Annotated in this window: 50 protein-coding genes and 3 pseudogenes; 27 read left to right on the top strand and 26 right to left on the bottom strand. The window is 57.4% G+C overall.

Annotated features, from left to right (window positions below; translation table 11 throughout):
• Nucleotides 1–305, top strand: a 305-nt coding sequence (locus BM035_RS19375; protein ID WP_139216046.1) for a transposase, incomplete at its 5' end; no start/stop codon positions are given.
• A 26-nt stretch (nucleotides 306–331) separates the two neighbouring features.
• Here the strand turns inward: BM035_RS19375 and BM035_RS19370 are convergent.
• A complete protein-coding gene (locus tag BM035_RS19370) occupies nucleotides 332–808 on the bottom strand; it encodes a hypothetical protein (RefSeq protein ID WP_092033857.1) in 477 nt (158 codons plus the stop codon).
• A gap of 78 nt (nucleotides 809–886) precedes the next feature.
• On the bottom strand, nucleotides 887–1411 hold the full coding sequence (locus tag BM035_RS19365; protein WP_092033854.1) for a shikimate kinase: 525 nt from the start codon (nucleotides 1409–1411) through the stop codon (nucleotides 887–889).
• A gap of 179 nt (nucleotides 1412–1590) precedes the next feature.
• Here BM035_RS19365 and BM035_RS19360 point away from each other — a divergent pair, with 179 nt between their 5' ends.
• The 9 genes from BM035_RS19360 (at nucleotide 1591) to BM035_RS19320 (ending at nucleotide 9422) form a co-directional block, all read left to right on the top strand.
• Nucleotides 1591–2292, top strand: a complete 702-nt coding sequence (locus tag BM035_RS19360) for a lytic transglycosylase domain-containing protein (protein WP_062781562.1) — start codon at nucleotides 1591–1593, stop codon at nucleotides 2290–2292.
• 23 nt (nucleotides 2293–2315) lie between these two features.
• The gene (locus tag BM035_RS19355) at nucleotides 2316–3248 is read left to right on the top strand and encodes a LysR family transcriptional regulator (RefSeq protein ID WP_014577952.1); all 933 of its coding nucleotides are present in this window, start codon (nucleotides 2316–2318) and stop codon (nucleotides 3246–3248) included.
• Nucleotides 3249–3316: 68 nt separating this feature from the next.
• On the top strand, nucleotides 3317–4132 hold the full coding sequence (locus BM035_RS19350; RefSeq protein ID WP_053112788.1) for a putative hydro-lyase: 816 nt from the start codon (nucleotides 3317–3319) through the stop codon (nucleotides 4130–4132).
• Between the two features lie 51 nt (nucleotides 4133–4183).
• Entirely contained in the window at nucleotides 4184–5149 is a 966-nt protein-coding gene (locus tag BM035_RS19345; RefSeq protein ID WP_014577954.1) for a TRAP transporter substrate-binding protein, read from the top strand.
• 58 nt (nucleotides 5150–5207) lie between these two features.
• Nucleotides 5208–5726 carry a TRAP transporter small permease gene (locus tag BM035_RS19340; RefSeq protein WP_014577955.1) on the top strand — a complete coding sequence of 173 codons (519 nt, stop codon included), beginning with the start codon at nucleotides 5208–5210 and terminating at the stop codon, nucleotides 5724–5726.
• On the top strand, nucleotides 5726–7033 hold the full coding sequence (locus BM035_RS19335) for a TRAP transporter large permease (RefSeq protein ID WP_014577956.1): 1308 nt from the start codon (nucleotides 5726–5728) through the stop codon (nucleotides 7031–7033). Before BM035_RS19340 ends, BM035_RS19335 begins: the two co-directional genes overlap by 1 nt.
• Before the next feature lie 31 nt (nucleotides 7034–7064).
• A complete protein-coding gene (locus BM035_RS19330) occupies nucleotides 7065–7799 on the top strand; it encodes a 5-oxoprolinase subunit PxpA (RefSeq protein WP_053112789.1) in 735 nt (244 codons plus the stop codon).
• Nucleotides 7796–8488, top strand: a complete 693-nt coding sequence (gene pxpB, locus BM035_RS19325; RefSeq protein WP_008173822.1) for a 5-oxoprolinase subunit PxpB — start codon at nucleotides 7796–7798, stop codon at nucleotides 8486–8488. The genes BM035_RS19330 and pxpB overlap by 4 nt, the downstream gene beginning before the upstream one ends.
• Nucleotides 8478–9422 (top strand): 5-oxoprolinase subunit C family protein, encoded by a 945-nt coding sequence (locus BM035_RS19320; protein WP_053112790.1) that lies wholly within the window; start codon nucleotides 8478–8480, stop codon nucleotides 9420–9422. The genes pxpB and BM035_RS19320 overlap by 11 nt, the downstream gene beginning before the upstream one ends.
• A 32-nt stretch (nucleotides 9423–9454) precedes the next feature.
• On the opposite strand, the gene putA is transcribed toward BM035_RS19320, so the two are convergent.
• Both putA and BM035_RS19310 read right to left on the bottom strand, forming a co-directional pair.
• Nucleotides 9455–13084, bottom strand: a complete 3630-nt coding sequence (gene putA / locus BM035_RS19315) for a bifunctional proline dehydrogenase/L-glutamate gamma-semialdehyde dehydrogenase PutA (RefSeq protein ID WP_092033851.1) — start codon at nucleotides 13082–13084, stop codon at nucleotides 9455–9457.
• A 170-nt stretch (nucleotides 13085–13254) separates the two neighbouring features.
• A complete protein-coding gene (locus BM035_RS19310) occupies nucleotides 13255–16749 on the bottom strand; it encodes an NAD-glutamate dehydrogenase (RefSeq protein ID WP_092033848.1) in 3495 nt (1164 codons plus the stop codon).
• 159 nt (nucleotides 16750–16908) lie between these two features.
• Between BM035_RS19310 and BM035_RS19305 the strand changes: the two genes are divergently transcribed.
• Nucleotides 16909–17361, top strand: coding sequence for an Lrp/AsnC ligand binding domain-containing protein (locus tag BM035_RS19305; protein WP_008173814.1), 453 nt, complete (start codon nucleotides 16909–16911; stop codon nucleotides 17359–17361).
• A 32-nt stretch (nucleotides 17362–17393) separates the two neighbouring features.
• On the opposite strand, the gene paaY is transcribed toward BM035_RS19305, so the two are convergent.
• Nucleotides 17394–17993 carry a phenylacetic acid degradation protein PaaY gene (gene paaY, locus BM035_RS19300; RefSeq protein ID WP_092033866.1) on the bottom strand — a complete coding sequence of 200 codons (600 nt, stop codon included), beginning with the start codon at nucleotides 17991–17993 and terminating at the stop codon, nucleotides 17394–17396.
• 384 nt (nucleotides 17994–18377) lie between these two features.
• Here paaY and paaG point away from each other — a divergent pair, with 384 nt between their 5' ends.
• From paaG to paaZ, 11 genes are all read left to right on the top strand, one after another.
• Nucleotides 18378–19169 (top strand): 2-(1,2-epoxy-1,2-dihydrophenyl)acetyl-CoA isomerase PaaG, encoded by a 792-nt coding sequence (gene paaG / locus BM035_RS19295; RefSeq protein WP_008173811.1) that lies wholly within the window; start codon nucleotides 18378–18380, stop codon nucleotides 19167–19169.
• Between the two features lie 3 nt (nucleotides 19170–19172).
• Entirely contained in the window at nucleotides 19173–20693 is a 1521-nt protein-coding gene (paaH, locus tag BM035_RS19290) for a 3-hydroxyacyl-CoA dehydrogenase PaaH (protein ID WP_092033845.1), read from the top strand.
• Nucleotides 20690–21136, top strand: a complete 447-nt coding sequence (gene paaI, locus BM035_RS19285) for a hydroxyphenylacetyl-CoA thioesterase PaaI (protein ID WP_008173807.1) — start codon at nucleotides 20690–20692, stop codon at nucleotides 21134–21136. Before paaH ends, paaI begins: the two co-directional genes overlap by 4 nt.
• Nucleotides 21133–22380, top strand: a complete 1248-nt coding sequence (gene pcaF, locus BM035_RS19280) for a 3-oxoadipyl-CoA thiolase (protein ID WP_175497424.1) — start codon at nucleotides 21133–21135, stop codon at nucleotides 22378–22380. Before paaI ends, pcaF begins: the two co-directional genes overlap by 4 nt.
• 59 nt (nucleotides 22381–22439) lie before the next feature.
• Nucleotides 22440–23750, top strand: a complete 1311-nt coding sequence (gene paaK / locus BM035_RS19275; RefSeq protein WP_014577966.1) for a phenylacetate--CoA ligase PaaK — start codon at nucleotides 22440–22442, stop codon at nucleotides 23748–23750.
• Nucleotides 23751–24077: 327 nt separating this feature from the next.
• A complete protein-coding gene (gene paaA, locus BM035_RS19270; RefSeq protein ID WP_008173802.1) occupies nucleotides 24078–25070 on the top strand; it encodes a 1,2-phenylacetyl-CoA epoxidase subunit PaaA in 993 nt (330 codons plus the stop codon).
• A gap of 17 nt (nucleotides 25071–25087) precedes the next feature.
• Nucleotides 25088–25369 carry a 1,2-phenylacetyl-CoA epoxidase subunit PaaB gene (paaB, locus tag BM035_RS19265; protein ID WP_014577967.1) on the top strand — a complete coding sequence of 94 codons (282 nt, stop codon included), beginning with the start codon at nucleotides 25088–25090 and terminating at the stop codon, nucleotides 25367–25369.
• Between the two features lie 12 nt (nucleotides 25370–25381).
• The gene (paaC, locus tag BM035_RS19260) at nucleotides 25382–26146 is read left to right on the top strand and encodes a 1,2-phenylacetyl-CoA epoxidase subunit PaaC (protein ID WP_008173798.1); all 765 of its coding nucleotides are present in this window, start codon (nucleotides 25382–25384) and stop codon (nucleotides 26144–26146) included.
• A complete protein-coding gene (gene paaD / locus BM035_RS19255; RefSeq protein ID WP_008173796.1) occupies nucleotides 26130–26699 on the top strand; it encodes a 1,2-phenylacetyl-CoA epoxidase subunit PaaD in 570 nt (189 codons plus the stop codon). The genes paaC and paaD overlap by 17 nt, the downstream gene beginning before the upstream one ends.
• A gap of 13 nt (nucleotides 26700–26712) precedes the next feature.
• Nucleotides 26713–27792 (top strand): 1,2-phenylacetyl-CoA epoxidase subunit PaaE, encoded by a 1080-nt coding sequence (paaE, locus tag BM035_RS19250; RefSeq protein WP_092033842.1) that lies wholly within the window; start codon nucleotides 26713–26715, stop codon nucleotides 27790–27792.
• Nucleotides 27793–27879: 87 nt separating this feature from the next.
• Nucleotides 27880–29925, top strand: coding sequence for a phenylacetic acid degradation bifunctional protein PaaZ (gene paaZ / locus BM035_RS19245; protein WP_092033838.1), 2046 nt, complete (start codon nucleotides 27880–27882; stop codon nucleotides 29923–29925).
• Between the two features lie 121 nt (nucleotides 29926–30046).
• Here the strand turns inward: paaZ and BM035_RS23030 are convergent, their stop codons facing one another.
• From BM035_RS23030 to BM035_RS19220, 6 genes and pseudogenes are all read right to left on the bottom strand, one after another.
• Nucleotides 30047–30751 (bottom strand): ABC transporter ATP-binding protein, encoded by a 705-nt coding sequence (locus tag BM035_RS23030; protein WP_041646303.1) that lies wholly within the window; start codon nucleotides 30749–30751, stop codon nucleotides 30047–30049.
• A 210-nt stretch (nucleotides 30752–30961) separates the two neighbouring features.
• Nucleotides 30962–31390, bottom strand: a pseudogene (locus BM035_RS23025) (hemerythrin domain-containing protein); the annotation flags it as partial.
• Nucleotides 31391–31428: 38 nt separating this feature from the next.
• Nucleotides 31429–32187 (bottom strand): ABC transporter ATP-binding protein, encoded by a 759-nt coding sequence (locus tag BM035_RS19235; protein ID WP_092033834.1) that lies wholly within the window; start codon nucleotides 32185–32187, stop codon nucleotides 31429–31431.
• Nucleotides 32184–33191, bottom strand: a complete 1008-nt coding sequence (locus BM035_RS19230) for a branched-chain amino acid ABC transporter permease (RefSeq protein ID WP_008173786.1) — start codon at nucleotides 33189–33191, stop codon at nucleotides 32184–32186. Before BM035_RS19230 ends, BM035_RS19235 begins: the two co-directional genes overlap by 4 nt.
• A complete protein-coding gene (locus BM035_RS19225) occupies nucleotides 33191–34066 on the bottom strand; it encodes a branched-chain amino acid ABC transporter permease (protein ID WP_092033831.1) in 876 nt (291 codons plus the stop codon). Before BM035_RS19225 ends, BM035_RS19230 begins: the two co-directional genes overlap by 1 nt.
• Before the next feature lie 82 nt (nucleotides 34067–34148).
• Nucleotides 34149–35306 carry an ABC transporter substrate-binding protein gene (locus BM035_RS19220; protein WP_092033830.1) on the bottom strand — a complete coding sequence of 386 codons (1158 nt, stop codon included), beginning with the start codon at nucleotides 35304–35306 and terminating at the stop codon, nucleotides 34149–34151.
• 273 nt (nucleotides 35307–35579) lie between these two features.
• On the opposite strand from BM035_RS19220, the gene paaX reads away from it, so the two are divergent.
• Nucleotides 35580–36548 (top strand): phenylacetic acid degradation operon negative regulatory protein PaaX, encoded by a 969-nt coding sequence (gene paaX / locus BM035_RS19215; protein ID WP_008173782.1) that lies wholly within the window; start codon nucleotides 35580–35582, stop codon nucleotides 36546–36548.
• 8 nt (nucleotides 36549–36556) lie between these two features.
• On the opposite strand, the gene BM035_RS19210 is transcribed toward paaX, so the two are convergent.
• From BM035_RS19210 to BM035_RS19195, 4 genes are all read right to left on the bottom strand, one after another.
• On the bottom strand, nucleotides 36557–37066 hold the full coding sequence (locus tag BM035_RS19210; protein ID WP_008173781.1) for an acyl-CoA thioesterase: 510 nt from the start codon (nucleotides 37064–37066) through the stop codon (nucleotides 36557–36559).
• 43 nt (nucleotides 37067–37109) lie between these two features.
• Nucleotides 37110–38294, bottom strand: a complete 1185-nt coding sequence (locus tag BM035_RS19205; RefSeq protein ID WP_092033828.1) for a YbfB/YjiJ family MFS transporter — start codon at nucleotides 38292–38294, stop codon at nucleotides 37110–37112.
• Between the two features lie 30 nt (nucleotides 38295–38324).
• Nucleotides 38325–38891 (bottom strand): elongation factor P-like protein EfpL, encoded by a 567-nt coding sequence (gene efpL / locus BM035_RS19200; protein WP_092033827.1) that lies wholly within the window; start codon nucleotides 38889–38891, stop codon nucleotides 38325–38327.
• Nucleotides 38892–38965: 74 nt separating this feature from the next.
• Nucleotides 38966–40051 carry a threonine aldolase family protein gene (locus tag BM035_RS19195; protein ID WP_092033860.1) on the bottom strand — a complete coding sequence of 362 codons (1086 nt, stop codon included), beginning with the start codon at nucleotides 40049–40051 and terminating at the stop codon, nucleotides 38966–38968.
• A 109-nt stretch (nucleotides 40052–40160) separates the two neighbouring features.
• Here BM035_RS19195 and BM035_RS19190 point away from each other — a divergent pair, with 109 nt between their 5' ends.
• Nucleotides 40161–41885: a LemA family protein gene (locus tag BM035_RS19190; RefSeq protein WP_092033824.1), complete on the top strand. Its 1725-nt coding sequence runs from the start codon at nucleotides 40161–40163 to the stop codon at nucleotides 41883–41885.
• Nucleotide 41886: 1 nt separating this feature from the next.
• On the opposite strand, the gene BM035_RS19185 is transcribed toward BM035_RS19190, so the two are convergent.
• Entirely contained in the window at nucleotides 41887–42585 is a 699-nt protein-coding gene (locus tag BM035_RS19185) for a crotonase/enoyl-CoA hydratase family protein (protein WP_092033822.1), read from the bottom strand.
• Nucleotides 42586–42712: 127 nt separating this feature from the next.
• Nucleotides 42713–42946 carry a hypothetical protein gene (locus BM035_RS19180; RefSeq protein ID WP_008173769.1) on the bottom strand — a complete coding sequence of 78 codons (234 nt, stop codon included), beginning with the start codon at nucleotides 42944–42946 and terminating at the stop codon, nucleotides 42713–42715.
• A 151-nt stretch (nucleotides 42947–43097) separates the two neighbouring features.
• Between BM035_RS19180 and BM035_RS19175 the strand changes: the two genes are divergently transcribed.
• Complete coding sequence (locus tag BM035_RS19175) at nucleotides 43098–43292, top strand: type II toxin-antitoxin system VapB family antitoxin (protein WP_008173767.1); 195 nt, start codon at nucleotides 43098–43100, stop codon at nucleotides 43290–43292.
• Nucleotides 43289–43690 carry a type II toxin-antitoxin system VapC family toxin gene (gene vapC / locus BM035_RS19170; protein WP_092033819.1) on the top strand — a complete coding sequence of 134 codons (402 nt, stop codon included), beginning with the start codon at nucleotides 43289–43291 and terminating at the stop codon, nucleotides 43688–43690. The genes BM035_RS19175 and vapC overlap by 4 nt, the downstream gene beginning before the upstream one ends.
• Nucleotides 43691–44246: 556 nt before the next feature.
• Here vapC and BM035_RS19165 read toward each other — a convergent pair.
• The 7 genes and pseudogenes from BM035_RS19165 to BM035_RS19135 form a co-directional block, all read right to left on the bottom strand.
• A pseudogene (locus tag BM035_RS19165) lies at nucleotides 44247–44972 on the bottom strand (IS1380 family transposase); the annotation flags it as partial.
• A 2-nt stretch (nucleotides 44973–44974) separates the two neighbouring features.
• Nucleotides 44975–45343, bottom strand: a pseudogene (locus tag BM035_RS23020) (heme lyase NrfEFG subunit NrfE); the annotation flags it as partial.
• 108 nt (nucleotides 45344–45451) lie between these two features.
• Complete coding sequence (locus BM035_RS19155) at nucleotides 45452–46090, bottom strand: peroxiredoxin (RefSeq protein ID WP_011784900.1); 639 nt, start codon at nucleotides 46088–46090, stop codon at nucleotides 45452–45454.
• Between the two features lie 99 nt (nucleotides 46091–46189).
• Entirely contained in the window at nucleotides 46190–46702 is a 513-nt protein-coding gene (gene lspA / locus BM035_RS19150; RefSeq protein WP_092033818.1) for a signal peptidase II, read from the bottom strand.
• Nucleotides 46703–46705: 3 nt separating this feature from the next.
• Nucleotides 46706–47602, bottom strand: coding sequence for a cation transporter (locus BM035_RS19145; RefSeq protein ID WP_092033815.1), 897 nt, complete (start codon nucleotides 47600–47602; stop codon nucleotides 46706–46708).
• Between the two features lie 325 nt (nucleotides 47603–47927).
• The gene (locus BM035_RS19140; protein WP_092033812.1) at nucleotides 47928–48257 is read right to left on the bottom strand and encodes an SHOCT domain-containing protein; all 330 of its coding nucleotides are present in this window, start codon (nucleotides 48255–48257) and stop codon (nucleotides 47928–47930) included.
• Nucleotides 48258–48424: 167 nt separating this feature from the next.
• Entirely contained in the window at nucleotides 48425–48979 is a 555-nt protein-coding gene (locus tag BM035_RS19135) for a PepSY domain-containing protein (RefSeq protein WP_092033809.1), read from the bottom strand.
• Nucleotides 48980–49225: 246 nt separating this feature from the next.
• Between BM035_RS19135 and cadR the strand changes: the two genes are divergently transcribed.
• On the top strand, nucleotides 49226–49627 hold the full coding sequence (gene cadR / locus BM035_RS19130; protein ID WP_008173755.1) for a Cd(II)/Pb(II)-responsive transcriptional regulator: 402 nt from the start codon (nucleotides 49226–49228) through the stop codon (nucleotides 49625–49627).
• Between the two features lie 46 nt (nucleotides 49628–49673).
• Here cadR and BM035_RS19125 read toward each other — a convergent pair whose 3' ends face one another.
• Entirely contained in the window at nucleotides 49674–50249 is a 576-nt protein-coding gene (locus tag BM035_RS19125; protein WP_011784892.1) for a TlpA family protein disulfide reductase, read from the bottom strand.
• A gap of 56 nt (nucleotides 50250–50305) precedes the next feature.
• Nucleotides 50306–50928: SCO family protein (locus BM035_RS19120; protein WP_092033806.1), on the bottom strand; the 623-nt coding region annotated here is incomplete at its 5' end.

The raw sequence follows: 50928 nt of genomic DNA, 5'->3' as shown, positions 1-50928 counted from the left end.
GCCAATACCCACAGATCTCTCGTTCCTGGCAAAGCCACTGGGATAACCTGATCACCATCTTCGAGTACCCGCCGGCGATCCGGAAAGTGATCTACACCACCAATGCCATTGAGTCGCTGAACAGCGTGATCCGCAAAGCGACCAAGCGCCGGAAGCTGTTCCCAAGTGATGACTCGGCCCTGAAAGTGGCCTTCCTGGCGATCCAACAGGCCTCAAAGAAATGGACCATGCCGATCCGTGATTGGAAGCCGGCATTGAATCGCTTTATTATCGAATTCGGTGACCGCCTGGACGGCCACCTGTAATGGGGTGGGCAGTTACACAGATTTATTTACAGGCTCTCGGAGCGTTTTTCCGAGTCCTGCAGCTCCTCCTCGGTGCTGTTCCATTGCTCTGAAAGCGCTTCATAGGCATCGGAGAATCCCTTTCGAGCCCTCTCCCAGGCGGATGCCGAGCTGTCTTTCAGTTCCTGATACCAGTTTTGGACACGCGCCCTCTGTTCCCGCAACGACTCGAGGCTCTTCTGGGACCGCTCCCGGGCGGTATCGCTCATATCGTCCCAGTTTTTCGAGAGTTGTTGCTCAAGCTCCTGGATGCGTTTATCCAGGGCCGACAATGTTTTGTTGATCGAATCCTCGGCCTGCTCTTTCTGATCAGAACCATACTCCTGAAGCGCCTCACCCAACTCACGGGTTTCCTGCTTAAGCGACTCCACGGAAGAATCCTCGGGTGATGTTTCAGCCAGAGCCGTTCCTGAAAACAGTCCAGCAAAAACGATCGCAAGTGCGTAAGTCCAGTTCTTCATCATTAAGTCCTCCCAACCCATCATGGGACTGTAGCAGCGAGGTCTGTCTGGATGCACCTTAACTTGAGCTAATACTGAAGTTCAGTATTGCGGCGAAATAAGGCTCTCGACCACCGCCTCACAGACCTGATCCTGATTGAGACCCTCCCCTTTCACCGTCACGTCCGCATACCGGGAATACAGTTCAAAACGCTCTTCGAACAGGGCGTCCAAAGATTGATCCGGCCTCCGGGAAATGCCCCGCATGCTGTGATCGCCGATTCGCTCGATAACCAGTTCAAGCGGGATGTCGAGAAACACCACGGTGCCGTTGCTTTTGAGATGTTCCATGGCACGTTCACTGTAGACGGCGCTGCCTCCCGTGCTGATAACCTTGTGCCGGACATCCAGCTTGAGAAGCACCTGTTCTTCTATTCGACGCAGGGCTATGTAGCCATCCTGGTCTACAATTGCCTGGAGAGTACGACCGGCTTCTTCCTGAATGAGCAAATCGGTATCGACAAACCCGAAACCCAGACGTTTGGCCAGCAGCACACCCACCGTGCTCTTGCCGCTGCCGGGCATGCCGATGAGAACGAGGTTGCCTGTGTCGGTCGGGTTAACCATGATGCTCTGGAGGGACCTCTCCATAGAATGAGAACTGGCCGGCATTAAACGCAGAACGTAACATTTTTACGACACAGCGCGCGCTTTATTCCGACCCGCAAGCCCGTATAATTCAGCCAACGGCGGTATTCAAAGAATACCTGAAGCCGGCCACAGACGGCATCTTTCGCGAGTGAGTAATGAACATCGGCAGATCTCTTCTGATCCCATCCATCGCAGCTCTTGTGCTTGCCCTGTCCGCATCCGCCCTGGCGGACGGCATCAAGCGTATCGTGCACCCGGATGGCACCGTCGAATTCACCAACGTAAAAAGTGCCGGCCAGCCCAGAGCCTCCAGCGGTAACGACACCGTCTACCGCTATACGGATGACAACGGCGTGGTTGCCTACAGCAGTATTCAGCCGGCTGCTGCCGAGTTCGACGTTATCCGTTTCCACTGCTACGCCTGCGACCCGGAATCCAGCGTCGACTGGCGCAAAACGCCGCTGTTCACCAAACCCTTCAATTCAGAAATCCAGACCGCGGCACAGGAGTTCGGAGTTGATCCCGCGCTGGTCCGCGCTGTGATTCACGCCGAATCGGCCTTCAATGAAAAAGCCCTCTCCCCGGTGGGAGCCCAGGGGCTGATGCAACTCATGCCCGGCACGGCTGAAGAACTGGGTGTACGGAACGCGTTGGCGGCTGCCGAGAATATCCGTGGCGGGGTGCATTATCTGGCCAAGATGCTCGACCGGTTCAATGGTGACATCCGGCTGGCCACCGCCGCCTACAACGCGGGGCCTGGCGCCGTCAGTCGATACCAGGGGGTACCGCCCTACGCCGAAACAAAGGCCTATGTCGAAAGGGTTGGCATCCTTCACGAGCGCTACGCCGCTCTGTAGGCCCCTCAGAGGTCCGATAACCAATGAATTTCAAGCGTCTGGAGACCTTCATCTGGGTTGCAACGCTTGGCAGCTTCCGCAAGGCCGCCGAGCACCAGCACACCACCCAGCCAGCCATTTCAAACCGAATTGCCGCGCTTGAAGACGAGCTTGGCGTCAGGCTGTTCGAGCGGGAATCCGGGCACAGCAAGCTTACGAGCAAGGGGCAGGAGCTGCTGCCCTATGCCGAGAAAATTGTCTTCATGGCCCAGCAGCTGCGCAAGCGCGCAGACCGGGGGGCGTCGCTCTCCGGCATTCTCAGGCTCGGGGTCTCCGAAACAATTGTGCACTCCTGGCTGCCGCGTTTTTTCCGGGAACTGCACGAAACGGCCCCCAATCTGGATGTGGAAATTACCGTGGATGTCTCCGGCAACCTCCGATCCGGTTTGCTGGACCGGAGCCTCGATCTGGCCTTCCTGATGGGGCCCGTATCTGAGCCGAAAATTGAAAACCGCGCGCTTTGCAGTTTCCCACTGATCTGGGTCGCCAGTCCCGAGCTCAACCTCCCGGATCGGCTCCTGGCTCTCAAGGAGCTGGCCGAATGGCCCATCATTACTTATGCCAGGAACACCAAACCCTTTGCTGAAATCAGCCAGAAATTCAGCGAGATGGATGAACTCCCTGCCCGTTTCTATTCCTCAAGTTCGCTGGCAGCCTGCCGGCAATTGACCCTGGATGGCATTGGTATCTCTACGCTTCCGCTGAGCGTGATCAAGCATGAACTGGAAAGCGGTCGTCTGGTCCAGCTCAACACCTCGTGGACGCCCTCCGAGCTCGCCTTCACCGCGTCTTATTCCGGTGCCCCTTTCAACCCGATTGCCGAACTCGCAGCAAACCTTGGTGTGATGGTTTCTGACGAATACGACCGGACAACACATCACGAAAACTTATCGCCAGACCTAAAAAACGATAATTAGACTTTTTCACCAGCCGGTATACCCTGAAATTTAGTTGTAAAAAACAATTTCAATCAGGGGTTACCGTCATGCACACCGGTGCGTATTCCGATTTCAAGAACAACCTGCTTGATCAGGCCTCAGAATTACGCGCTCGCATTCGTTCGGGCGCCCACACAGCGCCCACAAGTGGCCTGGCCAACAGCCTCTTGCAGGGGAACGTGGTCATCCTGCCGTCCGAATGGGCCGGGGATTTTCTCCTATACTGTCAGAATAACCCGGTTTCCTGTCCCCTGATCGGCATGTCTCAACCCGGGGACCCGACCCTCCCCGACCTTGGACACGATCTGGATATCCGGACCGATGTGCCTGAATACCAGGTTTTCCGGAATGGCGAGCGAGCAGAGACAGCCACAGACCTCAAGAGCCTCTGGCGGGACGACCTGGTGACCTTTGTCCTGGGCTGTTCATTCTCGTTTGAGGATGCCTTGATCAGGGCCGGGCTCTCGGTGCGGAACGTGGACGAGGGACGGAACGTTTCAATGTTCCGCTCGAATATCGCTACCCGGCCCGCCGGCCCGTTCAGTGGCAACATGGTGGTCTCCATGCGCCCGTTCAATGGTGCGGATGCAATCCGCGCGATACAGATTACGACCCGCCTGCCAAAGGCCCACGGTGCACCGGTTCATATCGGCGATCCGGCGCTCATTGGCATTGAGGACGTTAACCAGCCTGATTTTGGAGATCCGGTAACGATCAGGCCGGGCGAACTTCCGCTGTTCTGGGCCTGCGGGGTTACCCCGCAACTGGCCCTCGAGAACGCTCGCCTGCCTTTCGCAATAACCCATGTACCGGGAAAAATGCTGCTTACCGAGCGGCTGAATGAAGAACTGGCGGTACTCTGAAGCCGCCGTTCAACTGAAACGATAAAAAAACAGAAACACGGGAGATTCGTTATGTTCAAAAAACTCGCCACAGCCACCCTGGTTACCGGGGCGCTGCTGACTTCATCCGTTCAGGCTCAGCAATGGCACATGCCAACGCCTTACGGCGATGCCAACCTGCCTACCCAGATTGCCTACGGTTTTGCCGAGGACATTAAAAACGGCACCGATGGTGACCTCACCATCACCGTTCATTCCGGTGCCTCCCTGGTCAAGCACCCGGAAATTCCCCGGGCAGTAAGAACCGGTCAGGTGCAGCTGGGTGAAATCTTCATCGGCATCATGGGCAACACCCATCCGGTGTTCAAACACGACAACATTCCGTTCCTGGCAACCAGCTTCGAAGATGCCAAAAGACTCTGGGAAGCCGCCAAGCCCCAGATCGAAAAGCAGCTGGACAAGGAAGGCATGACCCTGCTTTACACCGTGCCATGGCCCGCCCAGAGCCTGTATACCAAAGCCCCGGTCAACACCCTGGAAGACCTGCAAGGCCTGAAGATGCGGGCTTACAGCCCTTCCACTTCGCGTCTCGCTGACCTGATGAACACAACCCCGACAACGGTTCAGGTGCCCGAGATCCCGCAGGCGTTCAGCACCGGCATTATTGATGCCATGATCACCTCACCGTCGACAGGCGCCAACGGGCAGGCCTGGGATTACCTTTCCCACTACACCGATATCAAGGCCTGGATTCCCAAGAACGTTGTGGTCGTCAACAAGCGTGCTTTCCGTCGCCTGAGCGATGAACAGCGCCAGGTGATCCTGGATGCGGCCGCTGCGGCCGAGGCCAAAGGCTGGGAAGGCGTTCGCAAGACCGCCGCTGAAGACACCGCCACTCTGGCGGAAAATGGCATCACGGTCTCCGAACCGTCTGATGAACTGATGGCCGAACTCCAGAAGATCGGCGACATCATGGTGGAAGAGTGGAAACAGGAAGCACCGGAAGAAGTCGGCGCTATCCTCTCCAACTACCGCTAAAAGTTCACTCAACGGAAGCCTCCCGAATATCGGGAGGCTGTTCCGGGAGGCATCCGTTATGAACTCTCTTCGAGAGAAATTTTATCTGGCATCCGGCTACGCTGCTGGTTTCTGCATCGCCCTGATCATGGTCGTCATCCTGGCGCAGATCGTCGGCCGCCTGTTCGGCTTTATCATTCCATCAGCGGAAGACGTGTCCGGCTGGGCGCTTGCAGCATCCACCTTCTTCGGTCTTGCCTACACCTTTCATAACGGCGGCCATATCCGGGTCACCCTGGTTATCCAGAAGTGGTCGGCACGGCCGAGATTCTGGCAGGAGCTGGTCGTACTTATTTTCGGGTTCGCACTCGCCTGCTATATGACATTCTATTGCTGGCACATGGTCTGGGAATCCTACATTTTCGAGGAGGTCTCCCACGGCTATATTCCCGTTCCCATCTGGATCCCGCAGGTTCCGGTTGCACTGGGGATGACCGCACTCAACATTGCCATCCTGGACGATCTGGTTGCTGTGATTCGCAAGCGCACACCGTCCTATCAGCAGCATGAAGACGAGCTGAACCTGGAGGACGTGTAATGGATATCGCGTTTCTCTCCATTGTACTGGCCGTGGCGATGATCCTGATGCTCGCGGTGGGCGTGTGGGTGTCTCTGACGCTGGTTGGCATTGGCGTTCTGGGCCTGCTGCTCTCAGGCAACGATCAGATCGGCCTGTTGTTCGCCACATCGAGCTGGGGCGCCAGTACCAGTTGGTCCCTGACGGCCCTGCCCATGTTCATCTGGATGGGCGAGGTTCTGTTTCGTACCCGACTTTCCGAGGATCTGTTCAAGGGTCTGGCCCCCTGGATGGGCGGACTGCCCGGCAAGCTCCTCCATGTGAATATTCTGAGCTGTGGCATTTTTGCGGCAGTTTCCGGCTCCTCAGCTGCCACGGCCGCAACCATTGGCCGAATGACCCTGCCGGAACTGAAGGCCCAGGGTTACAGCGACAAGATGGCGGTAGGCACCCTGGCCGGCTCCGGCACGCTGGGGCTGTTGATTCCACCCTCCATTATTCTGATTGTTTATGGCGTGGCCGCGGAAGTTTCCATTGGCCGCCTGTTTATTGCCGGTGCTCTGCCCGGCCTGATGCTGGTTGCCATGTTCATGGGCTACACCATGATCTGGGCCAAGCTCAACAAAGATCAGCTGCCAACCACCAAAAAGGAAAACCTGGCGTTCTCGGTCAAGATCAAGGCCCTGAAGATGCTACTCCCGATCGTTGGCCTGATCATTTTCGTACTCGGTTCTATCTATACCGGTTTTGCCACGCCAACCGAAGCCGCTGCACTGGGCGTGTTCGGCGCGCTGATCATCGCGGCCGCAACCGGTTCACTCAGCATCCAGAGTTTCAAGGACAGTCTGTTGGGCGCTGTGAAAAGCTCCTGCATGATCGGCCTGATTCTCGTCGGTGCCCACTTTCTGACCCTGGCCATGGGCTTCCTGGGTATTCCGCGGGAACTGGCCGCCTGGATCGGCAGCATGTCCCTGTCACCGTTCGAACTTCTGGTTGGACTGACAGTGCTGTTCGTCCTGCTCGGCTGTTTCCTGGACGGGATTTCGGTTGTGGTTCTGACCGTGGCGGTTGTCATGCCGATGGTTCAGCAGGCCGGCATCGACTTGCTCTGGTTCGGGATCTTTATTGTGCTGGTGGTAGAGATGGCACAGATTACGCCCCCGGTGGGTTTCAACCTGTTTGTCATCCAGGCCCTGACAGGTAAAGACATACTGTACGTGGCCCGGGCAGCCCTGCCGTTCTTCCTGCTGATCATGGCAGCACTTTTCCTGATCGGCTGGTTCCCGGAGATTGTCACCTACCTGCCCCAGACCATGAGCCAGGGGTAATGCAGGACACAACGTTTTTCGGAGGTACACAATGAAACTCAACTGCGACATGGGCGAGAGCTTCGGCACCTGGACCAAGGGCATGGATGCCGAAGTCATGCCCTACATTGATATGGCCAGTATTGCCTGCGGGTTTCATGCATCCGACCCGCTGACCATGGACCACACGGTCAAACTGGCTCTGGCCCAGAACGTGACCATTGGCGCCCACCCGGGCTACCCGGACCTGCTGGGGTTTGGCCGTCGGGACATGGACTGCCGCCCGGACGAGCTCAAGGCTATCCTGGTTTACCAGATGGCGGCGCTCAACGGCATCTGCCAGGTACATGGCACTTCCATCTCCTACGTGAAGCCCCACGGCGCCCTGTATAACCGGATGATGGTCGATAACACCACCTTGTCCGTGGTTATGTCCGCCGTTCGCTCCTACGCACCAAAGTGCCCCCTGGTGGTCATGGCAACGCCGGACTGGCAACAGGTCAAGGATCGCGCGGACGAATATGGCATCGAGGTCTGGTTCGAGGCGTTCTCTGATCGCGCCTACAGCGACGAGGGCAGACTGGTAAAACGGTCGGTTCGTGGTGCCGTGCACGAGACAACCGAAGCCATTGAGGCGCAGGTCACCCAGATTATCCGCGAAGGAACGGTCACCTCGATCTCGGGCAAACATATTCCGATCAAGGCCGATACCATCTGTATTCACGGCGACAGCTACCATGCCGTCGACGCTGCACGGCATATGCGACAGGTCGTGGAAGCGCTATGAGGATCGAGTCGGTCAACGAAAACACCTGCATGGTGTATTTTGGCGACCAGATCGGTGCGGAATCCGCAGGCCTGGTCAAGCGGGCCACAGACCGGCTGCGGCGCGACATGTCCGACCTCATTGTTGACCTGGTTCCCTCATACACCTCAATTCTGGTGACCTGGGATCTGGAACAGGCTGACCGGTTTGCCATCGTTCGCAGAGTACGCGCAGCGATCGACTCCGAGGATGATGGTTCCACCGAGGGCGACTCTGCCCGCATCGTCGAGCTGCCCGTCTACTATGATCGCGAAGTGGGTCTGGACCTGGAGGATGTCTGCGAGCATGCCGGCCTGTCCCGGGACGAGGTCGTTCGCATTCACAGTGAACAGCTTTATCAGGTCTACGCCATCGGCTTCGCTCCGGGGTTTGCCTACCTGGGAAGTACCGACGAACGGATTGCCATTCCGCGGAAATCCACGCCCCGACTGAAAGTCCCTACCGGCAGCGTCGGTATCGCAGGCACCCAAACCGCAATCTACCCGAGCTGCACACCGGGTGGCTGGCAAATCATTGGCCGCACGCCGCAGAAAATGGTGGATTGGGACAGCGACTCTCTGGCCCTGGTACAGGTCGGCGATCAGGTGCGCTTTCGCGCCATAAGCCGGGACGAATTCCTGGAGCTGGGAGGCAACCTCGATGAGCTTTGAAGTCCTCGAACCCGGAATGCTGGCCCTTGTTCAGGATGCCGGCCGCCACGGCTACCAGCATATGGGCGTGACCACCGGCGGCCCCATGGACGAGTTTGCATTTTTCTGGGCGAACCGCCTGCTGGGCAATGATCTCGATGCCCCACAGATCGAAATCACCTTTGGCAGGTTCAGCCTGAAGGCGAACCATGAGGCCTGCATTGCCATTACCGGCGGCGATCTGGGCGCCCGTATCAACGATCAGGCCATTGCGCCCTGGCGCACCCATCACATCAATAAGGGCGACAGACTGGACTTCACCACGCCTGTGAACGGCTTGCGGGCCTACCTGGCGGTCAGCGGCGGATTCAAGCCAGCCATGAAGCTTGGCAGTTGCGCCACCGTGGCACGCGAGGGCCTGGGCGGCCTGGATGGCAAAGGCGCGAAACTGGCCAAGGGCGATACGCTGGAGTTTGAGAAAAACGCATCGTTTGTTGAAGCTTTTCTTCCCGAGCCGGAAGTCCCCGATTATCAACAACACCTGCGCCTGGGGGTTATTCCCGGCTATCAGTATCGGAGCTTCTCTATAGTTCAGCGGGAGAAGTTTTTCTCGTGCGATTACGAAATCAGCCAGAATATCGATCGCATGGGGTATCGACTGAAAGGTGATGCCATCTATTCGGATCTGGACGGGATTGTCTCGGAGGGGATTGCCTATGGGGCTATTCAGGTACCGAAAGACGGTCAGCCCATTGTTCTGATGAAAGACCGGCAGACCATTGGCGGCTATCCGAAAATCGGCTGCCTGAGCGCTCTCGATGCGGGCCTTCTGGCCCAGAGGGGGCCGGGGTCATCGGTCAGTTTCTATCTTTCGGACGTTGCCGAGGCCGAAGGCCGCCGGATGCTGTTTAACCAACGTCTGAAAACAGGCGCGCCCGACATCAGGACTGACTGACGCCGGGCGCGCATGGTACCGATTACCGCCGATTATTCGGAGGCGGCAATCAGACTGGCGTTACCGCCCGCGGCCGTTGTGTCGACACATAGGTGGCGTTCGATCACAAATCGCTGATCCAGCGTGTGCTCAGTGATCAGCGGTAGCAACGCACCATCACGCTTGGCCAGTGCCTCGCGATAGGCTTTCAGCAGGGGCTGATCGCCACAGCTGACTACCGCCTCGAAGCCATCGATGGTTGCCAGTGCTTCCGGCTCCAACAGACCCTCGGCGCCAACAATCGGCAGCCCGGCCTTATTCGCTTGATCGACCACATCCTGGGTGCCCGGTGCAATCACCACCACCTTGTTGCCCTGTGACAACGCGGTACCCGCCTGCTCCAGAGCGGTTTCCTTGTCCGGTCCCAGACACAGCACCACGCCACGGGCATGGTTGGACAGGCGGTTGGTCTCACCCGTTGGCCCGGGTAGCGCTTCCACGTGAGCGTCCAGTGGCTCCGGAACATTGCCAAAGATGGGCCGGATTGCGTCCATACGAGCTTCAGGCCTGGACGTCTTCAGTTTGTCCAGCTGCCCGATGAGCTTCTGCAACTGCTTGGCATCCACCTTCCTGGCGTTCGAATCCGCCTCGCGCTCGACCGTTTCACCTTTCAGGAAACGACGGACGTACTGCGGACCACCGGCCTTTGGACCGGTGCCAGACAGGCCTTCACCACCGAATGGCTGGGAGCCCACGATGGCACCGATCTGGTTGCGGTTCACATAGGTGTTACCCACCTTGATCCGGCTGGTAATACGCTCGACGCGGCGATCAACACGGCTGTGGATGCCAAACGTCAGGCCGTAGCCCTTGGCGTTGATGTCGTCCACCACCTTGTCGATGTTCTTCGCCTCGAACGTGGCCACGTGCAGGACTGGCCCGAAGATTTCTTCTTCCAGCTCCTCAATACCACTGACGCTGAGAACTGCCGGCGAAACGAACAGGCCTTTCTCGGGGACTGTCATTTTCTTCAGCAACTTGCCGTTGCGCTCGAACTTCTCGCAGTGGTCCACGATCTTCTTGCGGGCGTTCTCGTCGATCACCGGGCCCACATCCGTGGACAGCAGCCAGGGATCGCCGATGCCGAGCTCTTCCATTGCACCGTAGAGCATTTCCAGAAGGCCATCGGCAATGTCTCTCTGCACATAGAGCATACGCAGGGCGGAACACCGCTGACCGGCACTCTGGAACGAAGACGCCAGCACGTCACGGACGACCTGCTCCGGCAATGCCGTGGAGTCCACGATCATCGCGTTCAGACCACCGGTCTCTGCCACCAGCGGCGCGTCCGGCGCCATGTTCTCGGTCATGACCTTGTTAATGCGCTGGGCAGTAGCGGTAGAACCGGTAAAGCACACGCCGCTCACCCGCGAATCGGAGGTCAGGGCTGCACCCACGGTTGCGCCGGTACCCGGCACCAACTGGATGGCATCCTTCGGGATACCCGCCTGATGCATCAGTTCCACGGCGCGAATAGCCAGCAAGGATGTCTGCTCAGCCGGCTTCGCCACCACGGTGTTACCTGCCGCGAGGTTGGCCAGAATCTGCCCGGTGAAGATCGCCAGCGGGAAGTTCCAGGGCGAAATACAACACATCACGCCGCGGGCATCGCCGCTGTCTTTATAGCGGATGGCCTCGTTGGCGTAGTACTGTGAGAAATCGACCGCTTCACGGATCTCAGCAACCGCATCCAGCAGGGATTTGCCCGCTTCACGGGTAGTGAGCGCGAACAACTCGGCGTAGTTCTCCTCGTACAGGTCGCCCACCTTGCGAACGCAGGCAGCACGCTCTTCAGCCGATTTGGCGGACCAGCTCTCGAACGCGGCCGCCGCTGAGGTAATCGCGGTGTCTACATCAGCATCGGAGGCCTGGGTGACGTGGCCAACCAGATCATCCGGATCGGCCGGGTTACGTACCACCTGGATTTCGGTACCGGCCACCTCACCCGCAATCAGCGGACCACCTTTCCAGCGATAGTCTTTGTAGGCTCCGCGACCTTTCTCGATCTCGTTAACCGTGACCGGATCGGTAATATCCCAGCCTTTGGAGTTGCGACGCTGATCGCCAAACAGCTTGAACGGGTGCACGATCGCCTTGCTGGAAATGTTATTGCCCATCTCCTCAACGCTGACAATCGGATCCTTGGCAATCTCTTCCGGTGTGATGCGCTTGTCCACAATCTGGTTCACGAAGGAGCTGTTGGCACCGTTCTCCAACAAACGACGCACCAGGTACGCCAGAAGATCCTTGTGCGGGCCAACCGGCGCATAAATGCGACAGGGCACACCACTGACCTTCAGAACCTCATTGTGCAGGGATTCGCCCATGCCGTGGAGGCGCTGGAATTCGTAGTTGTCCACACCCTTGGTCTTGGCCATTTCGAGAATGGCAGATACCGAATGCGCGTTGTGGGTGGCGAACTGTGGGTAAATCCGGTTCGTCATGTTCAACAGCTTGGTGGCGCAGGACAGGAAAGAGACGTCACTGCAGGCCTTGCGGGTAAACACGGGGAACCCGTTCAGACCCATAACCTGGGCACGCTTGATTTCAGCATCCCAATAGGCGCCTTTCACCAGACGCACCATGAACTTGCGGTCGTACTTCTCCGCCAGCCCGTAGAGCCAGTCGAGTACGAAAGAGGAGCGCTTGCCATACGCCTGAACAACCACGCCAAAGCCATCCCAGCCTGCAAGCTCGGGATCCGCCACCAGCTCCTCAATCACATCCAGAGACAGATCCAGACGATCCTGCTCCTCGGCATCGATATTGAAGCCCATATTCGCAGCCGCGGCCTTTTTGACCAGTTCGCGGGCCCGGGGCAGCAACTCGTTCATGACCCGCTCTTTGTTGCCGTACTCGTAACGGGCCAGCAGGGCGGAGAGCTTGACCGAGATGCCGGGGTTCTTGCGGACATCGCCCTTGCTCGCCTTGGCAATGCTGTCGATGGCGTTGGAGTAGGAGTCGTAATAACGCTTGGCGTCATCATCGGTGCGGGCAGCTTCGCCCAGCATGTCGTAGGAATAGGTGTAACCCTTGGCCATGTATTCCTTGGCCTCATCCTGGGCTTCATCGATATCGCGACCCAGAACGAACTGTCGCCCCATCTCTTTCATCGCCTGACCGGCCACAGTACGGATAACCGGCTCGCCGAAGCGCTTGAGCAGCTTGCGCAGGGTTTCACCCACGGTGTTGCGCTCGGAATCCTTGAGCAGGTTGCTGGTCATCAGCAGGGCAACGGTGGCGGTGTTGATCAGCCCAGAGGACGCCTTGCCCACGTGGGTGCCCCAGGCACCGGAGGTGATCTTGTCTTCGATCAGCTCGTGGATGGTGGTGTTGTCAGGCACGCGCAACAGCGCCTCGGCCAGACACATCAGGGCAACGCCTTCCTTGGTCGTCAGGCCATACTCCGCCAGGAATTTTTCCATGATGGTGGACTTGGCATTCTTGCGAACGCTGCGCACCAGTTCAGCCGCACGAGCGGAAATGGCGTCGCGCTCGGCCTGGGACAACTGGGCACCAGCAATCATCTCGTGGATAACCTTGTGCTCGTCAGCGAGATAATAATCACGAATCGCCTGCCGGCTATCGACAAGCTCGGGCGTCTGTGATTGCTGCGGTCTCATAGTTGTACCCTCTTAGTTGTTTGTCTCTCCGGCATTCTACCGAGATCGACAAAGACTATTTCGCTATAAATTCAAGGCAAGCGTGCCATTACGTCTTTAATACATCACAAAAAATTAATAATTTTCTCCAAAAAACGTGATTTTCAGTCACCTTGCCTGTCGTAGTCCTGCTATGCGGCTTTCAATGCCAGCTCTCTGAGCACTCCATGAGCGACTGAGAAAACGGCACAATCCACATCATTGGCGGCCTGCATGTCGTTCAGCATCCGCTCCCAGCGGGCGAGTAACATCCGCTTGTTCCCCCGCCACGCCTCAATCCGCTTCTCCGGCGTTCCATCGCCATCAACGGGCTCGGAAAACACGCTGAGCGTGAGATTCCGTAACTGATGATCCAGCTCGTCCCTGAAATGAATGGTCGCCAACACTTGCCAGTGGCCATTTGCCCGGAAGGCCCGCATTTGCCGGTCCAACCAGGTCAGGTTCAGGCTTTCACCGAGCGTGAAATACACCCAGGCCACCGACTCCAGCTTTTCGTCCAGCTGACGGGCGATCTCGACCATGTCCATCAGCCAGTAACGGCTTTCCGCGGAAGCGCACCAGGCGGAAAGATCTTCCGGAACCATCCGCTCACAGTATTCAGCATAGCGTTCATACCAGCGACTTGCAGGAATCACCGATTCAAGTCGGCTTTTTGAAGCCAGCACATCCGCCATGGGAGCCCGGTAATGGTCGATACAGGAAACCGGGTCCAGCGCCTGCCGGCGGTTCTGCAAGAGCCAGCTGGTGCTTCGGGTCACTAACCGGATGGCATCGGCGAACAGGTCTGCCTGAACGCCGGCGTCAATTTTTCCATCCAGTGATTCCATACTCTCCCAATGGGCGTCTACGTCATGTATTCGCAGGGAGATCAGGTAGGCCGAGGCAATCCGTCCAGCATCAGCCCCGGTAGCGCTGCGTATCCGGTCAAACCAGGTGATCCCCATGCGATTTACCATGTCGTTGGCAATCTGGGTGGCCGAGATTTCTGCACGCAGGGGATGGGCCCCCACCGCTTCCGGGAAGGCGGCCAGCAGAGAGGCCGGGAAAGCCGAGTGCAGCGCAGAATTGAATCGCGGGTCATGGACGATCGGTGATGCGACCAGGGCCTGCTTGAGTTCAATTTTTGCGTAGGAAACCAGTACCGCCAGTTCAGGGCGTGTCAGGCCGCCGCCGTGCTCACGGCGAGCCTGCAATTCTTCATCCGACGGAAGAAATTCGAGACTGCGGTCCAGTTTGCCTTCTGTCTCCAGCCTGCGCATCAGCCGTTCGTACTGGTCTGCGGTGGCAACTGCGGGGTTCTGGGCAAGACTCAGCGCCATCGCCTGTCGGTAATTGTTGCGCAGCACCAGTTCGGCCACCTCAGACGTCATGGCCCTGAGCATCCGGTTTCGCTCCGGAAGCGACATCAGCTGTCGGTGCACCAGGTCATTCAGCAGAATCTTGATGTTCACCTCATGGTCCGAGCAGTCGACGCCACCGGCGTTATCGATAAAATCACTGTTCACGGAGCCGCCACGACGGGCGAAGTCGATGCGGGCCTTCTGGGTAACACCCAGGTTCCCGCCTTCTCCCAATGCCTTGCATCGCAGTTCGTTACTGTCGATTCGAAGCGCATCGTTGGTTTTGTCGCCCACATCCTCATGGGACTCTGAAGGCGCCTTCACATAGGTCCCGATACCACCGTTCCAGAGCATGTCTACCGGCGCTTTCAACAAAGCGCTGATCAGATCCGCAGGCGACAGGCTGCGTGCCTTGATGCCCAACACCTTGCGCATCTGCGACGACACAGGAATAGACTTCATGGACCGGGAGAAAACACCACCCCCGTCGCTGATCAAGCCGGTGTCGTAATCGGCCCAGGAAGAGCCGGGCAGGCTGAACAGTCGCTGTCGCTCACGAAACGATGCTGCGGCATCCGGATTCGGGTCGACAAAAATGTGCTGGTGGTTGAACGCGCCGACCAGGCGAATCCGGTCCGAGAGCAGCATGCCGTTGCCGAATACATCGCCACCCATATCGCCAATACCGACCACGGTGAACTCATCGCTCTGGGTATCGGTGCCTTTTTCCAGGAAGTGCCGTTTCACCGACTCCCAGGCGCCCCGGGCGGTGATACCCATTTTCTTGTGGTCGTAGCCCTCACTGCCCCCGGAGGCAAAGGCATCGCCCAGCCAGAAGTTGTACTCTGCCGCCAGTGCGTTGGCGATATCGGAAAACGTGGCTGTGCCCTTGTCGGCGGCGACCACCAGATAGGTGTCATCACTGTCATAGCGAACGACATTGGCAGGAGGGACTACCTGGCCGTCTTCAAGGTTATCAGTGATATCCAGCAGCCCCCTTATGAAGGTCTGATAGCAGGCAACCCCTTCTTCGCGAACGGCCTCCCGAGAGCCATCCCTGGGCGGCTGCTTCACCACGAAGCCACCCTTCGCGCCTGCAGGCACGATCACCGAGTTCTTGACCTGCTGGGCCTTCACCAGGCCAAGGATCTCCGTACGGTAATCCTCAATCCGGTCGGACCAGCGAAGGCCACCCCGCGCGACTGGCCCGGCACGCAGATGCACGCCTTCGATTCGGGGCGAATACACAAAAATCTCGAACTTTGGCCTTGGGCGCGGTATGTCAGGAATCGACGACGGATCCAGCTTGAGCGACAGATAGGACGGAAACCCGCCATCCTCCCGGACCTGGAAATAGTTGGTTCTCAGCGTTGCCCGAATGAGCATGAAGAAACGCCGCAGAATGCGGTCGTCATCGAGGCTCGCCACCGCTTCCAGCGAATCCCGCAGCTCTGCCTCAAGCTTTTCTGTCCTGGACTTACGTCCTTTTACCCCGGGCTCGAACCGATTGAAAAAGAACGCCACAAGCCGCGACGTGATATCCGGATGCCGGGCCAGGGTTTCTGCAATGAACGGCTGGCTGAACCCGAATCGCAGTTGTTTCACGTAACGGGCATAGGCTCGGATCAGCGCCACTTCCCGCCAGCTCAGGCCGCAGAGCATGATCAGCTGGTTGAAATCGTCGTTTTCTGCAAAGCCATTCCAGATCTCCCGGAACGCCGACTGGATCAGCGGCCTTGCAGTACGCAGGTCGGCCTGCAGGCACAGGTCGTGGAGTTCGACGGTAAAATCACTGACGCCGAAATTTTCGCCATCCCGTCGACGAACCCGGTATGGGTGCTCGCCCAGAACCCGCATACCCAGGTTCTCCAGAATCGGAATCACATCTGACAGGATAACCGGCTGGCCTTCGCTGTAGAGCTTGAAGTGGAATCCGGTTTCGGAAGGATCTCTGGGTTGGTAGAACCGCATGGGCACATCGGTGCTGACGGCAATGGACTGGATCTGCTCAATATCGGCAAGTGCCTCTGACACCGGAAACCTCGCCCGGTAGGCCGAAGGGAACCCGCCACTGAACACCTGGGCATAGCGCCCGCCAATCGAGTCGCCGAAACTCCGGACCAGCTCGCCGTGGAGGTCGTCATCCCAGGATCGGGACTCCTCCACCATCCGGGCCACGATCTCCCGGAGTTCAAGGGAGTCGTCGTTATCGGACGCCTGGTTCTGGAGGACATCGGCAAGCTGTTCCAGCAGGGTTTGTTTTTGTAATGCGCGGGAATCGGTCATCGAAACTCTCCGGACTTGGTAAACGTTCTTACTGGGCTGATGAACCTACCAGTATACGCAAGGCCGGAAAGTCACTTAGACCATATAGTTTCGGATTAGAGGAGTTTCGATTATATTTGCCATATGATTTAGCCGTTAATTTAACCTGGAACAGACAACATGGCCGAATTGGATCGAATAGACCAATCCATTATTCGCGAGCTACAGAAGAACTCCCGAATCACGGTAACCGAGCTTGCGTCCCGGGTGGGCCTTTCCAAAACTCCGTGCCAAGTGCGGATGCGCCGGCTTGAGGAGCACGGTTATATCACCGGTTATACGGCCCTGGTTAACCAGACCAAACTTGGTCTCAGCCACATTGCTTTCGCCCAGGTCACCCTGAACGACACCAGCAGCGGCGCCCTGACCGCCTTTAACAAAGCGGTTCAGAGCGTCTCGGCGGTGGAGCAGTGCCACATGATTGCCGGCAACTTCGACTACCTGTTAAAAGTCCGAACCCGCAACATGCAGGAATACCGGCAGGTTCTTGGGGAGGAAATCTCGGCTCTGCCCCACGTGCTGCAAACCAGCACGTTTGTGGTTATGGAGAACGTCAAGGACGCCGGGCTCTGAGAGCAACCTCCCCTTAGCCGGCGCCAAACCATCTATTCGGACTGCTCGTATTTGGGCTTGTAACCGCTGGCGTCCAAACGGGGCCGATCCGTCTCGGCTTCTGACAGTGGCTGGACCTCCTCGAGGCTTGCCAGAGAACGAAGCGTGAGTCGCTGGTACTCTTCTGTACCCTTTCTCTTCCAGGCGATTTCCTTGTCGCTCAGCATGCGCATAACCTTGGCCGGTGAGCCAACGATCAGCGATCCCGGCTCACAGGTAAACTTCGCTTTAACGAACGCGCATGCGCCAACAATGGAGCGGGGCGCAATGTGCGCCTCATCCATCACCACCGCATTCATGCCCACCATGGCATCTTCTCCGACAACGCAGCCGTGCAGGATTGCGCCATGGCCGACGTGTCCGTTTTTCTCGACAACCGTATCCATCCCGGGAAAGGCATGCATGACACACGTGTCCTGAACATTCGACCCCTGTTTCAGAATGATCCGCCCGAAATCTGCACGCAGCGAAGCCGCAGGCCCCACGTAGCAATCCGGTCCGATCCAGACATCCCCAATGAGAACGGCGGTTGGATGCACATAGGCGGACGGATGAACAACAGGAACAACGCCTTCTATACTGTAGCTGGGCATAACGGTCTCCTTCGCGGACGGGCCTGGCAGCGCTCCGCCAAACGACAGGCTGAACGTGGGACCCGAAAAGTCATTGTGATTCATTTTCTGTATCACATTATCCTTTTCCGGGAGATTTTTCATACCTTAGCGCCTGTTTTGAGACGAGAATCCACCCCTGCAATGGCTCAAACCTGAGAGCGCTGATGAATTTTTACCGGATATTCAGCAATATAGACAAAGCAGGCGATTACCTCCGACCAAAGTGATACAGAACCAAGCCAGAACAATCCTTGACGAGTATCAATTCTAAGATATACTCATTTTCCACATTCGATAGCAGTGTGCCGATTTAACACACCTTTCGCGCTATCCCCCCTACAACAAACAACAGGACATACCGCCATGACTCAGCCGAGCATTCTTCTTGAAATCGATCAGGGCGTGGCTCTGCTTACCCTGAACCGTCCGGACAACCTGAACAGTTTCAACGTTGAAATGCATGAGCGTATGCGCGATGCCATCAGCACCGTGCGCAAGGATGAGTCTGTCCGTGTACTGGTCATCACCGGCTCCGGCCGGGGTTTTTGTGCGGGGCAGGATCTTTCCGACCGCAGCGTCTCGCCAGATCAGGAAATGCCGGACCTGGGCGCCTCTCTGGAGAACTATTACAACCCGCTGATGCGGAGCCTCCGGGATCTGCCGATGCCCGTGCTCTGCGCGGTTAACGGGGTGGCCGCTGGCGCCGGCGCCAACATTGCCCTGGCCTGCGACATTACCCTCGCGGCCCGCTCAGCCAATTTCGTTCAGGCCTTCTGCAAACTGGGGCTGGTACCTGATTCCGGCGGCACCTGGACTCTGCCCCGGGTAGCGGGCATGGCCAGAGCCAAAGGCATGGCACTTCTGGGCGACAAGATCAGCGCCGAGCAGGCCGAGAACTGGGGCATGATCTGGCGTTGCGTTGATAACGAGCAACTCATGGAAGAGACCATGAAACTTGCCCGCCATTTCGCGACCCAACCGACCAAGGGCCTTGCACTGATCAAGCGGGCACTGCACGCCAGCGCCAGCAACACCTTTGAAGAGCAGATCAATCTGGAGCGCGATCTGCAGCGCATGGCGGGACAGACCGAAGACTACCGTGAGGGCGTTGCCGCCTTCATGGAAAAACGCACGCCGAACTTCAAGGGGAAATAAGCCATGCCGGCACTGGATACTCAAACCAAAGTTGCCGTCGTCGGCGCCGGCGCCATGGGCTCCGGCATTGCCCAGGTGGCCGCCCAGGCAGGCCACCAGGTTTACCTGCACGACCAGAGAGAGGGTGCCGCCGAGGCGGGCCGTGACGGTATCGCGAAGCAGCTTCAGCGTCGTGTCGACAAAGGCAAGATGCAGCAGCAGGAGCTGGACGATGTGATCGGCCGGATTCACCCGGTTGCAAAGCTTGATGACGTCGCAGACGCCGGGCTGGTGATCGAGGCCATCATCGAAGACCTCCAGATCAAACGTCAGCTGCTGGCGAGCCTTGAAGACCTGTGTACCGCCGATACGATCCTCGCCACCAACACCTCCTCCATCTCTGTTACCGCCCTCGGTGCTGACATGAGCAAACCGGAGCGTCTGGTGGGCATGCACTTCTTCAACCCGGCACCGCTGATGGCGCTGGTCGAAGTGGTCATGGGGCTGGCGACCAGCAAGACCGTTGCCGATACCGTCCATGCCACGGCCACCGCCTGGGGCAAGAAGCCGGTGTATGCAACGTCGACTCCGGGCTTCATCGTGAACCGCGTGGCCCGTCCGTTTTACGCGGAGAGCCTTCGCCTCCTTCAGGAGCAGGCCACCGATGCCGCCACCCTGGATGCGATTATCCGCGAAGCTGGCCAGTTCCGCATGGGCGCATTCGAGCTGACCGACCTGATCGGACACGACGTCAATTATGCGGTTACCAGCTCTGTCTTTAATTCCTATTATCAGGACCCCCGCTTTCTACCGTCGCTGATCCAGAAAGAACTGGTGGAAGCCGGTCGCCTGGGACGCAAGAGCGGCCAGGGGTTCTATCCCTATGGCGAGAGTGCGGAAAAGCCGCAGCCAAAGACCGAGCCGGCACATCAATCCGATGAGTCCGTGGTCATTGCCGAAGGCAATCCCGGCGTAGCCGCACCGTTGCTGGAGCGACTGAAGGCAGCCGGCCTGACCATTATCGAGCGCGACGGCCCGGGCCAGATTCGCTTCGGCGATGCGGTACTGGCACTTACCGACGGCCGGATGGCTACCGAGCGTGCCGCCTGTGAGGGCCTCGCCAATCTGGTGCTGTTTGACCTTGCCTTTGACTACAGCAAAGCAAGCCGGCTTGCCCTGGCGCCTGCCGATCAGGCGTCCGACGCAGCGGTTTCCTGTGCCTGTGCTTTACTGCAAAAAGCGGGTATCGAAGTCAGCCTGATCGCGGACCGGCCGGGGCTGGTCATCATGCGTACCGTCGCCATGCTGGCGAATGAAGCGGCCGATGCGGCTCTTCACGGTGTTGCAACGGTCGCGGATATCGATCTGGCAATGAAAGCGGGCCTGAACTATCCCGACGGCCCCCTGAGCTGGAGCGACCGCCTGGGCGCGGGCCACGTGTTCAAGGTGCTCACCAACATCCAGACCAGCTACGCAGAGGACCGCTATCGCCCTGCCCTGCTGCTCCGGAAGAACGCATTTGCACAGAAGGGGTTTTATTCATGAGCGAGATGGATCCGCAAGTACTCGCCGAAGAATGCGCCAAGGCCATGTTCGCGCGGGACCGCGCCAGCCAGAAACTGGGCATGAACATCGAGTCCGTTGCCCCGGGCAAGGCAGTGCTCACCATGACGGTCACCTGCGACATGATCCAGGGCCACGGCTCCTGCCACGGCGGTTACCTGTTCACCCTGGCCGATTCGGCGTTTGCGTTTGCCTGTAACAGCTACGACCGCGCCACCGTGGCCTCCGGTTGCAGCATTGATTACATGTACGGCGCCAAAGAGGGCGACCTGCTGACCGCCACCGCCGAAGAACAGGCCCGCGGCGGCCGCACCGGCGTTTACGACATCACACTAACCAATCAGGACGGCCGCAAGGTTGCCCTGTTCCGGGGCCGCTCCTATGAGGTTCGTGGCACCGTACGCAATTCGGAGGAAACTGCATGAGCGGCGACAACATCCTGAAAGACGCCTACATCGTCGATGCCATCCGCACCCCTATCGGTCGATACGGCGGTGCTCTCTCCGCCGTGCGGGCAGATGACCTGGGCGCCATTCCTATCAAGGCCCTGGCAGAGCGCCATCCGGATCTGGACTGGTCGAAAATTGACGACGTTCTTTATGGCTGCGCCAACCAGGCCGGTGAAGACAATCGCGACGTTGCCCGCATGTCCCTGCTACTGGCTGGCCTTCCGGTGGACGTACCGGGCAGCACCATCAACCGTCTGTGCGGTTCCGGTATGGATGCAGTCGGCAGCGCCGCCCGGGCCATCCGTACCGGCGAAACACAGCTGATGATTGCCGGCGGCGTCGAATCCATGTCCCGTGCTCCCTTCGTTATGGGCAAGGCCGACTCTGCATTCAGTCGCAAGGCGGAGATTTTTGACACCACCATCGGCTGGCGCTTTGTAAACCCGGTACTGAAAAAGCAGTACGGCATTGATTCCATGCCCGAGACGGCGGAAAACGTTGCGGCCGACTTCGGCATTTCCCGGGAAGACCAGGACGCGTTCGCCCTGCGCAGTCAGCAGCGGACCGCGGCTGCCCAGAAAGAAGGCCGCCTGGCCGCTGAGATCACACCGGTCACGATTCCCCGCCGCAAGCAGGACCCGCTGGTGGTGGACACCGACGAGCATCCCCGGGAAACCAGCCTGGAAAAACTCGCCTCTCTGCCAACCCCGTTCCGTGAAAACGGCACGGTGACTGCGGGCAATGCGTCCGGCGTGAACGACGGTGCCTGCGCACTGCTTCTGGCGGGAGCCGATGCCCTCAAACAGTACAACCTCAAACCCCGCGCCCGGGTAGTTGCCATGGCAACGGCTGGCGTAGAGCCACGGATCATGGGCTTTGGCCCGGCACCGGCCACCCGAAAGGTTCTGGCCACCGCCGGTCTGGAGCTGGCAGATATAGATGTTATCGAGCTGAACGAGGCATTTGCTGCGCAGGCCCTGGCGGTTACCCGTGATCTCGGCCTGCCGGATGATGCCGAGCACGTAAATCCGAACGGTGGCGCCATTGCCCTCGGCCACCCCCTGGGCATGAGCGGTGCCCGGCTGGTAACCACTGCCCTGAATGAACTGGAGCGTCGCCACGCCGCGGGCCAGAAAGCCCGGTATGCCCTCTGCACCATGTGCATCGGCGTTGGCCAGGGCATCGCACTGATCATTGAACGGATCGATGCGGTGGCCTGAAGCCACCCGCCAACAAGAACAAAGACCCTTATTCGACAAGAACAACGCAGGACAGAACCATGACCTTACCACTGCAAAAACTTGGCAAACTTGACCGCATGGAAACCGCCAGCATTGATGAGCTGCGCCACGAACAGCTGCAGCGCCTGCGCTGGAGCGTTGTCCATGCCTACACCAACGTGCCGTTCTACCGCAAAGCGTTTGATGACCAGGGTCTGAAGCCCATGGACATCAACTCGCTGGAAGACCTGGCCAAGGTGCCATTCACCACCAAGGCGGATCTGCGGGACAACTACCCGTTCGGCATGTTTGCCACCCCCATGTCCGACGTGGTGCGGGTGCACGCCTCCAGTGGTACCACCGGCAAGCCAACCGTCGTCGGTTACACCCAGAGTGATATCAACACCTGGGCCGACATTGTGGCACGGTCCATCCGGGCCGGCGGCGGCTCCCGTGGCGACAAGGTTCATGTAGCCTATGGCTATGGCCTGTTCACCGGCGGTCTGGGCGCCCACTACGGTGCCGAACGCCTTGGCTGCACGGTTATTCCGATGTCCGGCGGCCAGACCGAGAAGCAGGTTCAGCTGATCAAGGATTTCGAACCGGACATCATCATGGTGACGCCGTCCTACATGCTGAACATTGCCGATGAAATGGAGCGTCAGGGCATTGATCCCCATAAACTGCCCCTGCGGCTCGGCATTTTCGGCGCAGAACCGTGGACCAACGCCATGCGATCCGAGATCGAGGAGCGCCTCGGCATCGAGGCTCTTGATATCTATGGTCTGTCGGAAGTCATGGGGCCGGGCGTGGGCATGGAATGTATTGAAACCAAAGACGGCCCGACCATCTGGGAGGATCACTTCTATCCGGAAATCATCAACCCGGAAACCGGTGAAGTGCTGCCTGATGGTGAATACGGTGAGCTGGTCTTCACGTCATTGACCAAGGTGGCCCTGCCGATTCTGCGTTACCGCACCCGAGACCTCACCCGCCTGCTTCCGGGTACAGCGCGCCCGATGCGCCGGATTGACAAAATTACCGGCCGCAGCGACGACATGCTGATCATTCGCGGCGTCAACGTGTTCCCGAGCCAGATCGAGGAGCAGGTGCTCAAGTGCGAGGCTCTGGCACCGCACTACGAGATCGAGGTTTACAAGGAAGGCAACCTGGACTGCGTGGATATCCGGACCGAACTGAAACCCGGCGTAACCGACACCCCCGAGAGTCGTGCTGCGGCGGCCAAGGAACTGGCGCACCACATCAAGTCCTACATCGGCATCAGCACCCGTGTCGAGGTGGTGGAAACCAACCGTCTGGCACGCTCGGAAGGCAAGGCCAAGCGCGTATTTGATCGCCGTAACCAGTAAATCCGACCGACCAGCAGAGAGTCAGCACGCAGCGGATGCCGCTGACTCTCGCTGCTTTTCCCACCACCAGGCCCCGCAATCACCGATTTAAAATTGCTTTCCGTTTGCTGATCTCAATAGCATTTGCTCACGTATCACTTTTTTTATTATGCAAATCAGCACTATAAGATCTCATAAGGAAGCTTTTAGATATAACATGACACACAAAGACTGTTCTTGATATTTATTCAGTATCATATAATATGGAGTCATTGACCCTCAGTTGTTATTGAGGGTTCTCTGTTCACGGACAACAGAACAACAAGCCCGATCCGGAGGTATTTGTTTATGTACGCCCAGCTCGTTGAAACCGGCGCCAAGCGCCTTAAGACCAAAGAAGAGATGTCGCCCGAAGAGCGCGACTTTCAGGAAAAGGTCGACGCCGAAACCAAAATCGAACCCAAAAACTGGATGCCGGAAGGCTACCGGAAGACCCTGATTCGCCAGATTTCCCAGCACGCCCACTCTGAAGTGGTCGGCATGCTGCCGGAAGGCAACTGGGTTACCCGCGCGCCTACGCTCAAGCGTAAGCTCCAGCTGATGGCCAAGATTCAGGACGAAGCGGGCCACGGCCTGTACCTGTATAGCGCCATGGAAACCCTGGGTGCTGACCGTGACGAAGAGATCGAAAAGCTGCACCAGGGAAAAGCCAAGTATTCCAGCATCTTCAACTACCCGACCCTGAACTGGGCGGACATGGGTGCTGTTGGCTGGCTGGTAGACGGCGCCGCCATTGTTAACCAGGTGGTGCTGCAGCGTACCTCCTATGGTCCCTATTCCCGCGCCATGATCCGCATCTGCAAGGAAGAAAGCTTCCACCAGCGTCAGGGTTACCAGATCCTGCTGGACATGATGCGCGAAGGCACCGAGGAACAGAAAGCCATGGTGCAGGACGCCATTAACCGTCTGTGGTGGCCGGCACTGATGATGTTCGGACCGCATGACGACGAGTCCCCGAACTCCCAGCAGTCCATGGCCTGGAAGATCAAGCGCAAGAGCAACGACGAACTGCGCCAGATGTTTATTGACCAGACCGTGCCGCAGCTCGAATTCCTTGGCTGCACTGCACCGGATCCGGACCTGAAGTGGAACGAAGAAACCGGCCATTACGATTTCGGCGAAATCAACTGGCAGGAATTCTACGACGTCCTCAAGGGCAACGGTCCCTGCAACCGCGAGCGCATCAAAACTCGCAAGAACGCTATTGACGAAGGTGCCTGGGTCCGTGAAGCGGCCGTCGCCTACGCCGAAAAACAAAAACAGCGCGCACAAGCCGCCTGATACCGGAGGAATACAACATGTCTGAATGGCGCCTTTACGAAGTCTTTGTACGGTCCAAGCACGGCCTGAACCACAAACACGTGGGCAGCGTGCATGCCGCAGACGCCGAGATGGCCATGGAAAACGCCCGTGATCTTTATACACGCCGTAACGAAGGCGTAAGCATCTGGGTGGTTCCCTCCGACGCGATCACGGCGTCCGCGTCCGACGAGAAGGAAGTACTTTTCGATCCGTCGGAAGACAAGGTTTACCGGCACGCTTCCTTCTACAAGCTGCCCGATGAAGTCGGACACATGTAAGGAGCGGTACCCATGACACAAACAGAAGCATTAAAGGAATACCTGCTGCGCCTGGCAGATTCCGACATGATCCTCGGCCAGCGCCTTTGCGAGCTGTGTGGCAAGGCCCCGGCGCTTGAGGAAGAGATGGCACTGATGAACGTTGCCCTCGACCTCGTCGGCCAAGCCCGCAACTGGTACGAGTATGCAGCCGAGCTGATCGACGATGGCCGCGATGCTGACAAGCTGGCCTTCCGCCGGGACGCTCACGAGTATCGCAACCTGCTGATGACCGAGCAGCCCAACGAGGACTACGCCGTCACAATGGGTCGTCAGTTCTTCTTCGACGTGTACCACTACTTCACGCTCAAGAGCCTGACCGAATCCAGCGACGAGCGCATTGCCGGCATCGCTGCCAAGGCGCTGAAAGAGGTGACCTACCACCTGCGCCGCTCCTCGGAGTGGGTGAAGCGTTTTGGTGATGGCACTGAAGAAAGCCACCGCCGCATGCAGGACGCCGTCGACATCCTCTGGCGTTTTACCGGCGAGCTTATTACGCCGGACGACACCGATCGTGTGATGGCCGAGGCGGGCATTGGCCCGGATACTGACCAGCTGGCCAAAGACTGGCGCGGCATGGTCAACGAGGTGCTCACCCAGGCAACCCTGACTCCTGGCGCGGAAGACGCCTGGATGTACATGGGTGGCAAGCACGGCGAGCACACCGAACACCTCGGTTTCATCCTGGCAGAAATGCAGTTCCTGCAGAGGGCCTATCCCGATGCCACAACATGGTGATTCAGACAGCCGGTCAGCTGTCGACATTCTGATTGCCAGTGATCGGGTGCCGGCCAACGCCCGCCCGGATCTGCTGACAGAGGACGACATCTGGGCACTTCTTGAAGAGGTCAAAGACCCTGAAGTGCCGGCAGTCAGTGTCGTGGAGCTCGGCATTGTCCGGGCGGTTCACTGGGACGGTAAAGAACTGTCCATTGACGTGACCCCGACCTACTCCGGGTGCCCGGCAACCGAACTGATTGAGGAGCTGATCGCCGAGGCGCTGCGCGCCGCTGGCTTCCGCGATCCGAAAATCAAACAGGTTCTGACCCCTGCCTGGACCACCGACTGGATCACAGACGAAGGCAAAGAAAAGCTTCGGGCGTTCGGTATCGCGCCACCCGAGGGCAGCTCCAGCAAAATGAGCCTGCTCGGAGAACCGGAGGTCATTGCCTGCCCTCATTGCGGCAGCAAAGACACCGAACGGGTCAGCGAGTTCGGATCCACCGCCTGCAAAGCCCTTTATCGTTGCAAGGAATGCCTCGAGCCCTTCGACTATTTCAAATGCATCTAGAGCCGATACGATCATGAACAAATTTTACTCACTGACCCTCAAAGAGGTCAGACCTGAAACAAGAAACGCCGTATCACTTGCTTTTGACGTGCCGGAAGATCTGGCAGACAAGTTTCACTACCAGCAGGGCCAGCACCTGATCGTGCGCACCAAGCTGGATGGCGAGGAAGTTCGCCGCTCCTACTCGATCTGCCGCAGTGTCAACGACCAGGAGCTTCGCATCGCCGTCAAACAGGTTCCGGGCGGTCGCTTCTCCACCTTTGCCAACGAGCAACTCAAGCCCGGCCAGACTCTGGAAGTCATGCCGCCGCAGGGCCATTTCTCGGTTGATCTGGACCCCGAGCGTGAAGGCAACTACCTGGCGGTAGCCGCCGGCAGTGGTATTACTCCGATCCTCTCGATCGTGAAGACCACCCTGGAAACCGAGCCCAAGAGCGAGGTCACCCTGTTCTACGGCAACAAGGCCACCAGCAGCACCATGTTCCGTGACGAGCTGCAGGACCTGAAAAACGAGTACATGTCCCGCCTTAACCTGGTGTACATCTTCACCCGTGAAGAACAGGACATAGACCTTTACAACGGTCGTATCGACCACGAGAAGTGCGACAAGCTGTTCGACCACTGGATCAATGCCAAAGAGCTCACTGCTGTGTTTATCTGTGGCCCTCAACTGATGACCGAGACCGTGCGGGACTCGCTGCTGAATCATGGCATGGAAAAAAGCAAAATCCATTTTGAACTCTTCACCCCGGCCGGTGGCGTGCCTCAGGCCCGGAAAGACCGCGATCCTGCCCACGTGGATCCGCAGTCTGTCAGCGAAGTAACCGTTATTGCCGATGGCCGCTCCCTGACCTTCCCACTGGTACGCGACACCAAGAGCATCCTGGATGCCGGGAATGAGGAAGGCGCTGATCTGCCTTACTCGTGCAAGGCCGGTGTCTGCTCGACATGCCGCGCCAAGGTGGTGGAAGGCGAAGTGGAGATGGACCAGAACTTTGCTCTGGAAGACTACGAGGTGGAAGCCGGTTACGTGCTTTCCTGCCAGTGCTACCCGATCAGCGACAAGGTGGTTCTGGACTACGACGAAATGTAGTTTCCGCCCCAACATCAAGAAAAGAGCAAGGCAAGTCCCGTAACAACGGGACTTGCCTTCGCGTTTCAGAAACGAATGGAGTTTCCCATGTCAGTCCTGAAAAGTTTCATTGCCGGCCAGTGGGTCGGCGAAAAGCCCGCCAAGGCCCTGCCCAGCGCCATCAATGGCGAGATCGTCGCCCACACCCACGACGACACCCTCGATTTCAAGAACGCCGTTGAGTATGGCCGCAAGGTTGGCGGCAAGAACCTGATGGCGATGGATTTCCAGGAGCGCGCCCTGGCCCTGAAGGCCATGGCCCTGTACCTCCAGGAGCACAAGAAAGAACTCTACGCTCTGTCCATGCATACCGGTTCCACCAAGGGCGACAACGGCATCGATGTCGATGGTGGTTTTGGCACCCTGTTCTCCTATGCCAGCATGGGCCGGCGCGAGCTGCCGTCCGGCAATGTTGTTCACGAGGGTCCGGTGACTCCTCTTGGCAAGAACAACCACTTTGCAGGCACCCATATCCTGGTGCCCCGTGGCGGCGTGGCCGTTCACATCGATGCCTACAACTTCCCGGTGTGGGGCATGCTGGAGAAGTTTGCACCCACATTCCTGGCGGGTATGCCGTCCATCGTGAAGCCGGCCACCTCTACCTGCTACGTGACCGAACTGGCGGTTCGCCTGATGCAGGAATCCGGCGCGCTTCCTGAAGGCAGTCTGCAGCTGATCATTGGCAGCACCGGCGACCTGTTCGATCATCTCGAAGAGCAGGACGTTGTTACCTTTACCGGTTCCGCGGCAACCGCCCGCAAACTCAAGAACCATCCGAACATCATCAATCGTTCGATTCCGTTCAACGCCGAAGCGGATTCCCTGAACAGCGCGATCCTCGCCCCGGATGTTACCCCCGAGCACGACGAATTCGACATCTTCGTGAAGGAAATACGCCGCGAGATGACCGCCAAGGCCGGTCAGAAATGTACTGCCATTCGTCGTATCCTCGTGCCGAAAGATCAGGCGAACGCGGTCTGCGACAAGCTGAAAGAGCAGCTTTCCAAGATCACTGTAGGTGATCCCTCTGTCGAAGGCGTTCGCATGGGTGCACTGGCCTCCACCGACCAGTTGGAAGATGTGAAGGCCAATATCCAGGAACTGCTCAAGACCAGCGAGCTGGTTGTGGGTGGCGAAGGCAACTTCAAGCCCACCGGCGATGGCACCGAGAAAGGCGCATTCATCGAGCCGCACCTGCTGCTGTGCCGGAACCCGGAAAACGGCTGCGGCGCCCACGATATCGAGGCCTTCGGCCCGGTTGCCACGGTCATTCCTTACGACACCGTTGAAGACGCCGTTGAACTTTGCTCGAAAGGCCGTGGTTCCCTGGTCACTACCCTGACCACCCGGGACCCTGCCATTGCCGGCAGGATTGCGCCACTTCTGGCCGCTTTCCATGGCCGTCTGCACCTGCTGGATGCCGAAGCCGCGAAGGAATCCACCGGCCACGGATCGCCTCTGCCCATGCTCAAGCATGGCGGCCCCGGGCGCGCCGGTGGTGGTGAAGAACTGGGCGGCATCCGTGCGGTTCACCACTACTTGCAGCGCACCGCGATCCAGGGCTCTCCGAGCATGCTGGCTGCGGTTACCCGCGAGTACGTACGCGGTGCTGATCTGATCGAAACCGACGTGCATCCGTTCCGTCGCCACTTCGAAGACCTGCAGATCAACGAGTCTCTGCTGACGCATCGACGCACCGTCACCGAAGCCGACATCGTCAACTTTGGTTGCCTGTCCGGTGATCACTTCTATATGCACTTCGATGAAATCGCGGCGCGGGACTCCCAGTTCGGCAAGCGCATTGCTCACGGCTACTTCGTGCTTTCCGCTGCGGCCGGCCTGTTCGTCTATCCGGGTGAAGGTCCGGTGCTGGCGAACTACGGTCTGGACACCCTGCGTTTCATTGAGCCGGTTGCCCCGGGTGACACAATCCGGGCGCGCCTGACCTGCAAGCGCAAGATCGATCAGGGTCGGACATCTCCGGACGGACACCCCCAGGGTGTTGTGGTCTGGGATGTTCAGGTTCACAACCAGAACGACGAGATGGTTGCGAGCTACGACATCCTGACACTGGTTGCCAAGAAGCCCGAGTAACACCGGGCTTCCCTGCTTTCTCCCTGTCTTGGACCCCAGGGAGAAAGCGTCAGGCAAATAAAAGGGGGACAGGTCGCAAGACCTGTCCCCCTTTTATTGGCGCAAGGAAAGTTCCGGGCGATTACATGCCCAGGTAGGCCTCACGAACCTTCTCATTGCTGAGCAGTTCACGGCCGGTCCCTTCGATCACCACCTTGCCGGTTTCCAGCACGTAGCCGCGATCCGCCAGAGCCAGCGCCTGGGAGGCATTCTGCTCTACCAGGAAGATGGTAATACCCTCTTCCTTGAGTTCCTTGACGATGTTGAAGATCTCCTCGATGATCAACGGCGCCAGACCCATGCTGGGCTCATCCAGCAGCAGCAGTCTTGGCTTGGCCATCAGGGCACGGCCCATCGCAAGCATCTGTTGCTGGCCACCGGAGAGCTCGCCTGCCAGGTTATGGCGCTTCTGTCGCAGAATCGGAAACTTGGTGTACATCCGTTCCAGATCGTCCATTACCTCGGGGGTTTTGCCACGGGTATAGGCGCCCAGAAGCAGGTTGTCATGAACGCTCAAGTCCTTGAACACCTGCCGGCCTTCAGGCACCTGGACGATGCCATCAGCTACCCTCTGATCGGCAGTGATCTTCGAGAGATCCTTGCCTTCAAAGGTGATGGCACCCCGGTCTGTGGGCTGAAGACCCGAGATAGTCATCAACAGTGTGGATTTGCCAGCACCATTGGCGCCTACCAGTGACACGATCTCACCACTATTGATGTGGATGTCCACATCATGCAGCACTTCAATCTGGCCGTAGGACGTTACCAGTCCCTTGATGGACAGCATCTCTTCTTTGGCATGAGGCGCAGTCACCCGGTCTGCGTGCTTCAGGCCGAGACCACCGAATTTCTCGGGGGTATAACTGACAATCTGGTGCCGCAATTCCCGGAATTCCTCCCGGACGCGCTCACCGAACAGCGGATCGTTTTCCACGTCCCGCGCTTCGATGATCTGCTGCCAGTCTTCCTCGGTCAGGAGTTTACGGGCCCGTGGAATAACCACGCCCTCTTCCTTGCGAATGTGTTTGCGCAAGGCTTCCGTGAAACGGGCCAGAGCATGGCTGAACTCTTCGCGACCTTCCGGCCAGCCTTTTTCGCACTCCGCCAACAACTGGCGCAACTCCACCAGCTTTTCGTGACCGATGACATAGCCCCTGGCCAGCTTCTCCAGCAGAGGCGCTGTCTCGGGGGACTTCTCACTGAGCCGTTTGTAGAGCTCAATGTCAGTGGGCGTGCTATGCACCCGCTGGGAGAAGTGCTGAATGTAATCAAAAATGGTCTTCAGCAGCCGCTCATCCGGGCGCTGGTCGTTAAGGTTCATATCACTCAGCAACTGGTCCAGCAGATCCAGAATCCGCCACAGCGCCTGGTGCTCATGAACAATAATCCGTACGGCCTGCTCACTGCGTGACTGGGCAGGCGCCATTTCAGTATTTTGCTCGCTCATGTGAAATGTCTCCTCGCTCAGCCACCCAGATAGGCGGCGATAACATCCGGATTCTGGCGGATTTCCTCAGGGGTTCCCTCTGCCAGAACACGGCCGTAGTTGAGCACCAACAACCGGTCGGAAATACCCATCACCAGTTTCATATCGTGCTCAACCAGCATGACCGTGGTGCCCTGATCCGCAATTTTCCGGATCAGTTCCTCCAGGGCGGCGGTTTCAACCGCATTCAGGCCGGCTGCCGGCTCGTCCAGAAGGATAACCTTGGGTTCGGCCGCTAGTGCCCGGGCTATTTCCAGGCGCTTGAGCGCGCCATAGGACATCGCCGAGGCTTCGGCGTCGAGATAGTCGCCACAGCCTACATACTCCATCAGTTCCGCAGCACGCTTGCGAGCGGCGTCTTCATTGCGACGCAGGGACGGCAACCGGAACAAGGTAGTGAAAAGGCTGCTTTTGAGCTGCAGATGCCGACCCAGCATCACGTTCTCGATGGCAGTCATGTTCATGCAGATCTGCATCTGCTGGAACGTGCGGCACATGCCCCGCTCTGCCAGTTCATTGGGCTCCAGCTTGGCGGTGCTCTCACCGTTCAGCAGGATCTCGCCTTTGGTCGGCGTATAGAGCCCTGTGATCAGGTTAAACAGCGTTGTCTTGCCGGCACCATTGGGGCCGATAACAGAATAGACCTGTCCGGCTTCAACCGAAAAGCTGACGCCTTCCACCGCATGGACACCACCAAAGGCTTTATCCAGTCCCTTTACTTCGACCAGTGCTGTCATGCCTCACCTCCCGCTTTCTTGCGCATTTTCTTGGAAACAAACGCGGTCAGTGTGGGCAACAGCCCTTTTGGCATAAAAATCATGGTGAGCATCAGGATCAGGCCGAACATGACATGTTCCAGCTCCTGGAAATCTGCCAGAACCTGGGGCAAAAGCTTCAGCACCACGGCGCCAAGAATGACACCGAAGGTCGAGCCCATACCACCCAGAACAACCATGGTGATGAACAGGATGGAGAATTCGAAGCTTGCTACCGCAGGCGTAATGAAGCCCTGGAAGTGGGCATAAAGACTGCCCATCAGGCTGGCGTAGATCGCCGAGATCACGAACACCAGGCTTTTGTATTTCGCGGTGTTCACACCGACAACGCTGGCAGCCACTTCCGAGCCGTGAACCGAACGCAGCGCCCGGCCAATCGGCGATTCAATCAGGTTCAGGGCAAACCACACCGCTACCAGAAGCACCACGCTGGCGAAGATATACCAGGCCTGGAAGCCTTCGATCGTGATACCGAACAGCGAATAGCGACCAAACGCGCTCAGCTCCCAGCCAAATATTTCGAAGGCCGGCACCGGCATACCGTCTGGCCCGCCGGTCAGTGCACGCTCGTTGTTCAGGATGATGGCAATAATAAAACCAACGGCGAGGGTCGCCATGGACAGATAGTGGCCCTTCAGGCGCAGAATCGGTCGCCCGACAATCCAGGCAATAAAGCCCACAACAATTGCTCCGACCACCAACGCGGGCACTGAAGGCCAGCCGTAGGTGCCGGTCGCGATGCCGGTAAAGTAGGCGCCAAGACCGAAGAAGCCAGCGTGGCCAAGACTGATCTGGCCAGCAAAACCCACCAGGAGATTAAGGCCAACCACCGTGGCAGCAATGATCGCCATCTGGGTAACCAGCTCATAATGGAACGGGTTGCCGAGAAAAGCGGGAAGAATGATGAGAATCAGGGCGAGAACAATCAGCCCCCGGAGACGCGACTGCATAAACGTGTTCAACATCAGACGCGCTCCACTACCTTGGCACCGAACAATCCGCGGGGCATGAAGAACAGCACCAGCAGGATCATGGAGAATGCCACAGCATCCTTATAGTCCGATGAGATGTAACCGGCTGCCATGGCTTCAACGATACCCAGCGACAGACCGCCTACAACCGCGCCAACACCGCTACCCAGGCCACCAATGGCAGCGGCCACAAAGCCTTTCAGCCCGAGAATGATACCGATGTCGTAAGACGTGAATGTGATCGGAGCAACCACAATACCGGCTACCGAGCCCAGCAGTGCTGACACCATAAACGCCAGCATCAGAACCATCTGGGTCCGGATACCCACAAGCCGTGCCGCCTCTTTGTTCATGGACGTAGCCAGAATAGCTTTACCAATCAGCGTCTTGGTAAAGAACAGTACCAACCCCACGACCAGGATCGCACCGATACCCAGAACCCACAGGCTCTGGCTGTTCAGCACGGCACCAAAGACCTCGATGGGCTGGTCTGTGCTGAAATTCTGCATCACGTGGTATTCCTTGCCCCAGACTACCTGGGCAATACCGCGAATAAAGATAGATGCACCGATGGTGATAATAATCAGGGTAACAACATCGGCCTGCTTGGCGGGCGCAATCGCGAACCGTTGCAGGGCGATGCCTAGGATGCCGGCCAGGATCACGGCCAACACGACCGCCAGGATCATGGGCACACCCATGGCCGTAAGCGAAACCGTAGCCATGCCTCCAATCATCAGGAACTCGCCCTGGGCAAAGTTGATGACGTGACTGGCGTTATAGATGAGAGTAAAGCCGAGGGCTATCAGGGCGTAGGTCGCACCGATAGTAATCCCGGTGAACAGGTACTGTAAGAATTCTGCGAGCATAGCGGTGGTTCCGGTCGAACATCGGCTGGCGACTGCCCCAGGGAAGGGGTCATCGCCAGCCGCGAGACAGGTTAAAGGGGTATCAGTTAATCAGCTTCCATTCGCCGTTCTGGACTTCCAGAATGCGGAAGGATTCCGGATCAAGGCCGTTGTGGTCTTCCGGTGACATGTTGAACACACCGGTTACGCCGACATAGCCCTTGATGTTTTCCAGGGCGTTACGAACGGCTTCCGGATCGGTAGAACCGGCCTCTTCCATGGCGCGGACTGCCAGCATCAGGCCGTCGTAAGCGTAGGCACCGAAAGTGGACACCTTGGAATCCCAGCGGGCTTCGTATTCAGCCTTGTAGTTCTGAACCACTTCCTTCTGGGGATCGTCGTCCGGCAGGGAATCCGGCACTAGCAGCGGAGAGGCAGGCAGGCGCAGACCATCGGCTGAAGAGCCAGCCAGCTCGAGGAAGCTGTCGGATGCGACACCGTGGGACTGGTAGAACGGAAGCTCCATACCCAACTGGGCATAGTTGCGAGTCACGATGGCCGGACCCTGGCCGAAACCGAAGTTCAGAACCGCTTCCACACCACTTGTGTTACGGATATTGGTCAGCTGGGCGGTCATGTCTGTATCAGATCCGCTGTAAGTAACATCGGCCACAACTTCCATGCCCATCTGCTCGGCCACTTCCAGAGTCTGGGTGCGACCGGAGCTTCCGAAACCACCGGTGCCGGAAATCAGACCAAACTTGGTAATGCCGCGATCCTTCATGTCGGTCAGAATACGCTCTGCCGCCATGCGGTCGGTTTGAGGAGTCTTGAATACCCACTTTTTGACCGGGTTGGTGATAACCACAGCACCGGCCAGGGAGATGAACGGCACTTCTGCCTGCTCAATCAGCGGTACCGCCGCCATGGTAGCGCCGGTAGTACTGCCGCCAACGATGATATCAACCTGGTCCGAGCGGATCAGGCGACTGGCAAAGTTACGGGCAGAGGAAGCGTTGCCAACGTCGTCATAGTGGATCAGCTCCAGTTGACGACCAAGGACACCACCTTCTTCATTAATTTTTTCAACGTACATCTCGAGCGTTTTCAGCTCGGGATCACCAAGGAACGATGCCGGGCCTGTCACTGACAGGAACGAACCGATCTTGATGGGTTCAGCTGCCTGAGCGCTCATCATCATGAGACCGGCGGCTGCAACGGCTGCGCATTTGCCTGCGCGACGAATCACTGTTTTAAACATTGTTTTTGTTCTCCCGTTTTTTGCAGGGGCTTGAGTTTTTGTTTCTTCGCTCCCGGTATGATTCGATACCATTGACGAATATCAAATGAAGTTATTGTATCATAACGCTCGTGTCAACTGATTTCCGGGAGTGCCAACGCGGCTCTGTCAGTAAAGCCGACACTGGCAGAACACGCCAGCACCGCTGATCGAAAGACAAACCTTTACCTGACACGTAAGAACCGCATAATACGTACAACGTGTTTCATTGATTCTTATTTGCGAACTCAGGCCATGACTGCAAAAAGCCAGCTAGAACTGCTCGTCAAGAACTTCCAGAAAAAGCGACCCCTTCGGGCCGGCTCACTCATCATCACCATCTATGGCGATGCCATCGTTCCCCGCGGCGGCAATGTCTGGCTGGGAAGCCTGATGAAACTGGTAGAGCCCATGGGCATCAGCCAGCGACTGGTTCGCACCTCGGTGTATCGTCTGGTTCAGGAATCCTGGCTGCAGACCGAAAAGGTGGGCCGTTGCAGTTATTACAGCCTCACCGGCCCGGGCCTGCGGCGGTTCGAGCAGGCTTTTCAGCACGTCTATAACCTGGGCGCCGAAGAATGGAGTGGAAGCTGGTGCCTGGTCTACCTGAACCAGCTTTCCCCGGAACTCAGGCAAAAAGTCCGGGAGGAACTCAAGTGGCTCAGTTTTGGCAGCATGGCACCCGGGCTGATGGAACACCCACGCTTCACTCGCAGCGAACTGATTCCAATGCTTCAGGAATGGGGTGCTCTCGAAGACACCATCGTGATGCAGACCATGCCCATGGAGCAGAAGAGCCCAAGAGCCCTGAGACTGCAGGTTCGCGAAAGCTGGAACCTTGAGGAACTGGGCGGCCGCTACCGACGCTTCCTGACCCAGTTCCGGCCCCTGTGGCGTGAACTCCAGTCTGAGGACACTCTCAGCCCCGCGGAGTGCCTGATACTCCGGATCCTGCTGATCCACGAGTACCGCAAAATTCTTCTGAGGGACCCGCTGCTGCCCGATGAACTGCTACCCGGTGACTGGGAAGGCCGCAGCGCCAAACAGCTGTGTCGGAACCTGTATCGTCAAATCTATGTGCGGGCCGAGCAGTGGCTGGACGAGAACCTCGAAAACGCCTCCGGCCCCCTTCCAGGTCCGGGTGAGAAGTTTTACAAGCGGTTCGGTGGATTGCGGGATACTGCCATCCAGACAGATCCGACAACAGAACCAGAGGTTCTCTAGGCACCCGCTCAGTCAGTTGCCGAGCGGGACGAGGATGCCAGTTGTTCCCGGGTTTTCAGGCGCCCTTCCCGGCGAATCTCGGCATTGTCGTACCGGCGCTGTTGCTCGTCCGTTTCCGGTATCACTTCCGGGACATCCACCGGCCGGTCATTCTCGTCCAGAGCAACAAAGGTGAAAAAGGCCGAGAGAATGTGCCGCGTATCGCCGGTGTAACTGTTTTCGGCCTCTACCCTGGCACCGATTTCCATGGACGAGCCCCAGCTCCGGTTCAGCGACAGGCTGAACAGCAGCGTATCGTTACCCTTCGCCGGTGCCCTGAAATGGATTGAATCCACGGCAGCCGTCACACAAACATGGGCGGAATGCCGCTCTGCCACGACCAGCGCCAGCCGGTCGCATTTTGCCATGATCATGCCGCCGAACACGGTATTGTGGGAATTCATGTCGTTTGGAAACACCTTGTAGACGTGCTTCTCAATCGCAGATGCTGATACGGGTTTTGAAGGCTTTCCTGGCATGATCTGCTTTCCTCTTCGAGTGACATTCGATTGCGGAATCAATTCAACCCGCTGTCGCGGCTTCGCCCTGACGCTGCTGCGCCCGCCTTGCCAGGTGAAGCATCAAAACGCCTAACGCCATCACCACCAGGGTCAGCCAGAGGCCGTTGGTGTAATTACCTTCCACATCCGCGAGATAGCCAACCACCGCGGGTGCGATCATCTGGGCGATACCGTAGCTGAAGGTCAACCGGCTCATGGGCCGGGAAGGGTTCTCGGGGAAAACCCGCCCTACCATTGCCAGCATCATGCTGACGATACCGATAAAGCTGGCGCCATAAATCACGGAGCTGAGCATCACGCTGGCGAAGCTGGTGTTCACGATCAGCATCAGGATGCTCACGGAGTTCAGGGTGTAGGCCAGATAAAGCGCCAGCCACTGGCCCCAACGCCGGGAAAACACATCCCACAGCCAGCAGGCCGGCGTTGCAGCAAGACCTGCAATCAGCCAGACCAGCCAGCCCTGCCCCTGAAGCTCGGGCATGGATTCCGCAATTGCTACGAGGAAGGTGGCTGTCACCACATAGCCCACACCGGCGCAGAAATACGCCAGCTGGAGGATCCGTATGAACCGGCTTCGCTCGTCACCTGCCTTGGCCGCACCTGTTTTCGGCAAGGCACAGGCCCGGTAGTCCGGCATCCAACGCCAGGCGGGCAACAGAAGCCCAAGGGCCACCAGCCCGTAAATCACCCATTGCTGATCCCAGGTGAACGGATCCTTGATCAGCTCCGCCACCACAGCGGTGAGTACAATCCCGAGCCCGATACCGGAAAAGAACACGCCGAGCTCGGACTTCTGGTTGTTCTTGATCAACCAGCTCATCAAAAGACCGGCACCCAGCAACATACCCGCTGAGGTGCTCAGACCTGAGATAAAACGCAGAATGGACCACACCCACACATTGGTGGTGTACCCCATGAGAACCGTTGAAACCACGGCAACCACCAGGCCAAGCTGGTAGAGCCTTACCTTGAGACCAAGATCGCTGATGCGGGTAATCAGCACTGCGCCGGTCAGGTAGCCGGCGTAGTTCACGGTTGCCAGCATGCCGACGACGGATTTGCTCAGCCCCAGTGCCGCGACCATTTCCGGGATCATCGGCGTGTAGGAAAACCGGGCAATACCCACCATGACCATAACAGCAATCACGCTGGCGACCAGCACTTTTATCGTTTCTATCGGCTTCACAGGGTGTCCTTACTTCGGAACGACTTTAACTCAGGCGCGGCCCAGGAACTTGCGCTCCTCCACGTTAATGCGAATACGATCTCCGGTGGAGATGTGCTCGGGAACCTGCACCACCAGACCCGTGGCGAAGCGGGCTGGCTTGGTTCTGGCCGTCGCCGAGCCGCCTTTGACAGACGGATCCGTCTCTTCAATTACAAGCTCAACGGTGGGGGGGAGTGCGAGTGCAACCGGAGAATCCTTCAGCAGGATGACCATCACACCCTGGGTATCCTCAGAGATGAACAACAGCTCGTCAGCAATCGCGTCGCGATTCAGGCTGTACTGGGTGAAATCCTCGGTATCCATGAATACATACTCATCGCCATCGGCGTAGGAAAAGGTGGCTTCCCGGCGGGTAAGGTCGGCCAGGTTGAGCATGTCCGAATCCTTGAAGGTCTCGTCCAGCTTCTGGTTGGTCACCACATCGTACATGCGCATGCGGTAAAGACTGCCGCCAGCCCGGCCCTGGGGCACGGAACGCTCGATGTCCTTTACAAAATACACACGACCATCGTATTCAACGGCGGAATTCTTTTTGATTTCACTGGCTCTGGGCATGTCTTCTGTTTCCGTAAAAATTGGGGTTTTGGGGCTGCTGATATACCACGACTTCGCCCCGGAATCGATAGCTCTTAACCTGTCAGGGCTCTGACATCAGCAAGAAAGCGGTCCACCTGCTCATGGGTCGTTGCCCAGGAGCACATCAGGCGGGCACTGCCACCGATAAAGTTGTAAAAGCGCCAGCCTTTGGCCCGCAGTGCCGCCTGCAAAGGCTCCGGCATCTCCACGAAAACACCGTTCACCTGTCTAGGATAGCGTAGCTGGATACCTGGAAGACCTTCCAGCCCCCGGGCAAGGCGCTGGGCACAGGCATTGGCGTGGCGGGCATTCTCCAACCAAACATCGCCTTCCAGAAGCCCGCACCAGGGTGCCGAGATATAACGCATCTTGGAGGCCAGCTGGCCCGCCTGCTTACAACGCCACTCGAAGTCCTCCGCCAGAGACCGGTTGAAGAACACCACCGCCTCGCCAAGCGCCAGGCCGTTCTTAGTGCCGGAAAAGCACAGAACATCGACACCGGCCTTCCAGGTAATATCCGACGGATGTACATCCAGCGCAGCCACCGCATTTGCGAAGCGGGCGCCATCCATATGGATATTGAGCTTATGGTGATCGGCGACCGCCCGAATGACCCTGAGCTCCTCGGGTGTATAGACCGTCCCGACCTCTGTGGCCTGGGTCAGGCTGAGCGCCTTGGGCTTGGGGTAGTGAATATCGGTCCGCTTGGTCACCAGGTGCTCGATGCTCTCCGGTGTCAGCTTGCCGTTTGCACCCTGCCCCAGAAGCAGCTTGGCACCGTTGGAGGCGTACTCCGGGCCGCCGCATTCATCGGTTTCAATATGGGCCAGCTCGTGGCAGATCACGCTGTGAAACGACTGACCGATCGAGGCCAGGGCCAGAGAATTGGCGGCAGTGCCATTGAACACGAAGTAAACGTCACAGTCGGTATCGAACAGCGTCCTCAGGCCATCCGCCGCCTTTTGCGTCCAGCTGTCCTCGCCGTAGGCTGGTTCATCCATCCGGTTGGCCGCCTCCATGGCTTTCCAGGCCTGCGGGCACACACCGCTGTAGTTGTCGCTGGCAAATTGCTCGGACTGGGACACAACGCGCTCCTGAATTCTGAAAGGAAAGCCTTTAACGTTATAGGAACCACCCATCATTGCCAACTTGCGTTCCATCCCAATTCGGGTGAGGCCGGGGGAATGACAAAGCCCGATACTTTATACTCTTGCCCCTGAAAGCCAGCAGACCAAGGACTCTCCCGCCATGGGGCGCTTCAATATCGCCAGTATTCCCGGCCGGATTATCACCGCCATTATCGCAGTCGCCTGCCTGGCAGGCAGCTACTATGCGATGACGACCGGGCTCAGCCAGCTCACCGAAGCACGGCAACTGGAACGCCTACCAGAAATGCCCGTCGGCGCTTTGACCACAGGCCCCTATGTGATCGCAGGCAAGGTCACGGATCAGTTGGGAACTCTCGAAACGCCCTATTCCAACACCGAGGCGGTCTACTATCGCTACAAACTCGAGGAGGAATATCGCGACTCCGACGGTGATCTGCGTATCCGCACCCTGGATTCCGGCGCCCGCGGCGGCGACTTCCAGCTCAGGGACCAGACCGGCTCAGTCATTGTAGCTCCGGGCAGCGATCTGGAAGAGGTCGAATGGAATCTGGAGCGAACCTATCGCAATCAGTCCGGCCGCAGAATCTACTCGGAGTGGGCGCTCATTCCCGGACACACGGCGCGGGTAATCGGCCAGTACAGCAGCGAAATCGGGGCAGTTACCTTTTATGGCCTCGAAGACTTCAGCCTTCCGGCCATGGTTTCCCGGAACACGCTGACCGTGGACAGTGGCGACCGGTTCTTCGAGGCAGCCATCCGCATTTCCATCGCAACTGGCTTTCTGGCTCTGGGTATCGCGCTGTCCCTTCCGTTGATCAAAGTTCACCGGTTCTGGGTCTATGTTCTGGTAATGGCCATTGCGGTGTCCGGTACGCTCTCGGTGCTTGGCATCAACAAGCTCCGTCAGGAATGGTCTGCCATCGCCGATTTGTATGAGGGCCGATACCAGCACGCCTGGACCAGCCGCCGACTCGCCGCAGCCAGCATTATTGCTGCCCTGTTGCTCTTGTGGTTGTCGATCCGGACCATCAAGTTCAAGCGCCTGATCGAAGCGGTACCTACCAGCAGCACCCGGGGACTCAGTTTTGGCGTCTCGGAGCTCAAGGCAATTGTGGATGTCGATGAAGACCATCCCCCGCTCAGGGATCCACTAAAAAACGAGAAATGCGTGGCCTTCGACTACAAGGTTGAAGAAAAGCGGGGTTCCGGAAAAAACGAAAAATGGCGGGTTATTGAGCATCGGGAAGAACTAGCGCCTTTCTGGCTGGAGGACAGCGAGGGAAAGGTTCTCGTCCAGCCAGACGGTGCGAAGATCGAATACCCGCAGTACCATTCGGAGCGCCGGGGCGACAGGCGTTACACCGTCCGCTTTCTCGAAACCTTCGTGAACGTCTACTGCCTGGGTTTTGCCGGCCTGGATCGGGGGCAAGGGGCTTTGCGGGCATCGGCCAATATCGACACCATTCTCCAGCAACGCCATGAGCTGTGGCCCAACCTGGAGAAAATCGTAAAGGCGTCTCTGGCCCACGAAAAACAGCTGCTGAAAGCCATTGCCCAGCTACGCAGTGCGGACCCTGTCGAGATGAGTTCGAAGGGCCAGGCCGACAAGCTTATCCAGTTTGAACAGAACGTAACCAATGCCCTCCAGGCCCGGATCGAGGGATATCCGGACCTGAAGAACAATGAGGACATTCAGAAGTTCATGTCGATCATGGCAGAGACGGAAAACTACCTTTCGCTCTTGCGAAACAGCTACACCGAGAGCGCCATGATCTACAACACCCGGATCCAGTCTTTCCCTGACGTGATCCTGGCAAAACTGTTCCGTTTCCGCGAAGCACCGCAGTTCAGTTCAAAAACGTGAACTAGCCGTTCAGGCCAAGGTGCTCGGCATCCTGCTCGATGCAACGATCCAGCAGCGCCAGATAGTCCGCTTTGGCCTTCAGCTTGGTTTCACGATGGGCGCGCATGTTCAGGGTTTTGAAATGCTGCGCCAGCTCGGTGGCCCGCTCAACCAGTTTGTCCTGGGCAACCACCTCATCCAGGAAGCCCGCCTGCACGGCCCCTTCCGGGCTGTAGATCTCAGCGTTCACGACCGAACGGTAAAAGTGGGCGGGCGCCAGTCGATGGCGGGCAATTTCAATCCCGGCGTGGTGCATGGTCATGCCAATTGCAACCTCGTTCAGGCCCAGTTTGAAGGGGCCCTCAATACCAATGCGGTGATCCACTGACAGCAGAATGAACGCGCCCTTGGCAATGGCATGGCCGCTACAGGCACCAATAATCGGCAACGGGAATGCGGCCAGACGCCGGGTAAAGCTGGAGCCGGTTTTTACCAGCGCGGCTGCTTCTTTCGGCCCCTTCTGCATTTCTTTCAAGTCGTACCCGGCAGAGAACACGCCTGGCTGGCCGGTCAGAATCACAACCGCCTTGTCCTGCTCCGCCCGATCCAGCGCCGCGTTGAGCCCCTCGAACACTTCCTGGCTCAGGGCGTTGGCCTTGCCATTGCTGATGGCAATCGTTGCTACACCATCTTTCAATTCATAACTAACCAGCTCAGTCACCTGTTCTACCTCTCTACCGCAATTAAAGTGAGCGTTTGTTTACTTCGCTGGACATGATTGTGGGTTAGGCGCGTCAGAGATTCAATATCCATTGGTCATGTCGCCCAAACCTGGTCGAAATTTGAGATCACCATCGCTTATCTACCAAAACACTGCCTTCAGCATCTTTCTGGACAAGTGTTTGCGTTCTTTTAAAGCCTTTGATGGCTGTGTGATCGGAGTGCACAACTGAACCTACGACTTCTCCTGCCTTGTTGATGACGGAGTATGTGTCGATTTCTGTTTCACCCAAAGGTCCTTTAGTTCTGCTGCCCTCGAGTTTCAGTTCTTCACCCGGATTAAGTCTTACTCTATCTCTCATGGACGGGTATTTCCTTTACAACGCCCGGCTCACGCGCCGGTTTGTAGCCGCGGAGGCGGCGGAAAATCGGTCGCTGTGCAGCCGATTGTTATGTTCTCCTTGAGATGCTAGATTGTGTATAAAAGTCGAAAAGCATACACATAGGTGCATCATGAGAACTAACATAGTCATTGACGACCAGTTAATGGCCGAAGCCCTCAAAGCCTCCGGTTACGAAACCAAAAAAGAGGCCGTCGAGCAAGGCCTTAGACTTCTAGTCCAGCTTAGCAAGCAGCAGGAAATTCGAAAGTTACGTGGCAAGATCAAGTGGGAAGGCGATTTGGGCGAAATGCGAGCTGCCCGATGATCCTGGTAGACACCAGCGTCTGGATCGACTATTTCAATGGGGTCGACAACCCGCAAACTGATCTGCTGGATGCCTCGATAGTTCAAGGTTCGGTTGCTATTGGAGACCTCATATTTTTGGAAATCCTCCAAGGCATCCGCAACGACAAACAATATCGCCAAACCAAGCAAAGCCTGCTCACTCTGGATCAGTATGAAATGTTTGGCAAAGAAATGGCAATTAAGTGCGCCGACAACTATCGGGCACTACGAAAAAAAGGCATCACGATCAGAAAAACTGCCGACGTGATCATCGCGACATTCTGTATAGAGAAAGAGTTGCCCCTGCTGTTTTTGGATCGCGACTTCATCCCCTTTGTTGATCACCTTGGACTTGAGCCTGCTCTGAGAGAAACATAACAGCAATTAGGCAGCGCGCTTTATCATTGCAGAAATTTGACTGTGTCACTATTACTGACTTTGAAACATCAATAACGCTGCACTTAAATCGATAAAACAGGAGCTTAGCCGAGCATGGTCATCTCTGCCACGTAATCATTCAGCGTCTGCAATTTGCTCCGCCAATCATACTGGATGAAATGGCTGTGATTTGCTTGGAGGCTCTGACGTAAATCCCTCACTCGAACGTTCGCTTTTGTTTACGACTGGAGAAACCTGATCGAAACCCCAGGGTGATCCTCGACTGGAGCTGACAGCGTCTGCGGCATCCAGGAACCAAGGAGTCTAGTTACGCATCTAACCCGAACATTTCATAAACACCCCAAGCAGCAGCCACGAAATTTTCTCGGTTAGCCCATTACGCCCAGATATGAGAATTATTAGTGTAGTATGCGCGCCAATGTCGCTCTGATGTCATCCAGTCACCGGCCTTAAGTGTTTATTATTTGATCAATTCCAGCGTCCGGGCGAGGGAAGGCCTCCCGAGCCCGAGATGGAGGTGAGCGCCGACAGCGGCTCAGCCGGTGTTTAACCTGGGCCGAGGCAGGCGATATAACCGTTCGGTGACTGTGTGCAGAAGGGCCTTGACCGGGCAGCTACCTGGCAGGTGGAGCTTGATGCGGTCTTTGTACTGCACCACCCGTACGGCCAGCTTGAACAGCTTGATGATGACCGTCGAGGGCTGGGCCTGAGACAACTCGGTGCCTTGCAACAGTTCGGCGCGCAAGGCGTGATGCAGTACATAGGCGGCGCAGGAGAAAAACAGGCGCAGGTGGTTGGCCGCAAAGCGGCAATCCGAGGTGCGGTCGCTGGCCAGGTCGTTTTTCATCATCTTGATGAAATTCTCGTCCTGGCCCCGGGCGCAATACAGCTCGGCGTACAGTATTTCCGGGGTTGACTCTTCCAGGGAGGTGACGACGAAGCGGGGGTTATCGCCGAGGGCCATGGTTTCGGCTTTCAGGACAGTGCGAAACGCCTGTGGCCAGGAACGGGCCTGATAATCGATCTCGTGGAAGGTGCGCGAGCGTTGCGGCGGGGCCTGTTCCGCGAGGCGAGCGTTATGGCAGCGGGTATCGTGCAGCCGCCGGGTGGATTGCAGGTGTGGCTCGGCCAGTTTTTTCAGACGGCTGTTGCCGGCCAGGCCGAACAGAAAATCGGTGTACGGATCGTCGAGCGCCAGTTGCATCAATTCCACGTTGGCGAAATGAGCATCACCACGCAGCAGGATGCGGGTCTCGGGATATCCCGTGGCAACTGGCGGGAAAACAGACTGACGGCAAAGCCCCAGCCACTGAGAATCAGACTCCATAACAGCACCGAGCCTTCATGAGAGCCCCAGACGGCGGTGAACTTGTAGTACCAGGGCAGCATCGAGTTGGAATTACGGGCCACATAATCCACGCTGAAATCATCCAGAAGAAAACTGGCGGTCAGGCTGGCATAAGAAACCAGTAGAAAAACAAATTGCCCCCATGCCATGGGCTCTGCAAATGCCATCCACAACGGGCGCCGGGTGGCGGCTCCCAGCAAGGGCACGGTCGCCTGAAGCAGCGACAGGCAAAGTGCAATCAATAACGCGAAGAGACCAACTTCAGGGATTGTCAGGGTAAGCATTTCGGGGCCGTGTTCGGTTGCGGGTTCGGCGATGACCGAACCTATCGGTGAAGGTTTCTCAGGTATTGCTTCGTCAGCCAGCCACAAGGCCAGCTGACGAATTCTCTATTACTTCCGACCAGGTTGGCGGGTAACGCGCAGATACGGTGTCTGCTCATCCCATCCGTCGGGGAAGCGCTCTTTGGCCTCTTCGTTGGAGAGCGACGGAACGATGATCACATCCTCGCCATTCTTCCAGTCCACCGGCGTGGCCACTTTGTGGTTGTCGGTCAGTTGGAGCGAATCAATGACGCGCAGGATCTCGTCCAGATTGCGCCCGGTGCTGGGCGGATACGTCAGCATCAGACGGATTTTCTTCGCGGAATCGATAATAAATACCGTTCGAACAGTCACCTTGGGGTCGGCTTTTGGATGGATCATTCCGTACAGGTCGGCAACCACCTGATCCTTGTCTGCCAGCAGGGGAAAATTGAGCCCGGCGCCCTGGGTTTTCTCGATATCCTTCACCCAGTCGTTATGAGAGTCGAGCGGGTCGACGGAGACCCCGATCAGCTTCACACCGCGACTGGCGAACTCGTCCTTACGCTTGGCGAAGGCGCCGAGCTCTGTGGTACAGACGGGGGTGTAGTCGGCGGGGTGTGAAAACAGTACGGCCCAGTCGTCTCCCAGCCACTCATGAAACTGAATGTTTCCCTCGGTGGATGCCACGGTGAAATCGGGAGCGGTTTCTCCAAGTTGCAATGTCATCGTTTCATTCTCCTTTGCTTTGGCTGTCGTTCTTGGTTTGTCAGCACAGACGATATCCTTAAAGTCAACTTTAAGGTCAAGGCGTTTGTCAGATGTTTCTTAGCCTGATCCATCGAGCTCGACGTTCGTGCCCGATTTTTCGGGTATGAAACTGACATAGAGGAAAAGCACGGTGCCCAGCACAATGGCGATATCGGCAAGGTTAAAGGCCGGCCAGTGCCAGGATTGCCAATAGACATCAAAGGAATCCACAACATAGCCACGAAATATCCGGTCAATCAGGTTGCCCATGGCACCGCCAAGAATAAGGCTGTACGCGATGGCTTCTCCCCTGCGGCGGCACTGAAGAATCAGCCTGATCAGTACAAATGAGACAACTACCGCGACTGTGATAAGAAAGTATCGCTGCCAACCTCCGCCATCGGCAAACAGGCTGAATGCGGCGCCGGTGTTCCAGGCATGAACCCAGTTAAAGAACGGGGTCACCGGAATCGACTCGCCATACGCCATTGACTGCTGGACCAACCATTTTACAACCTGATCAGATGCCGCTATCAGGCCGGAAATAGCCAACAGGCCGTACTGCAAGCGTTTCTTGGCAACGATGGACATTGTTCAACCCTTAAGCGCCAGGATGCGCCTGGCACCGTTGAGTACGATAATCCCCGCGATGCTGCCGATTATCAGGTCCGGATAATTGGAGCCAGTCCACGCCACCAGAGCGCCAGCGGTAATGACCCCTAGATTGATGACCACATCGTTGGCTGAGAATATCCAGCTCGCCTTCATGTGGGCACCGCCCTCCCGATGTTTGGATATCAGCAGCAGACAGGTGGTGTTAGCGATCAATGCGATGAACGCAATCCCCATCATTGCCAGCGACTCCGGCTCACTGCCGAAGACAAAGCGCCTCACCACCTCTGCGAGTGCGCCCACAGCCAGAATCAGTTGGAGTACGCCCGCGAGATGCGCCGCACGCACCTGCATTTTCACGCTGTGCCCAACCGCATACAGGGCGAGCCCATACACGGCCGCGTCGGCGAAATTGTCCAGGGATTCTGCAATCAGTCCGGTAGACTGGGCGATCAGGCCGGCCGTCATTTCCACCGCAAACAGGACGGCATTGATACCGAGCAACCAACGCAGGGTGCCGGACTCCTGCTCGGCCGAGATAGCCGTACCCCCGACCGCCTTGATTGACTCAGGGTCGGCAGCGGCCGTTTCCTGAAGCGAAGCTCCCAGCCCGAGGGTTGCCAGCTTCGCGGTGATAGGCTCAGCCTCGCCATCGTGCACAACCTTCAACCGCCGATCAGACAGGTCGAAGGACAGCCCGCGAATGTCTTCAAAACCGTTCAGGGCCAGTCGAATCATCCGTTCCTCCGAAGGACAATCCATCTTCGGTACGGTATACACACTGATCCAGTTACCGGACGCTTCAGAGGCCCCCGACCCGGCATTACCCTCGGCGGGTGTTGCTTCGCAGCCACAGGCGTCTTCACAGGGTTTACTCATGATACGGCTCCACTTGAGTATTGTCGGATTATGATTTAAAACCATATAGCCACTATAAGGTCAATAAAACAGTTACGATCTGTTGGGGAGGAACCTGATGCGCATTGGGCAGTCGGCTCGGTCAGTTGGTGGTGATACCCAACAATCCTCTTCTATGGACAACAATGGAACCGTAGCTTTTAGGCGAACCGGATCAACGTACATGTCCGGCCATCACATCGATGCCCACCAGAGCACACAGCATGGTAGCCTCCGCGCGCAGGTTGTGGTGGATAGCGTCCGCCCAAACGTAAACCCAGCGATCCCGACCAAGCCGCGACCGGTGTCAGTCTTGAAGAACCCGCCGTTTCTCCTCGAATTCCTCTTTGTCGATCTCACCACGTGCAAAGCGGCCCTTGAGAATATCGATGGCGGGCGCAGAAGACGTCGTTGAACCGCCATGCTTGATCCCTCCTAACCGCCGGACGGTGAGGATGACGACCAAAATTATTATCGCAACAAATAAAAGCATCATCAGCGGACCGAAGGGCCAGTCGCCCCAGCCCTCACCCCACATCATGTCACGTCCATAGCAGAGACCAGGTTGTTGCGCCCAGGCAAGCGAGCTGTACAAAAACGCTGCCAATGAGCCCCCCATGATCGCGACTTTTTCCATTTCCGTGTCTCCTTGCCTATCGGGCTGGCAGCATCCGGCCGGTTTGGCGATTGACCTCACAGCCTTGAACCGGCGAGCCGTCCTTTGCCTCCATCGCTCCTAGCTTGAGGTTTGAATTGCGCAGCCAGGCGATCCAGGGATTCATTTGTCCGAGGCGCGTCGGCTTATTACCCGCACCGCTGCTCCTTGCGCTTAATCTCACCGGTCTTGGCGTTGACATGCAGCTCGAATTTTTTGCCATCGGCATCAGTAGCCATAACCCAGTACTGATTCTTCTCGCCCTTGCGTTTGATTTTGGAGACATCCGAAAAGCCCTTTTCCTTCAGCTTTGCAATGACCTCCTCCCTGGAGAGGGAGTCCTTGGCCTCCCTCACTTTCTTGACAATTTCACCTGTTTTCGCTTCAACGAAAAATTCGACCTCTTTGCCTCCCGGGTCGCGGGCCTCAACGCTGTATCGGCCGTCCTCGCGATCAATATCGGAAATATCCGAGTATCCTTGCTCCTTCACCTTCGCGATAATCTGTTCAATTGAAAGTTGTGTTTTTTCGGTGGCTGATTCTGGCGCTTGGCTTGCCTGGGAGATCTCGGTTGCAGGTGCATTGACCTGAGTTTCGTTTTGCGCATACGAAGCCACGGCCTTGCCAGCCCCTCCTGCTATAAGCGCAGCAACGGTGAAGGCAGATAAGAGGCTATTGGTCGAACGCTGAATTATGGCGGTCATGTAGCTTCTCCATTTGGGGTCAATTAAGAATTGTTAGCAAAGTAAAATTTTAGACTCGGCATAGCCCTCTCGGGCCATAACGGCCCTCCTTGGATAGATGATTTGGCGCGGCCGCCTGCAGCCAAAGCCATCGCCATAGATTTTGGCTCATGATGCATCCACTTGCGTATTGTCGGATTATGATTTAAAACCATATAGCCACTATAAGGTCAATAGAGCAGATACCATTTGTTGAGGAGACACCCGATGCGCATTGGTCAGTTGGCGCGGTCCGTAGGGGTTGACACCCAGACCATCCGTTTCTATGAGCGAGAGGGCTTGTTACCACCGCCGGATCGTCAGGACAACGGCTACCGTATTTACACTGAACGGCATGTTGAGCGACTGGCCTTCATCCGGCGCTGCAGAATACTTGAGCTGTCACTCGCTGAAATTCACGAGTTACAGCGTTATCAGGGCGCGCCCCATCAGCCTTGCAGGGCCATCAACACCTTGCTTGATGATCACATCGCTCAGGTACGGTCTCAGATAACCGATCTGCAGGTACTGGAGAAACAACTTGTGTCGCTGCGAGCGAGTTGTAACGATGATCGGGAAATTGAGGCCTGCGGGGTTCTCGAAGGGCTCAGCGAAGGAAGCATGCAGTAGTAGCTTGAAGCATTACGCACCTGCCTTTTCAATTGCGTAAATCCAGTCAGTCCGGAACCCCTTCAATGGTGCGGGTCATCAAATCCACCATGGCCGGGCTGTCCCATTCCGCGGCACCGACCAGGCGGCCAATTTCGCGACCGTCATGATCAAGCAGCAGCGTTGTAGGAACACCTTCTATGCCCAGTGTTGAGGTCGCCAGTGTGGACGGATCAATATACTGGCGAAGATGCTGAATGCTTGTTTCCCGGTAGAATTTTTCAACAACGCTGATGCCTACGTGGTCAACGGACAGCGCGACCACTTCAAATTGCTCGCCGCCCAGTTGAGCCTGGAGTGAGTCAAGCGTCGGCATTTCCTCACGGCAGGGTGCGCACCAGGTCGCCCAGATATTGAGCAAAATCGCCTTACCCTTAAAGTCAGCCAGTGTCAGCGGCCTGCCGTCTTCGTCCTCAAAAGCCAGCTCGGGCAGAGTGCGAGGGGACTCCCAGATCAGGAAACCCTGGGGCCCCACCGACTTCGGAACCTTCCCTGCAGCCATAACTTGAGCGGCTATGGAAATAGCAAGCGCGAAAAGGACTACGGCGATTCCCCGGGCGGCAGATATGCGCTGGTGACTCATTGGACATTACTCCTGATTACAGTGGTCGGTTTGTTGCCGGCATGGTGCCCCACGCGTTACTCACTCTGTAACAGCTCTTCAATTCGCCCGTGCAGTCGGCCCCAGAACCCATCATCGGCTGCCGCGTTGGGGCCTTTGGCAATGGCCGTCAGGTAGGTCTCCAGGTGTTCAGGCTTGAATTTCAATCCATGGAACCGGGCCCGCATCTGCCCTTCCGGGTCAATCACGTGGGTTACCACACCATGGACCTGTACACCCTCACCCGTATCCCTGAACTGAACGCCGTAGGCTTTAGCAAGTTCTGGTGTCAGTTCAGGTGGTTCCATCCTGGCTCGGTAGAGGAATTGCCAGTTGCGGGGATTCAGATCGAAATTCTCGCCGTAGGCACGCATGTTTCTCCGGGTGCCTGCAACATCTTCCCGGTCCGTGGCAATGGTGATGAACACCACCTCTTCACTCAGCCCTTCTTCTTCAACCCCGGTTTGCAACTGCCGGATCAGGTTCATATGCAAAGGGCAGGCCTCGGTACAGCGCGTGTAGAGAAAGTTAAGCACAACGGTTTTGCCGTTTAAGTCGGCAAGGGCAAGGGTATTGCCATCAACGCCTGTAAGATCAAATTCAGGGGCCGGCTGATCCACAAACTGGGCATACCGCTCTTTCTCGTTCAACGAGGCCTCCA

It is taken from the genome of Marinobacter sp. DSM 26671, from assembly GCF_900112835.1.
GTDB classification, from domain to species: Bacteria; Pseudomonadota; Gammaproteobacteria; order Pseudomonadales; family Oleiphilaceae; genus Marinobacter; species Marinobacter flavimaris.
Note: the sequence above shows the minus strand (reverse complement) of the source record. Positions and strands in the feature narration are given on the sequence as shown.

Coding starts and splice junctions, on each gene's coding strand:
- BM035_RS19370 (WP_092033857.1), bottom strand. CDS start 808: ATGATGAAGAACTGGACTTACGCACTTGCGATCGTTTTTGCTGGACTG.
- BM035_RS19365 (WP_092033854.1), bottom strand. CDS start 1,411: ATGGTTAACCCGACCGACACAGGCAACCTCGTTCTCATCGGCATGCCC.
- BM035_RS19360 (WP_062781562.1), top strand. CDS start 1,591: ATGAACATCGGCAGATCTCTTCTGATCCCATCCATCGCAGCTCTTGTG.
- BM035_RS19355 (WP_014577952.1), top strand. CDS start 2,316: ATGAATTTCAAGCGTCTGGAGACCTTCATCTGGGTTGCAACGCTTGGC.
- BM035_RS19350 (WP_053112788.1), top strand. CDS start 3,317: ATGCACACCGGTGCGTATTCCGATTTCAAGAACAACCTGCTTGATCAG.
- BM035_RS19345 (WP_014577954.1), top strand. CDS start 4,184: ATGTTCAAAAAACTCGCCACAGCCACCCTGGTTACCGGGGCGCTGCTG.
- BM035_RS19340 (WP_014577955.1), top strand. CDS start 5,208: ATGAACTCTCTTCGAGAGAAATTTTATCTGGCATCCGGCTACGCTGCT.
- BM035_RS19335 (WP_014577956.1), top strand. CDS start 5,726: ATGGATATCGCGTTTCTCTCCATTGTACTGGCCGTGGCGATGATCCTG.
- BM035_RS19330 (WP_053112789.1), top strand. CDS start 7,065: ATGAAACTCAACTGCGACATGGGCGAGAGCTTCGGCACCTGGACCAAG.
- pxpB (WP_008173822.1), top strand. CDS start 7,796: ATGAGGATCGAGTCGGTCAACGAAAACACCTGCATGGTGTATTTTGGC.
- BM035_RS19320 (WP_053112790.1), top strand. CDS start 8,478: ATGAGCTTTGAAGTCCTCGAACCCGGAATGCTGGCCCTTGTTCAGGAT.
- putA (WP_092033851.1), bottom strand. CDS start 13,084: ATGAGACCGCAGCAATCACAGACGCCCGAGCTTGTCGATAGCCGGCAG.
- BM035_RS19310 (WP_092033848.1), bottom strand. CDS start 16,749: ATGACCGATTCCCGCGCATTACAAAAACAAACCCTGCTGGAACAGCTT.
- BM035_RS19305 (WP_008173814.1), top strand. CDS start 16,909: ATGGCCGAATTGGATCGAATAGACCAATCCATTATTCGCGAGCTACAG.
- paaY (WP_092033866.1), bottom strand. CDS start 17,993: ATGCCCAGCTACAGTATAGAAGGCGTTGTTCCTGTTGTTCATCCGTCC.
- paaG (WP_008173811.1), top strand. CDS start 18,378: ATGACTCAGCCGAGCATTCTTCTTGAAATCGATCAGGGCGTGGCTCTG.
- paaH (WP_092033845.1), top strand. CDS start 19,173: ATGCCGGCACTGGATACTCAAACCAAAGTTGCCGTCGTCGGCGCCGGC.
- paaI (WP_008173807.1), top strand. CDS start 20,690: ATGAGCGAGATGGATCCGCAAGTACTCGCCGAAGAATGCGCCAAGGCC.
- pcaF (WP_175497424.1), top strand. CDS start 21,133: ATGAGCGGCGACAACATCCTGAAAGACGCCTACATCGTCGATGCCATC.
- paaK (WP_014577966.1), top strand. CDS start 22,440: ATGACCTTACCACTGCAAAAACTTGGCAAACTTGACCGCATGGAAACC.
- paaA (WP_008173802.1), top strand. CDS start 24,078: ATGTACGCCCAGCTCGTTGAAACCGGCGCCAAGCGCCTTAAGACCAAA.
- paaB (WP_014577967.1), top strand. CDS start 25,088: ATGTCTGAATGGCGCCTTTACGAAGTCTTTGTACGGTCCAAGCACGGC.
- paaC (WP_008173798.1), top strand. CDS start 25,382: ATGACACAAACAGAAGCATTAAAGGAATACCTGCTGCGCCTGGCAGAT.
- paaD (WP_008173796.1), top strand. CDS start 26,130: ATGCCACAACATGGTGATTCAGACAGCCGGTCAGCTGTCGACATTCTG.
- paaE (WP_092033842.1), top strand. CDS start 26,713: ATGAACAAATTTTACTCACTGACCCTCAAAGAGGTCAGACCTGAAACA.
- paaZ (WP_092033838.1), top strand. CDS start 27,880: ATGTCAGTCCTGAAAAGTTTCATTGCCGGCCAGTGGGTCGGCGAAAAG.
- BM035_RS23030 (WP_041646303.1), bottom strand. CDS start 30,751: ATGCTGTCCATCAAGGGACTGGTAACGTCCTACGGCCAGATTGAAGTG.
- BM035_RS19235 (WP_092033834.1), bottom strand. CDS start 32,187: ATGACAGCACTGGTCGAAGTAAAGGGACTGGATAAAGCCTTTGGTGGT.
- BM035_RS19230 (WP_008173786.1), bottom strand. CDS start 33,191: ATGTTGAACACGTTTATGCAGTCGCGTCTCCGGGGGCTGATTGTTCTC.
- BM035_RS19225 (WP_092033831.1), bottom strand. CDS start 34,066: ATGCTCGCAGAATTCTTACAGTACCTGTTCACCGGGATTACTATCGGT.
- BM035_RS19220 (WP_092033830.1), bottom strand. CDS start 35,306: ATGTTTAAAACAGTGATTCGTCGCGCAGGCAAATGCGCAGCCGTTGCA.
- paaX (WP_008173782.1), top strand. CDS start 35,580: ATGACTGCAAAAAGCCAGCTAGAACTGCTCGTCAAGAACTTCCAGAAA.
- BM035_RS19210 (WP_008173781.1), bottom strand. CDS start 37,066: ATGCCAGGAAAGCCTTCAAAACCCGTATCAGCATCTGCGATTGAGAAG.
- efpL (WP_092033827.1), bottom strand. CDS start 38,891: ATGCCCAGAGCCAGTGAAATCAAAAAGAATTCCGCCGTTGAATACGAT.
- BM035_RS19195 (WP_092033860.1), bottom strand. CDS start 40,051: ATGGGTGGTTCCTATAACGTTAAAGGCTTTCCTTTCAGAATTCAGGAG.
- BM035_RS19190 (WP_092033824.1), top strand. CDS start 40,161: ATGGGGCGCTTCAATATCGCCAGTATTCCCGGCCGGATTATCACCGCC.
- BM035_RS19180 (WP_008173769.1), bottom strand. CDS start 42,946: ATGAGAGATAGAGTAAGACTTAATCCGGGTGAAGAACTGAAACTCGAG.
- BM035_RS19175 (WP_008173767.1), top strand. CDS start 43,098: ATGAGAACTAACATAGTCATTGACGACCAGTTAATGGCCGAAGCCCTC.
- vapC (WP_092033819.1), top strand. CDS start 43,289: ATGATCCTGGTAGACACCAGCGTCTGGATCGACTATTTCAATGGGGTC.
- BM035_RS19155 (WP_011784900.1), bottom strand. CDS start 46,090: ATGACATTGCAACTTGGAGAAACCGCTCCCGATTTCACCGTGGCATCC.
- lspA (WP_092033818.1), bottom strand. CDS start 46,702: ATGTCCATCGTTGCCAAGAAACGCTTGCAGTACGGCCTGTTGGCTATT.
- BM035_RS19145 (WP_092033815.1), bottom strand. CDS start 47,602: ATGAGTAAACCCTGTGAAGACGCCTGTGGCTGCGAAGCAACACCCGCC.
- BM035_RS19140 (WP_092033812.1), bottom strand. CDS start 48,257: ATGGAAAAAGTCGCGATCATGGGGGGCTCATTGGCAGCGTTTTTGTAC.
- BM035_RS19135 (WP_092033809.1), bottom strand. CDS start 48,979: ATGACCGCCATAATTCAGCGTTCGACCAATAGCCTCTTATCTGCCTTC.
- cadR (WP_008173755.1), top strand. CDS start 49,226: ATGCGCATTGGTCAGTTGGCGCGGTCCGTAGGGGTTGACACCCAGACC.
- BM035_RS19125 (WP_011784892.1), bottom strand. CDS start 50,249: ATGAGTCACCAGCGCATATCTGCCGCCCGGGGAATCGCCGTAGTCCTT.